We start from the raw sequence: 54,808 nt of genomic DNA, 5'->3' as shown, positions 1-54,808 counted from the left end.
ACCTCGGCAAGGGCCAGAGCATGTTCTCCAGCGAGAAGAAGCTGAAAATCAGACCGAGCGACATCGTCAACGTCGGGCCCGACGTCATAATCCTAGGAAACGGGAAAGTTCCTCCCCTCAGGGAGATAGAGCGGCTCAACCAGATCGCGGAGGAGTACAACTCCATCGTGAGAGAGCTTGAGGCCAAGGAGAGGCTCATCGAAAAGCTCAAGGAGGAGAACTACGAGCTGACCAAAAAGCTGGACGAGCTCCAGCGTGAGCTCAGAAAGCTTCAGGTGATGGAGGAGGACTTCGAACACCTAAAGGAGCAGCTGGTGAGGCAGGAGGGCCAGCTGGAGATGGCCAAGGACTACATCAGACTGCTTGAGGGGCTGAGGCACGATATAGACAAGATAAAGGACGACGTTGACAGGCTCATACAGAGCCAGCTTGAGGACGTCGTCAGGGCGATAATCAATGAAGAGCTCAACGCAAGGGGGTTAAAAAAGACGAGCTTCATTTAACCGAAAACCTGCGAACCGAAGGCGTGCAGGAGTATCTCGACGGCAACGAGTATGAGCGTCACCGCTATGACTCCCCTGGGGCTTATCTTTATCGCCCTGGTGTCCTCGTCGAAGAACCTCATGAGACCGGCACCGGTCGGGGGCAGTGTGGCCTTTTCCCTCGCCATATTCTCTCACCTCTTTAACTTAAACCGCAGGTTCAAGGTATAAAAAAGTTGTGCCGTGAGGAAACTTTTTTAAAGGCTAAGCCACAGCGCTCACTGGATAAGGGGCTACCCCAATGAATCCCGCTAATGACACAGGAGGTGGGAGGAATGGCTACCTTCAAGCTCGTTATATCCAACCCGAAGAACGGCATTGCCAAGCAGGTCGAGATAAGCGGAGAAGGTGCCGAGAAGCTCGTAGGAAAGCGCATAGGCGAGGAGATTCCGGCCAGCGAACTCGGGCTCAACCTCACCGAGATATTCGGCGAGGAGATCCCGGGCGACGCGAAGCTCAAGATAACCGGAGGCACCGACAAGGACGGCTTCCCCATGAGGCCCGACGTTCACGGTCCGAGGAGGGTCAAGATCCTCGTCTCCCGCGGCCCCGGCTTCAGACCGAAGGAGAAGGGAGAGAGGAGGAAGAAGACGGTCAGGGGCAACACCATCAGCCCCGAGATTGTTCAGATCAACATGAAGCTCGTCTTCTGAGCTTCTTTCCCTTTGCTTCTGGTTCTATAGACGTTCAAATTCTCAGGTTGCATCACCATGCAACTCCTTTACTCTAGCTTCTTTTGACCAATTCTAAGGGTAAAACGCAACTCTGAAAAAATTTATACTCGAAAAAAGGAGGAATTTTTACTTTAAGTAAAAGGAAAGACTTATAAGGGAAATTCAGACAATAATGCAAAAGTTACCTGGGCGGCTGCTGACCTGTTTATATTTCAGAGGTTTGATGGGTCATGGAACAAGACAAAAACCGAAACCCTAACTTTATATCCAAGTGGAAACCTTCCCCCATGCTGGAACGGAATATGTCCTACAAGTGTAGGAGGCCCACGAATGGACTGGATTAAACTTCTGCCTCATGAGGAGGGCATTGAGAAAATAGGGAAGGAAGCCCTTTCCTGCTTTGTTCTTCTTTTTTGGATGTACGTGATGACTATGTGGGCAATATCGAGCGGTATTGTGGTCGATCCCCGCGAGTTTTTTGGCCTGATACTGTCCCCAAAGGCCATTCTAATGGGAATTCTCGCAGTGATCGTGGCGACGGCAATGAGAAAAAGCACAGGGGGAAAAGCCTCTCCCTACCGCTACGGCTGGGCCTTGACGGTGGTTGGAATGCTCCTATTCCCGTTCGTCTCCCTTGCAAGGAGCTACCTTCTGGCAACGCTGTTCTTTATACTGTGGTACTATCTTGTCGTCTGGACGTTCTCATGGGAGGCGGCACCAAAGATCTCAAATCGTAAACAATCCAACTTTAGGGGGTAAAATATACAACCAGAGACTATTTAAAGCCCTGGGAGGTCTCCCCGGAAGGGGTTTGTCAGAGGGCACCTTACATTCCCGAGGAATACCTTCTGGCAATGGCGTTTATAGTGAGCGCATCAGCACTCTTTATTGTAGGCTGGGCCCTAGTGGGTGACAGACACAAGGCGAGCAGACCCGACGAGACCCATTGACTAAATCGCAGTAATTTCTTTCAGACAGAAGATCCAGAGGCCTACTTCATCTAACATGCGGTAACACCAGCACGGGGACAGTGAAGAAACCTTAATAAGTGCCCACTATTTCTACCTCTTAGGGGTGAGAGAAGATGGCAAAGAAGAAGGAGTTTAGACAGGCAGAGGTTAACATCGGAATGGTCGGTCATGTTGATCACGGTAAAACGACACTCACCAAGGCTTTAACCGGAATCTGGACTGACACCCACAGCGAGGAGCTGAGGAGAGGCATCACCATCAAGATAGGCTTCGCGGACGCTGAGATAAGGAAGTGCCCGAGCTGCGGCAGGTACTCCAGCTCCCCGGTGTGCCCCTACTGCGGCCACGAGACCGAGTTTGAGAGGCGCGTTTCCTTCATAGATGCCCCGGGCCACGAGGCGCTGATGACGACCATGTTAGCCGGCGCTTCGCTCATGGACGGTGCCGTTCTCGTTATAGCGGCCAACGAGGGAATAATGCCGCAGACCAGGGAACACCTAATGGCACTCCAGATAGTCGGAAACAGAAACATAGTCATTGCACTCAACAAGATAGAGCTCGTTGACAGAGAGAAGGTCATACAGCGCTACCACGAGATAAAGGAGTTCGTCAAGGGCACCGTTGCCGAGAACGCCCCTATAATCCCGATCTCAGCGCTCCACGGCGCCAACGTTGACGTCCTCCTCGCGGCCATAGAGGAGTTTATACCTACTCCAGAGCATGACCTCAACAAGCCCCCCAAGATGCTGGTTCTGAGGAGCTTTGACGTCAACAAGCCCGGAACCAAGCCGGAGAAGCTCGTAGGCGGCGTCATTGGCGGTTCAATAATTCAGGGCAAGCTCAAGGTGGGCGACGAGATTGAGATAAGGCCCGGCGTCCCCTACGAGGACCACGGCAGGATAAGGTACGAGCCGATAACCACCGAGATAGTCTCCCTCCAGGCGGGAGGGAGGTTCGTGGATGAAGCCTACCCCGGCGGTCTCGTCGGTGTCGGCACCAAGCTCGACCCCTACCTCACCAAGGGCGACCTGATGGCCGGAAACGTCGTCGGAAAGCCGGGCCAGCTGCCACCCGTGTGGGAGGATCTGAGGCTTGAGGTTCACCTCCTGGAGAGGGTCGTCGGAACCGAGGAGGAACTCAAGGTCGAGCCGATAAAGAGGCGTGAGGTGCTCCTCCTCAACGTTGGGACGGCCAGGACGATGGGCCTCGTCACCGGCCTCGGAAAGGACGAGGTCGAGCTCAAGCTCCAGATACCGATATGTGCGGAAGTCGGCGACAGGGTTGCCATCAGCAGGCAGGTCGGCAGCAGGTGGCGCCTCATAGGCTACGGCTTCATCAGGGAGTGAGCTTTTCTTATCCCTTTAATTTCGGTGAGGTTGATGAGCAAAAGAAGAGAGTGGCTGGTAATTCCGGACACGAACTTTCTCCTGGTTCCGGGGCAGTTCGGCGTCGATATAATATCCGAGCTGAACAGGGTCCTCGACGTGAGGTTTAGGGTGGTTGTCCCCAACGTCGTCCTTCAGGAGTTGGAGGTCATAGAGAGAAAGGCTAGGGGAAAGGACCTGATGGCCATCAGGATGGCCAAGAAGCTTGCGGAGAGGTTCGAGACCCTTGAAATCGGGGAGTTCGGGAAGAGGCCCATAGACGACCAGATTTTTGACTTTGTGGTAAAAAACGAGCGCGTTATAGTCTGCACCAACGACAGGGGGCTGAAGAAGAGGTTGAGGGAGAGGGGAATCCCCGTCGTCTACCTGCGCTCGAAGAAGATTCTTGAGCTTGAGGGAATGCTGGGGTGAAAACCCTTAAAACCCCCTCTTCTCCACGTCCTTGGGTGAAAAAAGATGTACACAGAGGAGGAACTGCTGGGTGAGATTAAGGAACTCTTCAACGACGAGGAGCTTTACAAACTCTACGAGAGAGCATTCAGGGGGTACCATTACTACTTCGAGACTACAAACTACATAGTCCTGAACGTCTACCAGTTCAACGACCACGGGCCAATCCACGTCCTCCTCACGACAAGAAGGGTACTGGAGCTTCTGAACATCATCCGGAAGTTCGGAATTCAAACGACGGCAGAAAAGCTCGGCAAGCCCTTCAGGTGGAGCAAGTTCATAGTTGCCTTTGGCGCCCTTTTCCACGACATAGGAAACATGGTTCACCGCGTCAACCACTACGGGTTCAGCGCCTTCCTGGCCGAGCCGATAATAGAGAAGCTCGTCGCAGAGTTCGAACGGGACGACCCCCTCCTGCTCAAGGCCCTCACGCTGAACGCTATATACACCCACGACGAACACGTCCCATGCACGACAATCGAAGGGAGCCTCGTGACCATAGCCGACGGCTGTGACATGGAAGCTGGAAGGAGCAGACTGGCCCACAAGAAGGACAGGGTCGACATACACGCTGTCTCGGCACTTGCCATAGACAGGGTCGAGATCAAGGAGGGCACCATGGAGCAGCCAATACTCATCGAGATATGGATGAAGCATCTGGCGGGCATCTTCCAGGTTGATGAGATACTGACAAAAAAGGTAAAGAGCTCCCTCCTGAGCGGAAAGGTGAAGCTGAGGATCCACGTTGGAGAAGAGCTCATGGAGAAGGTTATTTAACCCCTCCCTCAAATTTTTACCATGCTCGGCGAGGCCTACCGTGACCTCAAGTACCTGCTCAACAGGGGGTACAGAAAGGGCTACGCCCTGGAGTTCATCGCCAACCACTACAGGCTGAGGAGGGAGGAGAGGCACCTGCTGGCCAGGTGCGTGTTCCCCGACTCATGGATCGAGGACGTCAGGAAAAAAATTCTGGGGCCCAAGGATCTCAGGGGAAAAGTCCTGGCCATAGACGGTTTTAATGTCCTTATCACCCTCGAATCCCTCGTAGAAGGGAAAGCCGTGCTCTGTGAGGACGGCCTCATAAGGGATTTAAAGTACCAAGGAAAGTACAGGCTGAACGAAAGAACAGGCCCCCTGCTGGAAGATGTCGCGGCGGCCTTGAAGGAGCTGGAGGTCAGCGGGGCGCTCTTTTTCTACGGCAAGAGCTCCCCAAAGAGCGGGGTTGTTAAGGCCATGACGGAGGCCGCCCTGTCGGGCCTTGGGGTACCCGGAGAAGTGAGGCTCGTAAAGAGCCCCGACTTTGAGCTCAAGAAATTCCGGGTAGTTGCGACTGCGGATGTCGGGATAATCTCCCATGCGGAGTATGTCTTTGATATCCCATCATACATTGGGAGAAAGAGGGGGATCAGTGCGGTACCCTTCCTCAAAATTATCAAACAATGAACATTTTTGGTTCTAACCTGGGACATTTTTATGCAGATCCAGATACTAACCGAGTTAGGGAAAGTCTTTAATACAATGAAAGACAAGGTCATAATATAACAAGTCTTTATGGCCCGTTTTCATTTCTTCGCGGGTTTGGGGGGATTTAGATGAGACGTATCGTAGCGACTATGCTGGTGTTATTACTGTTTGGAATGGTCATGGCAAGCGGCTGTCTTGGAGGCGAGAGCAACGAAGGAAGTGTCTCAGAGACATACTCTGAATCCAGCGTGAGCTCAGGTGACGCCAGTGGAACGGGAGGCTCCGAAGGCGAGACCAGCGCCGCCCCGGCCACATGGAAAACCCCCTGGAACGCGTACAACCCAGTGAGCCTTAACGGCAACTCATACTACATCACCCACATCAAATACTCATTCATCGTCAAGACCCCCACGGGGGAGCAGGCATACGATGTGGAGAAGAGGAGAGGCTACGTTAAGGCACACGTTTATGCCGACGAAAACGGGGAAAAGAAAGACCTCGGCGAGTACAATCTGTTCGCCTACTACGGGAAGATAACCCCCATCAACGACCCCAACATGAGTGCTCCCTTGGAGTACGTCGTCATGGTCAAGGAGAGAACAAACGATACAGACGAATATTTCCTAGCCCCTCTCCCCAATTTCGGTGCCCTTGGGACCGGAAACGCGGTCGTGGCTGAGATGAAATCCGGCGACAACTACTTCTACTGGAGCAACCCCGGGGCAATTGGACAGTACTCGGAGTTACCCTACACGGAGGGGGACATAAATGACGTCATTGGAGACATTGGAGGCTACCTCTTTCAGACGTGGCTCGCAATGCTCAGCTCGGGCGCGTGGAACGGGCTGGAGGGCCACGACCTCATGCAGGCGGATGAATACAGCTTCTCCTTCATGGGTATTGGCTACAGCTACAAGATAAGCCCGGACGGGACGGTCACGTTTGACGGGAAAGACTTCAAGGTCAGCAACGTGGAGTGGGGCTACTCAATTGGGGGCGTAAACGCCCAGGGAAGGGCGACGATAGCCCCAGCACTCCCGATCCCAGTCGAGACAGAGGGGACTTTCGTCAGCATGACAAACGGAGTTAAGATGTACTCGAAGCTCAGGATAGAGGACATAAAGCTCTCAAGGGAGTTCGAGGGAATTAGCGTGAGCGTAGAGAAGCCAACCTCCCCGGGCGAAACCGAGACTGAAACAGACACCCAGACTTCAACCGAGACCTCGACTCCCTCGGACCTTTCCGAGAACTGGAAGCTTGCCTGGGACGCCTCAGAGCCGATAAAGATTGGGAATACTGCTTACGTAATCAAAGGCATCACTTACGACATCACCTACAGAACGCCGGGTGGGGAGGTTCACTACACCATGGAGCGCGGCTACACCGAGACTGATGATGGTTACATGGCCTACGCGGTAGTCAGGATGGACGACGGCCCCACATACAGGTTCGAAGTTTATTTCAGCACAGACGAGCTTGAGGAATACACGGGCTGGGTTCTGTGGATGCCCTCCACCTTCCAGCTTATCGAGAGCAATTCACCCGAAAAGATAGTCATAACTGGGCCTTCCTGCAGCTACACCTACGATGAGAACAGCGGAGAAATGAGCGGAGACATGAACTGTGGCGCCGAGATAACCCAGAGCCCCTTCGACCAGCTATGGGACCTCTTCAACGGCTTTGCCGGCGGAATCTACGGCGATGTAGTTGACGTCTCCTCACTGACCGAGAACGGGAACGGCTACACCGTATCAGGGGACGGAACGATTAGCCTCGCTGGAATGGAGTTCAACGTCTACAAAGTAACCTGGAGCGGGCAGGTTGTTGGCATAGGTACCAACGGAGAGACGAAGGTGGTTCCTGAGCTGCCGTTCCCGGTGGAGATCGAGGCCTCAATAGCTTACCCAGGTGACACCATCTACCTCCACACAACCGTTACTGAGGTTAATCTCGAGCCCACAGGCTGAGCGGGAAACTTTAAATCCTCTCCCGCTCTATTCTTTCACATGTTTGGAGAGCACGAGCTCAGAACGAAGTTCATCAAGGTGGTTGATAGGAAGATCCACCTCGTGGAGAGACCCGGGGGCACCGTTCTCTACCGGCGGGACGACGTCAGGGTTCTCATAAAAAGGGGCGATGAAAGTCTAATGGTTCTGCCCGCCCCGGCGGAGGGGTATGGGGTAGGGTTCCTCATGATAAAGCTCCGGGAGAAGATAGCCCTCCCTCCCAGGGAAAGGATCACCGGATACCTAACGGCGCCCATAGATATCACCATCAGGAGCGGGGACACCGAGATAGACCGCTTTGTCGTTGGGAAGGAGAAGTACGCGCTTTACGGCAGGATAACGTCCGGGGTCATAGCCAGGTACCACACCAGCGGATTCTACACAGAAGTCCCCGAGGCGCCGGGCGTTGTAAAACTCGTCATAGACAACCCAACAGAAAAATGGAAGCTGGTCGAGAAGGTGGTCATCCCGATAAAGGGCAGCACCATGTTCTACTCCAGAGAAAAAGCGTACTATCCCCTGGTTGTGCTCACAACGAGGGAGCCCTACGAGGTGAACAACACGGGGAACCCTCCCGACGGGACGCTCAGAAAGACCCACGAGGCGGAACCCGTGCCCAACTTCAGGATGAGGTGGTAAGTATGGCCAACGTTACACTGCCTTGGCTGCCCTCCGTGTCGGTTGAACTGACCATCGTAAGCGTCCTCAAGGCGGCGGTGATAATTGCAGGTGCGGTTCTGGCGGGGAGGATCACCCGAAAGCTCATCATCAGGAAATCCAAAGAGACCTCCCTAACGTGGATAATAAACCAAGACACCGCCGACATACTCTTCAGGATGTTCGTCCTCGGCGGGACTATCTGGGCGCTGTACGTTCTCGGGATAATGAGCTACAGCATCGGCCCGACCACCGTCGGAAACCTCGCCTTCGCCGCGGGGTTCTTCTACTTCACGTACCTAATAGCGAAGAAGTCCAGGGACTACATGATAGAGGGCTCCGGAGGGGAGCCCGGGCCTGACGTTGTTATCAGGGCCAAGCTGTTCTACTACATCCTCGTAACCATCGCCTTCTTCACGGCGCTGAGCTTTGCAGGGGTCAGTGCCCAGCTTAGCGCCCTCCTGGCGGCGGCGGGAATAACCGGTATCATCCTGGGTTTCTCAGCCCAAACGGTGGTCTCCAACTTTGTTTCCGGGGTCTTCATGTACTTCGACAAGCCCCTCCAGATAGGGGATGCAGTTAAAGTTGGGGACGCAGGGGGAATCGTTGAGGACATAAGGATACTGTCCACCAGGATACGGTCGTGGGACGGGACGCTGATCAGGATACCGAACGAGAAGCTCTTCAACAGCAACATCGTGAACCTGATGCGGTACCCCGCCCGGAGGGTGGACGTGCAGGTCGGGATAGCGTACAGCGCCGACGCCGACCGGGCGGTGGAGATAATTAGGGAGGTACTGGACGCCATCCCTCTGGTGCTCGCCGAGCCGGAGCCCGCGGTGTACATAAGCGAGCTCTCCGACAGCGCTGTCGTGATATCCATCAGGGCGTGGGCACCCAGCGAGAAGTGGTTCGACGTGAGAACCCGGATAGTGCTCGATGTCAAAAAGGCCCTGGACGAGGCGGGCATAGAGATACCGTTCCCGCAGAGGGTCAACTGGTTCGCCAACGAGCTGAAGGTGAGGATAGAGGACAGGGAAGCCCAGGAGGGGGCGTAGCCCCTACCCTTCCTTTTCCAGAAGCGCATAGAAAAAGCCTATCGTCCCGTGCCTGTGGGGCCAGGCCCTCATCGTCCCCGGAAGAAAACCCGGGTCGTAGGGACTCTCCAGCGGGATTAACCGTGCATCGTCGTGTCTTTTCAGGAACCAGTCCACCACTTCCTCATCCTCCTCCATAAGCATCGAGCATGTCGAGTAGAGAAGCCTCCCCCCAGGCTTCAGGAGCTTCCAGGCACTCTCAAGGAGTTCTTTCTGGAGCCCCACGACCTTTGGGATGTTCTTCTCACGGAGGCGCCACCTGAGCTCGGGGTTTTTGGAGATGGTGCCGTCGCTCGTGCACGGGGCGTCGAGCATGACCCTGTCTGCCATCTCCTTCCCGAGGATCTCCGGTGCCTTTCTCCCATCGGCCCTTATTGTCTCGGCTATCTTCACACCCGTTCTCCTGAGAACTTCCTCCATGCGCCTTATTCTGTCCCTCTCAATGTCAAAGGCGTAGATTTTGCCCTCGTTGTTCATCAGCTCGGCCATGTGGCTGGTCTTCCCGCCCGGGGCAGCGGCCAGGTCGACGACGGTCTCGCCGGGCTTCGGATCCAGTACAACTGAGGCCACCGCAGCGGCTTCCTCCTGGGCTATGGCGAAGCCCTTGTTTAACAGCCACTCAGGGTTAAATGGATCGAGGATCCTGAGGACGGTCTCTACCCGCTCGCTCCTCTCGAAGCGGACGTTCCTCCTCTGGAGGTAGTCCTCAACATCATTCACGCAGGCCTTAATCCTGTTTACCCTCAGGCTGGTCGGCAGGGTCTCGTTGAGCGCCCTGAGGAGCTCCTCGGCCTCCTCCCCCAAGAGCCCGCGCATCTTCCTTATGAACCACTCCGGGAACAGGTAGTCCCACTTCAACCTCTTTTCCTCTGAGTCCATCACAGGTACGTATTCGAAAACCTTCGGGAGGAAGTCGTAGTAGTAATAGCCGACGTAGGGGTGCGTCCTCTTCGACAGAAACTGGGCAAGGCCCCTAAGGTGCTGCCTGGTTTTTTCGCTGGGATCCCTGAAAACCGCAACCTCAACGGCCACCCTGAGGGTAGCCCTCAGCCAGGGGTCAAGGATTAGGGGGGAGACGCCGATCAGCTCCTCTATCACCTCGTCAATAAGACCCAAACGGCGCTGAATGGAGTAAAATATCCCCGTCAGCTTGGAGTTCTCCCAGCCGTTGATTTTGTACTTCGCGAAGGCCTTCCTCTTCGCCTGCTGGCTCGGCTTTACCTCCTCGCCGAGCTTCACCGCTTCAACGAGCGCATACAGCTGTCTGTCGCTAAGCTTGAGCTTCCCCACTCCCACTCCCCCGAAGCACTCCCTGTCACGTGGTTTTGAACCTTTCCATTATCCTAGCGGCGACCTTCCTGGAGCTCTCGTCCCCGGAACTGAGAACTTCCATGAGGAACGGCTCAAACACAGTGATGTCAACCTCCGGCCTCATGCCCCATGCCGTGATGGCGTCGAGAACCATCAGCGCGGCAAACTGGAGCTCCGGGACGGCCAGGGCCTTACGTAGGAAGTCCAGAACGGCTCTGGCAGCTTCCCCGTCCCACGAGTAGAGGAAGTAGTAGCTGAAGAACTCCAGAGCCGGGAGCGGGCGCTCGCTGAGGGTCTCGAGTATTCTCTCCACCACCTCCCTCCTCCCGCCTTTTGACGCGAGGACTGCGAGTGTCCTGGCCGCCTTGTCTCTCTCCCAGGGGTTACCCGAGCGCAGGATTTCAAGGAGGGGAGGAATGAGGGGAACCACGGAGTTCAGCTCCTTCCTGCCGAGCTTTTGAACTAGCCTTGAGAGCACCCACAGGGTGTTAAGCCTCTTCACGGCATCGGAAGATCCCAGGAGGGACGCCAGTCCCGGGACTGTGTCCGGCCTGGATACCATCATGGCGGAGAGGGTCTCCACGTCCCCGTTCTCAATAACCTCCTCAAGGGGAGGGAATCCCACCTCCACCGTTCCGGGACTGTCTTCTGTATCCGCTGCCCTTGAGACTGGCTCGGACTGATGGGAAGGGGGAGAAAAGTCCACGACCGCACCTGGCCCCGTCCTCCGGCCCGCCACGACCTCCACGCGGGGGGTGAACTCGTCAACCCTGCGCCCTTTCATCCTTTCCAGAAGCCACTTGAGAAGGAAGTCATCCCCTATGGAGATGGCAAGGTCCCTCGCCCGTTCGTACTCACCCATGACGAGGAGCCTGTTTATGAGGGCCTTGGCTTCGTCCTGATGAGAGCGGTAGTACTCACCCAGAACCTTTTCGACCTCAGCGATAATGCTCTTAGCCTTTGAACGCAGGAAGATGTCTTCCCCACGGGCAGCGACCTGTTTGAGGCGGGGGAGGATCGCGGAGAGCGCTTCAACGGCCCCCTCTGGAACTCCCGTCCTGAGGGCCTCCGAGAGGACGTCCAGGACGAAGTCCAGCAGGAGCCCGTCCCCAGTGGGGATCACCTCGGAGGCTCCCTCCAGCAGGGTAACGAAGACCTTCGAGTCGCCCGTGGACGCAAAGACGTTCAGGAGGAGCCGCAGCCCCATGGCCTTCAGCCGGGGATTTTCTTGACTGACCAGCCACGAGACCTTCGAGCGGACTGCCAGTGTAGGGTGGGAAGCCGTCAGATGGGCAACGAGGTCTGCCATTTCAATGGAAGCGAACTCAAACTCAGGGTTCTTCCCAAGCCTCACGATGACGTCCACAAGCATGATGAATTCGTCTGCACGCAGCGGAAGCCCTCTTGTCAGTGCTGAAAGAACCCTGAGCGCCTTGACGGTCAGTCTCCTATCACCCGACTCAAGGGCCGCCAGAAGCTCTGGGAAGCCCCGCTCAAGAACCGTCATCCTAGTCGTGTCGTCCGCGCTCTTAAGAACCTCATAGAGAGCCATCATGACCCTAGTCTTTGTCGTGGCATCGTCCTCTCTGAGGAGCTCAAGGAGAGTAAGGAGAACCCTACCGTCAGCTAGGGCCATTTTAACGGCATCGTTTATCCGCCAAGACAGCACCATTTCGCGTATCTCTTCCCTGGACGGGGTGGGGAATTCCGGCGACACATAGGAATTATCGTTCGGCGGACATATATTCCTTTCGTCGGTCTCCCGCAGGTGGGCCCAGTACATCTATGACGGCAGTATCTCCCGGCCCCCCCTCCAGTTCCCACAGCCGGAGGAGGAGCGGTGTGCCTCCGAGGATCAGGGCCAGGTTGATGGCATCCTTCACGCGGCGGCTCCGGATCAGGGCCTCAATGACCTCAACGGCATCCCCCCTGCGCCCGTCATAGTACTCAAAGAGGATCCTTTCAACCTTCGACTGGACGTCTAGGGCTCTGGAACGGAGGAATATATCCTGACCCCCAGATCCCAGATCCCCCAGCGCTCCGAGAAACCCCACCAAGTGGGGCATCGCACCATCCGGGAGGCCCGTCTCAAGTGCTTCCTCAAGGAGATCCAGGGCAGTCTCCAGAAGGATGACCCTTCCGCTGTCCATGAGTTCGAGGATGCCCGCGAGGACGTTCCCGCTCGTCTCTGGGGGCATGCCATAGCCGATGGACAGGCGGATCCCGATGATCTTTATGTAGGGATTCTTCGACGACAGTAGAGCCCGTATACGCGCCTCACCTCTTTTACTCAGCGCCGGCAGCCGAACCTCCCTCAGGAGGTCCAGGACGGAGAGGTACAGGAAGGTGTCCCCGCTGTTTGCCATGGACTCAGCAACGTCCACCATGGCCAGCAGCATCCGCTCACTGACATGGGCTCCGTCCAGGAGCACCGTGAGGACGTCGAGGGCCTTTGCTGCCACCCTCCTGTCCCCCTCCCCCAGGAGGGCCACCAGCCTCTCGGAGACCTCCATGACCTGCGACCTGACAGCCCCTCTGGAGTTTTTGAGTAGCTCCCCCAGCACCACGAGGGCACGGACACGTGTTGCGGCGTCCCCTTCGTCCAGAAGCTCTAGAAGGGAGGTGACTGCACCCTGGTCATCCCATGAGGATTTAACCATACCTTCAGCCCGCCAAGAGAGAACCAGCTCCCTAATTTGACCCATGAGGCTCACCCCAACCCATAAAAATAATTGGTTGTGCTGCCTAATATTATTTTCGCCCCGCTATCCTCTGGAACCGGTACACGTCCACCCTGATCCTCTCCAGCCGCTTGCGGTGAAAGAAGAACTGGGCCGGAATCTCAAAGGGAAGGGTTACCCTGTGGGTTATCGAGAAACCGGCATCCCCTACAAACGCCTCAATGAAGCGCCTCACTGCAGGCTTGGCGAGGTGGATGGAGTACACGACGTCGCTGACCTCAAATGCCTTAATTAGGAAAGGCCTGTCCGCGTGTGGGTTCTGGCTGCCAAAGGGCGGGTTCATGACGACAGTGTCCACCCTGCCGGAAAACTCCGAGACGTCGGAGTGGACTACCTCAACGCACTCCTCAATGCTGTGGGCCCGGACGTTGTGCATCAGAACCTCAAGGGCGGATGCGTCCTTCTCCACTGCATAGACTTTTACAGCCCCCAGCAGGCAGGCGCCGACCGTTAACACGCCCGTACCTGCTCCAAGGTCCGCTACGACCTTATTCTCAATGTCACCCATAGAGAGGGCCAGCCACAGCAGGTCTGCCGCAACACTTCCAGGGGTTCTGTACTGTTCAAGTTCAGGTTTCGGGTTTCTAAACCCCTCAAGTCTTGAAAGCACCATCGCAAGATGCTTCTTTTTCACTTTCCCACCCGCCAACAAAATCTTACGAAATGTATTTATATCTTTGGTGCCACAATGGAACCGGGGGGAGAGCATGGAGCTGATACCCACGGGCATTCCCAGCCTGGATAAGGCCCTGTCCGGCGGATTCTCCAGGGGCACGAGCATACTGATAGCTGGAAACCCCGGAACAGGGAAGACGCACCTGGCAATACACATCCTGTACAATAATATGAAACGGGGCCTTAAAGGTGCTTACGTGTCATTTGCCGAGAACAAAAACCACTTCTATCAAAACGCCCGCCAGAACGGGGTGGACTTCGAGGAGATGGAAAAAGCAGGGCTCTTCAGGTTCTATGACATGCTGACGATGCCCAAGGAGGAGATGAAAGAGTTCATAGACTTTCTCATACGGGACATCATCGAGTGGGGGCCCGACATAGTGGTCTTTGACTCAATCACCGTCGTCGGGCAGGTGTTCGGACAGGTGATGCTGAGGTCGTTTCTGCACTCCATAATAGGCAGGATAGTCAACGCCTTGGACGCCCTCGCAATACTGGTGGGGGAGATACCTTACGGGGAGAAGAGGGTGGGCTTCGGCATTGAGGAATTCGTCGTGGACGGCGTGATAATCCTCGAAATGGAGAGAAGGGGGGAGGTCATAAAGAGATACCTAACGATTCCAAAGATGAGGGGCCGCAAGATAACAAAAAGCGCGTACGAGTACATAATAACCCGCGAGGGGATTGACGTACTGACAGTCCCGGAACTGGAGTTTACGGAGAGGATCCTCAACACCTCGGAGAGGCTCGGAACAGGGGTGCCTCAGCTGGACGACCTTCTGGGAGGCGGCCTATACCGGGGGAGCATAGTCATGATAGCCGGCCCCACAGGGAGCGGCAAGACGATACTGGCCCTGACCATAGCCTCGAACATAGCCAGGAGCGGGAAGAAGGTGCTCTACGTGACCTTTGAGGAATCCCTTGGTGCCATACGGGAAACACTAGAAAAGCTGGGCCTGTACAGGGACATCAGCGTTGTGGCGCTCATACCGGAGGCGAGGACCCCCGTCCAGTATTACGCCACAATAAGGGCCCTCATTGAGGAAAAAGGTGCGGAGGTTCTTGTTATAGACTCCCTCTCAGCCATGCAGAGCCATATGGACGACAGGGACTTTGTGAAAGCCCTGAGGTACCTCCAGCTGCTGACGAAAGAAAGGAACATCACCTTTATCGTGACGTATACAGCCAGGAGCCCGGACGGCCTCGTATCAACGGGCTTCAGCACACTGGTCGACGGCATCATAATCCTCGGCTACTCCCTGCCCTCAAAGGCGGGGGACTCCATGAAGAGGCACCTCCTCGTCCTGAAGTCGAGGCACTCGGAGCACAAGCCGACACTCCGAGAGTTCCACATAGGGGTCGGAGGGATCATCATTGAGTGAGTTCAACGCCAGCCGATCCATGGTGGTCATCACAGCGAGAGAGCTCCTCAGGAAGCTCGGCCGGCACTTCGAGATCACAATAAGCGCGTACCTCGAATCAAAATACGGGACTGACATAGAGATGGTCGGGGACGACCCCCGCAGGTTCTACAGCGCCCTTGAGGAGCTCTTCGGGGAGTTCGCGGCCAAGATATTTATGTACGACCTTACCCGGGAACTCAACATCCCGGTCAAATCAACGGACATTGAAGACCTCCTAAAAGGGCTGGAGATGTACCTCGGTGAGTGAATATGGCCGAAGAAATACTGGCCGTGCTAAAACGGAAGTACGGCTTCCTGAGCATAATATTGGAGAGCATAGGACAGGCCGTGAGGGAGCTGGAAAAAAACGACGATCCCGAAGAGATATACCGCACCATGACGGTCTTCCTTGGGGAGTTCCCAACAAAGAAGATACTGCAGGACATAGCAGATGAGAAGGGTCTCGGAATAAGGGTGAGGACAACGGAAGACGCCCTCACTGTCATCAGATCCCTCAAAGAGCGGTGACGCGCTACCTTTTAACGCTGATCCCTATGGGCTCCAAGAGGCTGCCTCCCACCCCCAGTATCTCATCGAACCTATAGTCCTCGCGCAGGCCCAGAAGTATTTCAACCTCAGTCGGTGTCAGTACGGGCTTTCTCCAGTTCTCGTAGTCGTCTATGGGGACCCTGGGGCAGGCGACGACGACGTAGGCGTCGAAGTCGAAGCCCTCAAGGGCAGGATAGCTGATGTGGTTCATCGCTATGAGCCTCGCGTATTTCCCGTGCTCGCGGAGGAGGTTGACTATCCTCCTCGCCTCAGCCAAGCGAAGCTGGCCCTTCTTGGTGCTGGTTATGACGCCAAATTTTTGAGCCTCCATCGCCTTCGCTATCTGAGCCCAGCGCTTCCTTATTAGGCGCTCCGCCTCTTCGTCCATCCACATCGCATCGCCGGAGTATGGATTAACCGCTAGGGTAGGTTTTTTGGTGGCTATGGCCACTCCAAGGGGGTGAAAATATCCTGCCCCTATGAAGAGAATACCCTCGGCACTCACTCTGGCGGAGTTAAAATTGCAGCCGAGAACCTGGCCGGGCCAGCTGACGCGGGAGTCACCTTCACCAATGAGCACTTCAAAACCGGACAGTTCCAAGAACTCCTTTGCCCTGCCGAGCTGGTGAATGTGCTGGGCCGTCGTGACGAGGGCAATCCTTTTCCCGAGCTTTCGGATTTCCCCCAGGTTCTTCTCCAAGGCCGGAACAACGTCCACCCTGGCGAAGGCCGGCACGAATATCGTCGGAACTTCAAGGTGGAGCGTCATGTAGCTGTGGCCAAGGTGTATCAGCGCGTCGCAGCCGAGCCTCTTCGCCTCGGCGTCGGCGGGATCGCAGGCACCGTAGTTTATATCCCCGCTTATTATCACCTCGATCCCGTTCTCCTCAAGGAAATCGGCCAAGGCTTGGGCTTCCTTCTTCAGCCCCTCAGGTGTCTGGATGAGCACCCGCTTAGCGTTAAGCTCTCGAAGGGTTTTCAGTATCTCGCCACTCGAAACTTCGTGCATTGAACTCACCGCAGTCCATAGCGGAAAAGCCTTTAAATGCCCATCGGCATAAATACCATTAGAAAGAGTTAAAAACCGAGAATCCAGACATAAAACGGTGAACAACGTGGTGGAGTTCCTTGAGCTGCTTGGAGAGGCATAGGAAAAGTTTAAGGAGACCAAATGGCTCCTGCCAGTGCCTGTTGTGATGAGCCTGATGGACTACGGGAAGGTCATCGGAGCCTTAAACGTCGAAGGTCCCCACTTCGGGATCCAGTTTCCTCTGCCGGAGTCTGTACCCACCCTCTGGAGCTTCGTCTCCCTTCCAGCGAAAGCCTCAGGTGTTGCCTTTTCCCCCGAAGGCATAACCTTCATGGTGCTCCTCATCCTCCTTGGAAGCTACCTCGAAGCAGGCTACGTTGGAAGCATAAGGGATGAGGTTCTGATGCGTGAGAGCAGCTTTCTCAAGAACGCAGGGAGGGACTTTCCCGAGTTTCTCAAGTTTAACGCCATTCTCTACGCGGTCATGATGCTTCTAATCCTCACCGTCTTGGCCTCACCGTTTATGTTCCTCCTGGCCTTTCTGGGGCTCATCATATTCCTCTACGCAGTCTACGGAACACCGTTTCTGATTTCAATCGACGGTCTCGGATTCATGGATGCCCTAGTGGAGAGCCTCAGACTCGCAAAGAAAGGCGGCGAATACCTCGACTACGCCCTCAAGTACCTCGCCCTAGGGGCATTCATCTCAGTCCCGCTGACGCTCATCGTAACGAACACTGGAGTGCCTGGCCTTATAGTCGGCCTGCTCCTATCGGCTCCCCTCTCCCTGACCCTGAGCACAGCCACGGTGATATTCTTTGTTGACCTCCGCGCCAGGGGCTTCAACCGGGGAAAGCCTTAAATATTCCAAAGCAAATAATACCTCGAAGTTCGATGCATCGGGGTGATAGGTATGGGTGATGTACTCATAACGACCACCGAGAAAATCCCCGGCTATCGCGTGGTTGAGGTCAAAGGCCTTGCGAGGGGCGGTATCGTCAGGGCAACCCATGTCGGGAGGGACATAATGGCCTTCTTCAAGAACCTGAAGGGCGGAGAGGTTCAGGAGTATACACAGATGCTGGCAGAGGCCAGGGAAGAGGCACTGAGGAGGATGAAGCTCCACGCCGAGGACATGGGGGCAAACGCGGTCATAGGCGTCCGCTTCATGACATCTGCAGTCGCCTCAGGCATGGCCGAGATATACGCTTACGGCACGGCGGTGGTCGTTGAGAGGATCGAGGAGGAGTGAGCATGTACCTCCTTCCGTTCCCCATACTCGGCGGGCTGCTGGCGTGGGCGACGCTCTACTTCCTAGGCTTTGAAAAGCAGAGGTGGGGAGAGTTCGTTCTCGGTTTAGCCGCGTTTTTCATTGCAATGATTATCCAGAACCCCGTCCAGCAGCTCCCGCTTCTTGGAATGGGGATAAAGTCCAACGCCGACGTCATAGCCAGGGGAACCGCCTTTGTCATGGGTGTTTCGATATGGCTCGGGCTCATCGCTGGCATAGTTCAGGAGGGGGCAAAGTACCTCCTGGTGAAGGGGAAGAGCCTGAATACCGGCCTGTTCATGGGACTGGGTTTCGGAATAACGGAGGTCTTCGTTATAGCCGGAGCGGCCCTCGCTGGGGCGTTGGCCACTGGGAAGCCGCTCGACGTACCTTTAAGCACGGCGCTCCTTTCGATGCTGGAGCGGTACTTCGTCGTCCTCTTCCACGTCGGAACCGGAATATACCTCGCGTACGCCTACAGGGAAGGCTATGGAAAGACGGGCCTTCTGGCGATGATAGGCATTCACACGGTCACCGACTCGCTGGCGGCATACTACCAGCTCACGAAAAGCGAGCCGGTCATGTACGCGGTAGAATTTATAACCGCCCTCACCGCACTGGGACTGCTGTACTACATGATTCCAAAGGCAAAGGTCGAGCTCCCGAAGGAAGAGGAAGCCCTGTGGTGAGCGACGTGCTGGTGGACAGAAAGGAGAAAGCCCTCAAGAAGCTGAGAAAAGACCTCCGCTCCGGACTCTACTCGTACCTAGTGCTTCTGCTCCTGGAGAGGGAGGGAGAGCTCCATGGCTACGCAATACGGAAAAGACTGGAGGAGCTCAGTGACGGCAGAATCGTGCCGAGTGAAGGTGCTTTATACGACATCCTCAAGAGCCTGAAGAAGACCGGCCTGGTGGGGGACACCTGGGCAGAGGTTGGAGGAAGACCAAGAAAGTACTATTCCCTGACGAAGCTGGGCAGGGAAGTCCTGAGTGAGCTAAAGGTGGAGATAGGAGCAATAATGGAGACTCTGGAGAGGATGGAGGGAAGTAGTGATGGGCACTAAAAAGGGATCCGTCCTCAATTTCCCTTGGATGGAAAACTCCGTGCGGTTCTATCTCCTGTTGCAACTTGTTTTTATCGGTGCGTATCTCTTTCTGGTCGCGGCTCTGTGGAATAACCTCCCAGAGACCATCGCGGTGCACTTCAAGTCCTCCGGAACGCCGGACACTTTCTCGGACAAGCTGTGGGGCGTGGTCGGACTGCCCACCCTTGTGTGGCTTCTGCCATTTGTCCTGACGCTACTCGCGAAAAACTCCGAATTCTCCCTGCGGATGCGCATCTATCCCGGGAAAATAAAAGCCTGGACTGAGCTCATGACCCTGATGAGCGCCGGAATCATCGTTGTTATGTCTACCGCGGTGCTCTACAATGCGGGGTTTACTTCCGGGAAGGCAGTCAGCTACGCGGGGGTTCTCCTCATAGCCGCCGTTCTCGTAGGGATTTATCGCCTGATTACAGGTGGCGTGAATGGACGGGTATGAGCTCCTCAGAATCCTCTGGGCGGCATTCATCGGCCTCGGCATAATTGCCGCGGGAGTCCTTACATTTACCTCGAAAGGTGAACCTGGAATAGGGTTCAGGATAGGCTACACCCACATCTCGGAGAGGGCGAGAAGAAGGGCCAACCGCGTTTCAGGAATCGGAACGATCCTCACCGGAGTTTTTCTTATAATCCTCTCCCCGTTTCTGACGTTCGCATGGCTAGTTGCTGTCCTGCTCCTTGGCCTCGGAACAACGACGCTCCTCGCATACTTGGCCGCAAAGCGGGAGTACGCGATAGAGGAGTTCTCAAAGGAAGCTCCCAAAGGGTCGGGGAGAAAGATAGAGCCGCCAAATATAAAGACATACATTGTCCTCCAGGCGGCATTTCTGGGGGTTTTTGCACTTTTCTCCGCGATGGGAAACGTTTCAAGGGAGACCAGCCCAATCATTGGCGGAGCGCTCATTCTGCTCCTCGCGCTAACATTCCTCACCTCCCGCCCGCTCGTTTTCCAGCTGGCACCCAGTTTCTCCGGAGTCATGGCACGGAAGTTCGCAGGGGCACTGACCCTTGTCTCCGGCCTGATAACGGCAGAGACCACCCTGGTGGCGCTCGACTACGAGCCCGGGCCGCTTGGCGTCGTCTTGCTTCTTATGACCTCGCTCGGCGTTATCTTCTACGCCGCCTTCATCGCCCTCACGGGAGCCTACGAGGAGGGCTACTACTAGCCCCCCGGGGATTTATCGGCATCCCATATTCCGATGGATTTAAATAATTCCATACATTCTTCATCGTGGTGATGGTATGTCCCTGGAGGAGCTCTACCGCTACATCAACTGGCGGATGGATCCAAGGGAGGAGCTGGCCAGGGAAAGGTTCAGGAAAATAGCAGAGTTCTTTGAATCAATCCGGGAACAGCTCCCTCACGGAGGGAGGGTCCTTGACCTCTGCGCCGGGACGGGCATAGCCGGGGTCGCCCTTGCGAAAGCCACCAACGCGAGGCTACTCACGGTCCTCGACGCCAGAAAGGACGACCTCGAACTGGCCCAAGAGTGGCTTGATATAGGGGGAATAAGCCCAGAGCTCAAGACCGTTCAGGGCGACGCGAGGGAAGTTGCAAGCCTCGTCGGGGAGCACGATGTAGCCGTTCTCTGGGGCTACACCATGCCGCACTTCGACCCCTTCGACGCGGTGAGGTTGTTCGCGAACGTTGCGCTTGTCCTGAGCGACGACGGCCTCTTCATTATCGAGGACGGGGACAGGGTTTACGGAATACTCTACAGGGCGGGCTACAGAGAGTTCATGATCGAGGGCAGGAAGGAGGACTACACCATAGCCTCAATGCACGAGGGCTACGACTTCGTCAGAGGGACGTTTAAACGGGGCTACTACATCCTCCCGGGCTTCAAAAAGATTGGCACTGTTGACTTCCACTACTGGGACATATCCACACAGCTCGCAATCGGGAGCATCTTCTTCAGGGAGTACGGGCTCATAAGGAGGGAGGATCACGGTATCACAGGTGTTGGAAACGTCCTCGTCTTCAAAAAACCGGAGAAAAAGGCGGCGGAACTCAAAGTGAGTAGTGCTCCGGACGCCTGTCCCTGAAGATGTCGTTCATCTCGTTAATCCTCTTGTCCCTTGCGAGTTCGAGGTTTATTTCGACGACTCCCACCTCTTCCCCGTCCTCGCTGCCCATGGCCAAAACTTCAGCTCTCGGCGACGCTATCGTGCTCCTGCCGATAAACTTCAGACCGAACTCCTCGCCGACCCTGTTGGCAGTGATGGTGTAGACCCTGTTTTCAAGCGCCCTTATGGGCATGGCCCTCGGCGCGTAGGGCATCACGAGGTTGCTCGGGTGAGCTATTACGTCGGCCCCCTTCAGGGCCAGAGTTCTGACGCTCTCGGGGAAGAACCAGTCGAAGCATATCATCACCCCGACTTTGGCTATGCCGATGTTGAAGACGTGGAAGCCGAGGTTTCCGGGCTCGAAGAAGAGCTTCTCGCGGTAGAACAGGTGAACCTTACGGTACTTCCCTATGTAGCCGCTCCCTATCGGGCCCGTTATGACGGCCGAGTTGTACAGCCTTCCGTGTTCATCCCTCTCAGCGGTCCCGGCCACGATGAAAACCCCCAGCTCGTTCGAAAGCTCCATGAGGAAACGGGTCGTCGGGCCGTCCGGAATCTGGCCAGCGACGCTCTCGACTTCCTCTCTGCTCCTGAAGTTGTACCCTGTGTCAAAGAGCTCGGGGAGGACGATGAGCTTGGCGCCCTGGTCTGCGGCGGCCCTTATGAGCTCCTCCGCCTTCGAGTAGTTGACCTCGGGTTCAAGGAAAACCGGGTTCATCTGGACATAGGCTACCTTCATAACATCACCTGGGAGAAGTTGTACTCAAAACAAATAAGGTTAGCGGATGATGCCGGCACATCCATCACAGATTTACGTGGAGATTCGCCAATTTTGCCGACGTTCAGCGGCCAGAATATCAATTGCGATATTCAAAAAAACGCAACATCAGATAAATGCCACCACATCTAGTAAAACACAGATAAAAATCCACCAAAAACTGGAAAAATCTAAAGATTAAACCCGAAGCTCCGGCGCCCCTTTCACCGCCCACGGGCGTCTGAACACCTTTTTCGCCGTCGGAAAGGGAAAAACTTTCCCCCACGGAAAAGCTTAAAAAGGAACCCCTAAAGCTAAGGCTGGAGAGAAAACTCAGGGGTGATGATCATGAAGAGGCGCCCGAGGAAGTGGAAGAAGAAGGGAAGGATGAGGTGGAAGTGGATCAAGAAGAGGATACGCAGGCTCAAGAGGCAGCGCAGGAAGGAGCGCGGGCTGATCTGACGTCCTTCCTTTTCCCAAATTTGGTATTTTTGGTGGTTCTATGGACTCTTTTGACGACTTTGAGGGGCTGTCCCTTGAGATCAAGACTTCACATGGAAGGACACTCCTCATAGCGGATCCCCACATCGGGTTCGAGCTTTCGCGGGGTTTGAGGATAAGGACGCACTTCGAAGAGAGGCTCGCGACCTTTATCTCCGAAAAAGACCCGGACCTGCTCGTTATCCTCGGGGACGTCAAGGAGCCGATAGGGCTGAGTTTCACGATGAAGCGCCTCCTGATGGGGTTTTTCTCGGATCTACGCGGGATTCCGACGGTGATAACCAAGGGCAACCACGACGGAAGGATAGAGGAAGTTGCCGAAAAGTTCCCAAACGTCCGGGTCGTCGAACACCTCTCCGTTGATGGAAAGCTGTTCCTTCATGGGCACACCTTGCTCCCCGGAGAGGACTTTTCAGAGGCCTATCTGGGGCATATACACCCCGCTTACACCTTCAAGAGCGGAGGGACGGCAAGAAAGACCAAGGTTTTCCTCAGGGTAGAAAAGTTCCTGGTGCTACCGTCCATAAATCTGTTCATAGAGGGCTTCGACGTCAGAGATGGGATAAAGATGGTCCCATTTCTCAAAAACTCAAGTACGGGAGATGTTTTTCTGCCAGAAGGGGTGTACCTGGGCAGCATATCCCTATAGACAAGGTTTATTAAGGTATGAAGCTAACTTTTCAGAGGTGGGACAAAAGTAAATCAGGTGGATGAGGGATGAGCGACGTATATGAGAGGCTTGAGGCACTACTCCGCTCCCTGGGCATCAAAAAGACAGAACTCAGGATCTACCGCCTCCTCCTGGAGAAGAAGGAACCCATGAGGATAACCGAGATACAGCGGGAGCTCGGAATAAGCGAGCGTTCGGTGAGGGAGCACGTCCTGAGCCTTTACCGCAAGGGCATCCTAAGGAGGAAGCTTGTGGAACAGGGGTGGCTCGGCTACGTCTACACGGCGGTGTCCCCCAGTGAGGTTCTCGAACACATCAAGGAGAACCTCCTCAGGAAAATAAACGAAATCGAGAAGGAACTGAAGAAGCCGTCGGGTCAGAGGAACTGAGCGGCCTCAACAACGCGGGCCTTTTCCAGCAGCAGCACCAGCTTTTCCAGCTTTTCCTCTTCAACGTCCCCAAATTCCTCCCTCAGGGCCCGAAAGGCGTCTTCTTTTGGAAGGAGCTCTCCCAGCATCAGGAGCTCATGGAGGTGGACCAGAACTTTTCTGTCCTTCGTGAGGGCCCGAAATTCGTCGGCGAGCCTGCCGTCCCTCTTGCGCAGGAAACGCTCCGAGATCAGCCCTCTGACCTTCCAGCGGAGCCAGGGTTCTTTTTCGAAATCGTACCCGAGCCCAATCCCCAGGAAGCGCGAGTCTCTTGCCAGGCCCATCATGACTAGCTTTTCTGAGAGTTCCGTCTCCGCCTCAATCGACAGCTCTCCGAGGTACTTCATTGCATAGCCCCTTGCGAAGCGCCGCAGTTCCCTGTCTCCGGCCTTTGCTAGTGCCAGGACGGTGGCCAGAACAGCCCTCCCTATGACCGCGATGCTCTCCTTGCTCACTTTGTCAATAGTGTCCTCGCTGGAGTGGTAGAAGCGGTCGGGCCACGTTATCGGCATCACCGACGGAATTCCGAAGAAGTTGAACACGTCGTGGTCGCTACCCATCTCGTAGGGGTAGGCCCTGAGCTTCAGCCGGGGGAGAGGGCTTCCTGAGAAGCTCTTCCCAGCCCCGTTGGCCAGCTCCAGGAAGTACTCAAGGAGACCCGAAACAACGGAGAAGCGAGAGAGCGGAGTTCTTACAAGCATAATGGTCGAACCGGCCCTGTCCTCACTCCCAGCCACCATGTCGAGGTTTATGACCGCATAGTACTTCTCAAGCTCGGCGTATCTCTCCACGAAGGCCTGCGTGCCGTAGTACTCCGGGATCCAGAGAAAGGCAAAGCCGAAGCGGAAAGAGTCGTCGTACAGCCGGTTGAGAATTCTCGCCAGCTCCATGAGCATTGCGCTGCCGCTGGCGTTGTCGTTGGCCCCGGGCTTCGGATGGCAGATGTGGGCGGTGAAGAGAATGAACGGCTCCTTCCCAATCTCGGCATAGAGAATCGGTAGAACCTGACGCTCGTTTATCTGGGCCTCAACCTCGATCCTAGCCTCGACCCTTTCCCCGGAGTTCAGCTTTCCAATTATGCTCTTGGCCAGGCTTTCGGGAATAGCGACGGCCGGGATTCCCGCCCACTCAAGGTCGTCCGCGCTCAGGAACAGGCCGATGTACGGGATCGCGTCCCCAGTCCCCTCACGGTAGGCTATGAAGCCCACCGCTCCGGCCTCATTGGCCTTCCTATAGGCGTCGCGCCATTCCTTCCCAACCAGGACTATTTTTCCCTCAGCGTTCTTCCAGTCCTCTCCGCGGGCTATGTGGACTACATCACCCTCGGCCTTTCCGCTGGGGGAGTGCGCCATGACGATGAGGGGACTCTGAGAGGTCGTTAGGGTCTTATCTAGAACCTCAACCTTTCCGTGCACCAGATCCCAGGCTATGGGGGACTTGAGGGTCAGGAACCAGCTCCTGCCATCGTAAAACTCCTCGTAAAGCTCCGCGTTGATTCCCCATATTCTGAGCTCTTCCCTTATGAAGCGAACCGCCTCGGGGAGCTCTTTTGAGCCCTGTATCCTGTGAAACTGGCTTATCTCGGCTATGTAGTGGAGAACCTTTGAGGAATCGAAAACCTCGGCTTCCTTTAAAAAGCGCCTCATGGTTATCCCCAGGGATAATATTCCACCGAATATTTAAGGTGCTCGCATGGAAAAGGAGAAATCAGCGGCCAATGTGGAGCATCTTCGGGAGCTTCAGGTGCTTCAGGGTGTCTAAAAGATCCGGAGGAAGGAAAAGCCGCGTGGTCTCAAGGAAGCGTACAAACTCCGCCTCTACCGGCGTAACCTCTTCACCTTCCGGGGGGACAGTCCTTGGCCCTGAACGTTCCTCTCCCTTGGCCTCCCTGTCCAGACCCTTCCTAATTTCCTCCTCCCTCTTCTTTGCCCCATCCAGTTTTCCACGATTGTAGGCGTTTTTGACAAGCTCGTAGACGTCGAGCTCCCGTGCCCTCGAATAGAGCCTTTCCCTGCGCTCTCGGACCCATTCGGCCCATTCGCTGTGCCCCCTGTAGCCCACGAAGTAGCCGAACTCGTAGGCCTCTCTGACCAGACTCTTGCGCTCATCCATTGGGGACACCTCAGAATGGGGACTCCGGGTAAACCCTGATGCCGTCTTCCGTGAAGCGCATCTTTTTCAGGTTGCTGTCGTGGGCCACGCCGTGCATCTTCAGAACCTGGAGCGCCCTGACCATCCGGTAGTTGCGCATGAAGTGGTGGAGGACTATAACACCGTCGGCCAGATAGTACTCGTCGGTGTAGGTGTCCGAGGCCAGCATCTCACTGAGGATCAGGCACGTAACCCCCGTACCGTACAGCTTCCTTATGAACCTCCCAACGCTTATCCTCCTGTGATCCGGGTCTATAACGGAGTACTCAAGGGACGTAAAGGAGTCAATCACAACCCTCCCCACATCCTCCGCCTCTATTATCCTCAGGATGTCCTCAAGAACCTCACTCCATGTGGCCCTCCTGCCCGCCCCAAAAATAGCCTCGCCCATATCGTGAAACACTATCCTGCGTGATTGGATGTGGGACAGGATGCCGAAGTTGTAGCGGAGCATGTCCTGGGTCACTTTTTCTGGGCTGTCGGTGAGGGAAATGAACAGACCCTTCTCCCCCCTTTTGGCCCCCTCAACGAGGAACTGAACCCCAAAAGTCGTCTTCCCGCTCCCGGGGGGACCTATGACCAGGTAAACCCTCCCGGGGATAAAGCCCCCTCCTATCAGCTCATCGAGACCGGGGATGCCAGTCGGAACCCTGTCGAGGCTCCTGAGAAGATCACCGACGTACATCTCGTTCCCACCACACACCATACACCCCGCGGGTATTTAAGGATGGGGGTCCCAAAAGTATACAGCGGAGCGGCAGGAGCCAGTGCCGGACATCGGCTGCTCACAGAAAAGGCCCTATGGTGGGGCCGCCGAGATTTGAACTCGGGTCCCCGGCTCCCGAAGCCGGAAGGATAGGCCAAGCTACCCCACGGCCCCACTGCCCGCTGTTAAGGGGAGCCCACTGACTTATAAAGTTTACGGAGGGTGTCCCCCCACGCGCAGGGCAAAATTTATAAATCCAACCCTGAACCTATCAACGGGCACAGCCCCGTGGTGTAGCGGCCAAGCATGCGGGACTCTGGATCCCGCGACCGGGGTTCGAATCCCCGCGGGGCTACCATTCATCTGGGCTCCAGACCTTCGAACCCCGCCCTCAATCCTTTCTGGAGTTCTATTATCGAACCTCAAGTTACACCACATGAAGTACCTTGTCCCGTTGGGGAACACCCTTCTCCTGCCCCAAAAGGCTAGATGTGATCCAACACAAGGGAGCGTCCGGTGTCCTGCGGCGCCGTTTCTCCAGAATCTTGCAGAATCTTCAAAACACGTGGGGGCCTCCAAACAAAAACATCTCCAAAAAGGCCCCACGTTGGAAGTCCGAATCCCACATACGTGATTTTACACAGAATACGCCTTACAGCCCGTAAAATCCAAAAATCGAACTTTTCAGGAACTTTTAAATACTCCTACGAGAACATGCACTATGCAGGTGTTACCCACGGGGCGCCTAACACGGAGGTGGAGAGATGAACAGGACGGTGAGTCTGGAAGGCGAGATAAAGAGTCTGCTCAGTCCCTACGGGCCCCTCAGTGTGGCGTTCATAACCAGGTTCCTGAACGAAAGGGGGTTTGAGTGCACGCGGCAGAGGGTCGAGAGAACCCTGAGGAGGATGGTCGAACAGAAGAAGGTGGAGTCATTCTACACCAACGGGAACAAGAGGAAGCACTACAGGTTGCGGTGATAACATGGCAGGAAACATAGGCAGCTCAACAGCAATACTCGGAAATCCAAGGAGGATGATGATGATTGAGTTCCTTCAGCAGAAGGAGGGACACGCCGAGCTCAGGGAGCTGGTGGAGTACATAGCGGAGAAGGAGGGGGACACAAACAGCAGGCACAGGAAGAGCATCTACGTGAGCCTCGTCCAGACCCACATCCCCAAGCTGGAGCGGGAGGGAGTGATAACGTTCAGACACGGCGTCGTGACGCTCCTCAGCATACCCGACGACGTCACGGTCTACATGGAGATAGTCAACAAGCACGACATCAGCTGGAGCGCCTTCTATATGGGAACCTCCCTCATATTTATCCTGACCGGGCTGTACCTCAACAACGTTCTGCTAATCTTCGCGTCCACTGTGTACCTCGCAATAAGCATCATCCACCACCAGAGGGTCAGCCGGCTGGTTTGACCCCGGTTAGCACCGCTTCTGCTGAAACGGGCGCGGTTTGGTTGGGTAACGTATCGTTACCGGTGAGTAACTCGGAATTTACTATATACTCAGAGGCTCAAGTTGAATGTGGTGCGGCCGTACTGGCCGCCCGCCAAGGGGCACTGCGTTGACATCAGCAGGATATGACAGGGACGTGAGTGTGAGACGAGGTTTAGGCGATGAACCTTGCATGCTTACCGACTGTCGCTTTTGTTCCCACAGTGCCTCCAAAAGGAGGCGAAAAATTTGAGAAAGAATATTGCCCTTGGGATTTTTGGCCTGTTGGTGGCATTCGGCCTCGTTCTGGGAGCCGGAGCCAACTTCAGGGATTACAACGCCGACAGGAGTGTCCACTGGGACATCGTGACTGACGACAATGAGCTTATTGATCTGACCCCGATACAGCCCTATGCGTACATAAACGAGGGCGGCGTCCTGGTGGTCGACATAAGCCCGGACAACCCGAACTACCCAGGCTACGGAATGGGCCTCAGCCCGAACTCGGAGTACAACTTCGACGAGATGTTCGAGGTCAGCAACGACCTCTGGGAAGACAACATGACCATAGTCGTGAGGATCACCAGCGACAACACCGGTATACAGTTCTACGGTGCGGACTACGACGTCCATGACAGCTCCACTGGAGCAGTTGTTTACGCCAGCGACATGGCCAAGAACGACGTCTGCTTTGTGGTCGGACCCGGCGACACGGTTAAAGTCGGTATGGACTTCACCGTCGGAAACGACGCGCCCAGCACAACCCAGACCGCGACCATGCACATCGAAGCCTACAGGCTCGGCACCGAGCCGGGAGACCTGGTAGGTAAGTGCGGACAGTGAGGGGGCGAAAAAAATGAACAAACTATTCGGACTTGCCATACTCATGATAGGGATGCTTCTGGCGGTCGGAGCGGGAGCCAACTTCCGCTACTACGAAGCCGACAGGAGCGCTTCGTTCCATGTCGCGGCCGACGACAACGAGCTCATTGACCTGACGGCCCTCCAGCCCTACGCCACCTACGACGCGGGGAAGCTGTACATTGACATAAGCGAGTACAACCTCAACAGACCAGACGACGGCGGACTCGGCATGAGCCCGAACACCACGTACGTGTTCGAGGAGATGTTTGAGGTCAGCAACGACCTCTGGGAGAACAACCAGACCAACTACCCGATCTGTGTTACCATAAAGACCCAGCACGACGACGTCCTCATCTTCGCAGGACCCTACGACAGCCCCATAGCGGGCCCCTCAAACAACCTGCAGTTCACGGTTGACCACGGCAACCCCGTGCCTATCGGCATGATCTTCGACAACACCAACAGCAGCCTTGGAACCTACCAGTTCCAGATGAGCGTTGAGGCAGTCGCAGGTTCATGCAATACATGATTTCATTTTGGGGGCCTTTGCCCCAAATCTTTGATTTGAGAAGGGTTTACCAATGAAAGAGCTGATAGGAAACATAATAATCTTCATTGCCATCATGTTCCTGATCACCTCAGTAATGGGATTCGTCCTTGACAGACCCGTTCTGATTTCCTACGCTTATTCTGAAAGTATGACCCCCACGATAAACAAGGGGGACTTGTTCTTCATAAATCCTTTCTCAAAGGGAGGGGACGTCGGCGACATAATAGTCTTCCACAGGCGGGACGGCTGGACCGTGCACAGGATATTCGCGGTTACGGACCAGGGGTACATAACAAAGGGAGACAACAATGTCGCCACGGACCAGCAGGACGATGCATATCCTTCGGTCAAAAGAGAGGACGTGGTTGGGAAGGTTGTAACCATAGGAGACCATCCCCTAGTTATCCGGGGGGGCGGGAGGTTCATAGAGTCCATCAGGGCCAGATTAACCAGCATATACGCGATTGCTGTAATACTGCTCCTCGGGGCGTTCCTCACATTTTCAAGCGGGGGAAATAACAGGAAACACGGTAGGAAAAAGCGGTTTATCAGGATACACACACGTACGATTTACGCCGCCGTTTCCGTGGTCATAGTTGCAGGATTCCTCTTTGTAACGGTCGCGTCATGGGGAACCCTTGCCTTCACGTACTCCTCAACCCTCGCAGGGGGTCAGAGGGAGGGCTGGTACCTCCCGGGAAGCACGTTTGAGAAAAACCTGAGCCTTGAGAACAAAGCGATCTACCCGTTCCACTACTTCATCGAGGCACAAAGCGACAGGATAACCTTTCTGAACGAAAAGCAGTTCGAGATGAGCGGAAGGAGCACACATGAGATTCTAATGAAAGTTTCCGTTCCCGAGGACACCAGGATATACCGGGAGGAGATAACGGTGCGTTCGTATCCAGCTATACTCCCGGGGAGTCTAGTAACATTGCTGTACAACCTGAACCCATACCTTCCGCTGATTCCATACACACTGGAGCTGACCGCAATACTGCTCGCGTTCTACTACTTGGCAGACATAGCAAAGGGAGAGGCAATTAGAATCAGGATCCGGAGGAGAAGCCTCCTAAGCAAAATAGCAGGAGATGGTTGGACATGAAGACAGTGTTCTTTTTTGTGGCGCTCATACTTGGAGCGCTTTTAGTGGTTGGTTCAAGCGGGAACTTCAACAGCTACAACTCCACCAGAAGGGCCACGGTTGAGGTCGTACCCCACGATAAAGAGTACATAGGATTCGTCTGTGATGAAGGGTATGCAGCCGTCGTCGTTGTGGAGATCAACTCTGAGATGGACTTTGACGCGTTAACCATAATGAACTATCTGCCAGAGAACAAGGACGTTGATGTGGCACTGTACCCCGATTACTCTGGTCTGCCCGCGGGACTAGATGTGTTGGTGGAAACGGAGGGTGGCGTTCCAGTAACGCTAGCTCCAAACGAGGAATACACGTTCTGGGGATACGTGAACGCAGGGGATGTTGATCCCGGAGAATACATAATACCTGTGGACATCTATGCCACGTGGGAGGGGGGTGGAGCATCAATATCCGCATGCCCGATAAAGCTCATCGTAGTCAGCGGACCCCAGATCCAGAAAATACTGCTCTCAGGCAACACGAGCGACATACCCATGGAGACCTACCAAGAGTGGGTGTTCCAGATAGTTGTGACGAACCCCACCGGTGAAGCCCTTGAGCTGACGATAATCGACACCATACCCGCGGAGTTCAACGTCAGCCTGGCGGGAACCAGCGCAAGCGCTGGGACGTACATGTTCTGGCCCGCCAACATGGGCGGTTCCCACAACTGTGGGGGGCATCAATCACAGCCGGCGACAAAAATGGAGTGGAACGTCACGGTTCCCGCGGGAGGAAGCGAGCACATGAACGTAACGATATTCACCAGAACGAACGGAGGAAACCATCAGGAGTTCACATCGTGCGGACCCTACATACTGAACGAAGGGGCAGAGATTAAAGGCTATGGCATCATCAGCAACAGCCTCTGGGTGTCCGTGGCGTGCAATGAGTGCTGTGATAACTGCTGCGACGGATCGTGCCATAACCAGTGCGACGGAGATGGGGGATGATCATGAGGTCTTTCCCTTGTACAATATTATCGGGAGTGTGTTGATTTATGAAGGAGATTTCTGTTGATAAGGATAAGGTTATCAGGATTACACTGGCAGTCTTCATTGGGCTCGCCGTCCTGTTTGGAGTATACTCTGGGATGGCCTACACGACCGACCCGACAACAACGAAGGTTACTTACAGGACGCTCTACGCAGAGAAAGGGGAGCTCAGCCATGTAGGTTTCTTTTCAAATGAAACAGTCTACAAAAACGGAACCAGCCTTGAGTACTATCCCGCGGGAGTAACCAGACTAATAAAGGGAAACTACGACTACTCAAGCACCCTGGAGGCAGAGAGCAATTACAGGGCAACCCTCAGAACGGACTATTATGTCGTTTCCAATAAGAACAAGATCTACATCAAGAACACCACAAGGATCATCAGAAGCGGGAACTTCGTGGGCTCGTTCTCCGTGCCGATCACGTTTAACATCACAGAACTGGACGAAAATCTGAAGAGGATACAGGAGGGGACCGGGCTGTTCCGCGCCAACGTAGACACATACCTTCTGGTGGAGGTTCAGGTACCCGGGAGGGAGCCATTCATCCAGAAGATAACACTTATCAAGGACATTTCGGGGATGCTGAAGCTGAGCGAGACAACGAAGGAGTACAAAAAGGTCGAGAGGTACACGAACACAACGGTGAACACCATAGACTTTATCGGCAAAAACGTCAGCGTGTCCACAGCCAGAACACTGTTCCCGATCATGGCGCTGCTCTTCGTAATACCCCCTCTGGGATTCGCATACACCCACAGGGAGAAGAAGCCTAAAGACGAGTTGAAGGGACTGAGGAAGTTCATTGTGGAGGGTGTTCCGAGCGAGATTGGAGCCATAGACCCAGTAGAACTTGGCTCAGTGGAAGACCTCGAGAAGGTCTTCGACCTCGTGGACAAGCCGATAGTCCATTACGTTAAGGACAACCAGGACGTCTACGCGGTTGTCGACGGCGAGGTAATCTACGAGTACCGGAAGCCATTGCCCCAGGAAGGGGATGAGGCCAACTGAGGGCCCTCCCCTTTCCCCTCTTGCTTTTCTGGTTTTCGTAACCAACAACTTTAAAAGCCCTATCCGAAAGGCTAACCTAGAAGTTCTACAAGAGGTAAGAGGTGGTTAGAGATGAACCCGTTCCACGAGCTTGAGCCCGGGCCGGAGGTTCCAGAGGTCGTTTACGCGCTCATAGAGATCCCGAAGGGGAGCAGGAACAAGTACGAGATCGACAAGAAGACTGGCCTTCTTAAGCTCGACAGAGTTCTTTACAGCCCGTTCTTCTACCCGGTCGACTACGGAATAATCCCGCAGACCTGGTACGACGACGGCGACCCCTTCGACATCATGGTCATCATGCGCGAACCTGTCTACCCGCTCACCATCATTGAGGCGAGGCCGATAGGCATAATGAAGATGGAGGACAGCGGAGACAAGGACTGGAAGGTTCTCGCCGTTCCTGTCGAGGACCCGTACTTCAACGACTGGAAGGACATCGACGACGTTCCGAAGGCCTTCCTCGACGAGATAGCCCACTTCTTCCAGAGGTACAAGGAGCTACAGGGCAAGGTCACCACCGTTGAGGGGTGGGGCGGCGCCGAGGAGGCCAAGAAAGAGATCCTCAGGGCCATCGAGATGTACAAAGAGAAGTTCGGCAAGAAGGAGTGATTTCTTTTCCCTTCTTATTCCAAGGGAGGTTGAGGCATGTACAAGCTCCTCAAGATTAAGGACGTCGTGAGGATCCCACCCAGGATGTTCACAATGGATCCAAAGGAAGCCGCCAAACTCGTCCTCCGCGAGACCTACGAGGGTATCTATGACAGGGACGAGGGCGTTATTCTGGCAGTCATGGACGTCGAGGAGATAGGCCAGGGGGTTATAGTCCCTGGCGATGGCGCCACCTATCACGAGGTTGTTTTCAACGTCCTCGTCTGGAAGCCCGAAATGCACGAGGTTGTTGAGGGCGAGGTTATAGATGTCGCGCCCTACGGCGCCTTCATCAGGATAGGCCCGATGGACGGCCTCGTCCACATCAGCCAGCTCATGGACGACTACGTCGTCTTCGACGAGAAGAACAAGCAGTTCATCGGCAAGGAGACCAACAGGGTTCTCAAGCTCGGCGACTACACCAGAGCGAGGATAATAGCCGTCAGCATCAAGAGCAGGGTCATCCGTGAGAACAAGATAGGCCTCACCATGCGCCAGCCGGGCCTCGGAAAGAAGGACTGGATAGAGAAGGAGAAGCGCAGGGAGGCTGAGGCCTGATGGTCAAGGAGAGGGCATGCAGGCACTGCCACTACATAACCACGGAAGACCGCTGCCCCGTCTGCGGGAGCAGGGATCTGAGCGAGGAGTGGTTCGACCTCGTGATAATCACCGAGCCCGAGAAGAGCAGGATAGCCCAGAAGCTCGAGGTCAAAGTCCCCGGAAAGTACGCCATAAGGGTCAGATGATGGCCTACTTCAAACTAACACCCGAACTCCGAAAGGAGCTGAAAGAGCCCCTAGGGGATCTCGTCCGCGGGGAGATCCCCGAACCGTACCTCAGGATTAGGGGTGAGCTTGAAGGGGCCAGACATGTCGTTACCGTCGGCGATGTGGTTACTGAAAACGTCCTCAGGCTCGGGATAAAGCCCAGCCTGGCGATCTACGACCACAAGACCAAGAGAGAAGAGTATAACCCCGACATCGAGACCGGCGCTGTGGTGATGACCGTCCAGAACCCAGCGGGGACGATAACGAAAGCTTTATTAAACGCAATCAGAAAGGGCTTTGGACTGGCCGAAAGGGGCCGGAGGGTTTACATAAAGGTGTGCGGTGAGGAGGATTTGGCGGCCATTCCGGCCGTGCTCTACGCCCCTTACGGGAGCCTCGTGCTCTACGGCCAGCCTGACGAGGGAGTAGTGCTTATAAGGGTAACACCCGAATGCAAGCTCAAGTGCGGAAAGCTCATGTCGAAGATGGAGGTGGTTCGCGATGGAGATTAAGGTTACCGAGATAAGGGAGAACAAGCTCCTCGGGAGAAAGGAGATATACTTCGATGTCATCCACGAGGGAGAGCCGACCCCGAGCAGGGCCGACGTCAAGGGCAAGCTCGTCGCGATGCTCGACCTCGACCCCGAGACCGTCGTTATCCAGTACATAAGGAGCTACTTCGGTAGCAGGGTCAGCAAGGGCTACGCGAAGGCCTACGAGAGCAAGGAGAGGATGCTCTACATCGAGCCCGAGTACATCCTCATCAGGGACGGCCTCATCCAGAAAGAGGAGGAGTGAGGTGGTTTAGATGGCGAAGGGCAAGAAGACCAGCCAGAAGTGGAAGATGTACGAGGTACAGGGCGGAAAGGTCAAGAGGAAGGGCAAGTTCTGCCCGCGCTGCGGCCCGGGCGTCTTCATGGCCGAGCACAAGGACCGCTGGAGCTGCGGAAGGTGCGGCTACACCGAGTGGAAGAGGAAGTGATCTCCTTTTCTCTTCCAATAATCCGCTTTTCTGGGGGTTACTAGGACAGTCCGCAGAACAGTAGTTCTGACAGTTTGCCGGTTACTTGCTCTCCAGACCCGCAACAAACAAAAGCAGAAAAGAAAAAGATCAGCCAATCGCGGCCTGGACTGCCAAGTCGGCCCTGACGATGCCGTAGCCGTAATCCGCGTCCCAGCCAGAGGAACCGCGGTCGTCGGCAGTTACGTGGAGTATTCCCCTAACCGTGTTCTCAGTCATGTCGTCGAAGGTCCCCACCGGGAGAACCGTGCCGTACTTGTTGTAGTGAGCCGCCTGGATTAGAGCCACAACACCGCTTACGTGAGGAGTGGCCATCGAGGTTCCGCTGAGAGTGTCGTAGCTGTCGTCCGGATAAGTGCTAAGAATGTCAACGCCCGGAGCACTTACCTCGGGCTGTCTGTTGCTCCAGGAGGGGACTTGATCGTTGCTATCAGTGGCTCCAACCGCTATGACCTCCGGATAAGCTGCCGGATAGCTCGGACTATCGGCACCTTCGTTTCCGCTGGCCGCGACTATGACTATACCCGCGTTGTAAGCCTGGGTTATCATGTCATGGAGATACTGGTCGTCAGCTGAGCCACCCAGAGACATGCTTATGACCTCTGCAGCATCGTCGTCGGGGTCACCGGCTATTATTCCATCGCCGTCGCTGTCAGCAACCCCGTCGGGCCCGAGGATGGCCTGCTCGATTCCTATGGCTATGTCGCTGTAAGAGCCCCTTCCACTGGCATCAAGAACCCTAATTGAGTATATCTCAACTCCAGGGGCTACTCCAACAACACCGATATCATTGTTGAGGGCCGCAATAGTTCCAATAACGTGTGTCCCGTGCCCGTTCTGGTCCTTGCAGTCCTTGAGCTTGGTTGAGACCCTTCCCCTAAGCGTGCTCACGCACCATGCTATGTTACCCGCCAGATCCGGGTGGTCGTAGTCAACTCCTGTGTCGAGGACTGCAACTTGAATTACTCCGTTGGTCGAACCGTCGGTTACGCTCCAAGCTTCCGGAGCCTTAACGCGCTCAATCCCCCATGGAACGGTCTGGGTGGGCTGTGAGGGTTTGGGCTTCCCCACTCCCGGAGGCTTTCCAAGGAGGACTGCTTGATGGTCGAACTCAACCATCTTAACCCCTGGAAGCTTCTTGAGCTTTCCAACCGCGTGCATTGGAACTTCTATAACAGCGGCATCAATTAGCTTGAACTGGTAAACTACGTGGCCACCGAGCTCCATCACGGCGTTGGGTCTAAAGGCAGTCCTGTCTATGTGAACCACAACCCTCACTAACTCTGTGCTTTCTGCACTCGTTGGAACCGCAAAGAGAGACAAAAGTACAAGCGTTCCTATTAGTGCTCCAACAAATCCTTTACTGCGCATACATCGGCACCTCCGTATTTTCATGAACGTCAATGATTCCAAAAAAGCACGATTTAAGTATTTTGGAGCAATGGGTTGAAATTTTAGAAGAATAAGAAACGTGCCGTTGTCACAACTTCCTCAATTCGGGCTCAAACTTGGATTTAGTCCAGGATAATTCAAGTATAAACGACACCACAGCGTTAAACTCAAAAACCCCAGGAACAACATTCCGTACATGTTAGAGTACATGGGACTCAAACTCAAGCTCCACCCACAGGTCTACGAGCCGGCTGAGGATACCTTTCTCTTAGCGGAGAACCTCGCGGTCAGGGAAGGCGACAGGGCACTCGACGTCGGCACGGGCACAGGGCTGATAGCCCTTCTGATGGCAGGAAAGGCGGAGTTCGTTCTTGGGGTTGACGTAAACCCGATTGCCGTTGAACTTGCTAGAGAAAACGCCAGGCTGAACGGCATAAAAAACGTCGAGTTCAGGCTGAGCGACCTCTTTGAGAACGTTTCCGGAAAGTTCGACGTGATAACGTTCAACGCCCCCTACCTTCCAGGCGAGCCGAAGGAACCGATAGACCTTGCTTTGGTAGGCGGGGAGAGCGGGAGAGAGGTTCTGGACAGGTTCATTGATGAGGTGGGAAACTACCTCAAACCCGGCGGAATCCTTCAGATAGTCCAGAGCTCGATAACTGGAATCGAAAAGACGCTTGAAAGGCTGGAAAAAGCGGGACTGGCCGCGAAGGTCGTCGCTAAGAAGCACGTCTTCTTCGAGGACATAGTGCTGATAAACGCGGTCAAGCCAGGTGGTGGCGCTTGATTTCGAGAACGAGCCTCACCTTCGGCCTCTCCGGAACGTCAACCTCGTCCTCAAAGAATTCGATTTCAATCTCCCTTACCTTCAGCTCGGGTTGGGGTTTTATCCACTCGAACATAGAGGAGAGGACGATGGCGAGCTTTTAAACCTTTCGCAGATTGCCGAACTATTTTTCGACGATAAAATAATCAGCCGCTCCCCAAACGCGACCCATCACCTTTTTAAAGCGCCCGCCCAAGCCAACCCCAGAGAGAGATTTAGGTGAGGCTAATGGCGTTAACTTTCAAGTCCAACCCCAACATGCCCGAGGAGATTGCGAGACTGTTTAAAAAGCAGCATTACGCCCTGGTGGGCAGGCACAGCTCGGTCAAGCTATGCCACTGGCTAAAGGAGAGTATAAAGAAGGACAGGTTCTGCTACAAGCAGAAGTTCTATGGCATCCACTCGCACCGGTGCCTGCAGATGACACCTGTAACGGCGTGGTGCAGCCACAACTGCATATTCTGCTGGCGCCCGATGGAGGGCTTCCTTGGCACGGAACTACCGGGGCCATGGGACGATCCAGCCTTCATCGTCGAGGAGAGCATAAAGGCCCAGAGGAAGCTCCTCGTCGGCTACAAGGGCATGCCGGGCATAAACATGAAGAAGTTCGAGGAGGCGTGGAACCCTAAGCATGCAGCGATAAGCCTCTCCGGCGAGCCGATGCTCTACCCCTACATGGGCGACCTGGTGGAGGAGTTCCACAAGCGCGGATTTACCACTTTCATAGTCACGAACGGAACCGTCCCGGAAAGGCTTGAGGAGATGATCAGGGAGGACAAGCTCCCGACCCAGCTCTACGTTTCGCTCACGGCCCCTGACACCGAGACATACAGCAGGGTAAACGTCCCCATGGTGCCCGGGGGGTGGGACAAGATCAAGGAGACGCTAAGGCTCATGGGCGATGCCGACACCAGAACCGTCATAAGGCTAACCCTCGTCAAGGGCGAGAACATGCACAATCCGGAGGGCTACGCGAAGCTGATAAAGCTGGCCAACCCGATGTTCGTTGAGGCAAAGGCGTACATGTTCGTCGGCTTTTCGAGGAACAGGCTGACCATCAACAACATGCCCCGCCACGAGGAGATACGGGCCTTCGCTGAGGAGCTCGTCAGACATCTCCCGGGATACCACATAGAGGACGAGTACGAGCCGAGCAGGGTCGTACTCATAATGCGCGACGACGTTGACAGCCACGGGAGCGGGAAAAACGGCCGCTTCCTGAAGCACTGACCTTCTTTTTTCTTTGGAAAAAGTTTATGTATTTGGCATTCTTAAAATGCCCTTAGGGGTGTAGCATGATGAGAAAGGCCCTAGCTCTGATTGTAATCGTGCTCATATTGGCTCCTGTTGTATCAGCTGGTACAATAGATGGTTCCGTGAGGTTTCTCAGGGACTCCGCACTCGGAACATCCCGGACTCAGGAGTTGAGCCTCTCGATAATGGCCATCACTTCCGCAGCGGATGATCTCCTGTGGAGTGTAAGACCGGATCTGTCGAACCTCGTGTACAGACTGATCGGATACCAGAACCCCGACGGCGGGTGGGGGTACTTCTTCAACGAGCCGAGCAACGTTATTGACACCGCCTACGCAGTCATAGCGCTCCAGAGAGCCCTCCCCATGATGGGCGAAATACAGAAAGACGCTGCCCGGGAGAGCATAGGGAGGGGCGTTTCATACATCCTCTCCGCTAAAGGCAACGGGGGCTGGGGATACGTCCCCGAAACCCCCTCCTCCTGCTACCCCACCCTCATGGCGCTGTGGGCACTTGGAGAGACAGGACACACGTACGATGAGGGGACCGTGCTCAATGCACTGCAGAACCTGGATGACCTGCCATGCGAAATACCGGAGTACGAGGCCCTCGGCCTCAAGATTATGGCCTACCACAGCCTGGGCTATCCGGTGAACGAGAGCATCATAGAGAAAGTTAAAGACATCCTCTTCGAAGGGAACGTGACGGTTGGAGAGAGGGCCCTCCTGACCTACGCGCTGGTTCTGACCAGACCCTTTGACTTTGACACCTACCGCCTCCTCACAAAGCTGGAATCCCACTCCCAGGTAGAGACGCAAGACGTCGCGTACTGGCCGGGAGCGTGGATCGGAGGTGCGACTAGGGGCATCACCGCCGCAACGGCCTTCGCCCTGATGGCGCTCTCCACGACATACGAGAGGGCCCCCCACAGGGAGTTCGAGAACCCGTACTACATGCCCTGCGACGACCTCACAATGCTCCAGAACCCCGACGGCGGATGGGGAGTCGTATTCGGTGCACCCTCAAACGAAAAGGCCACCTACTACGCGGTTTCTGCTATGAGCACCTGCTACCCCACCGCGGCGAACATCGAAAAGGCCCTCAACTGGACGGAGAAGGCGTTTGAAGTGGAGACAGAAAAGATAAGGACGCGCGGGGGAATGACCTACGAGTATTTCTACGCCCTTGAAACTCTCCTCAGGTACGGCCTCCTTTCGGAGGATGAGCGGAAGGAGGCCATAAACCTCATTAAGGGGTCCCAGCTCCGGGGCGGACTGTGGGGACACAGCTTCCTCGGCCCCCAGCCCTACGACACTGCACTGGCGGTAAAGGCCCTGCTCGACCTCGGTGTACCCCCCAATGACCCCACCATCCAGAAGGCCAAGGAGTGGCTCCTGGAGGTGAGCAGCGGAGGGTGGGGCCTCTACCTGGGCGGTTACGTCCGCAAGCTCATGTTCCCCGACACCCTCACAACGATAACGGTTCTTGAGGCCCTGGACGGCATAGCCTCTCCCGACGAACTAAAGCCCCACATCCAGTGGCTCCTCAGCCAGAGGGAGGACGACGGGTGGTCATACAGCAGAGGAACACCGTACAGGAGCCTCGAACTGACCGTCAGGGCCACGGACATCCTGGCCGAATACGGATACAACTACACCAACGAAACTCTAGCCCTGGTGATGAGGTACCGCGATGAGGGTGTCATACAGGAGAACACCGTGGACACTTCAGTTGCGGTGCTCTACCTGTCCCGCTTCCAGTACGTGCCGTCGGTTACACTCTATGACGTCAGGTACACACTCGATACCGAGTCGTTCGAGATTGTGAACCTGACCCTAAGCAACGAGAGCATTGCAAAGATCACCGCGACCCTTTCAAACTACTTCAGCGGCAACTTCATTGAGGGGGCCTCAGCCCAGATCGGTGAGGACAACTATATTGTGTTCGCAGGCTTTGAGGACTACCCGCTGACCCAGTACAACCCGTACCTCACGTTCAGGGTCACTAACGAAACTGTCACCGTCGGCAACATAACAGTCCCGCGGAGAGATGCGATCGTGGTCATCCCCGGAAAGACCCCCAACGGAGTCGTCCTGTTCGTGCTCTCAGATCCCGGCCACCAGGACATAATAGAGCAGATGTTCACCACGGGGTTCATACGCTACATCCGCGGCCATGCCATGGTGCTACTGGTTGAGAGCAACAGGATACGTCTGATTACGGTGGGGTGATCTAGCGGTGAGGGCCCTTATAATAGGGGTTGGACAGTGCGGGACAAAGATAGCGGACATCTTTGCCCTGGTGGACTTTGAGGCCCTCGCGGTGAACACGTCAAAGGGGGACCTCAGCTACCTGAAGCACATACCCCAGGAGCACAGGGTGCTTGTCGGTGAGAGCATCACGGGGGGAAAGGGGGTCAACGCCAACCCCCTGCTCGGGAGGGAGGCAATGAAGCGCGATCTCCCCCTCGTCATGAAAAAAATAGGATCAATAGTCGGATACGATGACGTTGACGTGTTTTTCCTTACCTTCGGGTTCGGCGGGGGAACCGGGGCAGGCGGGACGCCCGTACTCGCGGAAGCCCTGAAGGAGGAGTACCCGGATTCCCTGGTGGTGGCGATCGGTGCGCTCCCACTCCGGGAGGAGGGCATACGGCCCACAATAAACGCCGCGATAACCATAGACAAGCTCTCAAAGATAGCGGACTCAATAATAGCCATAGACAACAACAAGCTCAAGGAGAGCGGCGAGGACATAACCCGGGCATACGAAAAAATAAACTACACCATAGTCGAAAGGATAGCCTCCCTCCTTGCACTGGTCGACGTCCCGGGAGAGCAGACCCTCGACGCGAGCGATCTGAAGTTTGTGCTCAAGGCTTTCGGAAGCTTCGCCACCGTCGGCTACGCAAAAGCGGACGCCAGCAAGATTAGAAATCTGTCGCGGCTCATTATGAAGTCCTTTGAAAATGAGGGACTGTACCTCGACGCGAATATAGAGTCAGCACTTTACGGCCTCGTGGCGATTCACGGGCCCCCCGGGGCCCTCAAAGCCTCTGAAATTTTTGAGGCTCTCGACTACCTCACCAGCAAGATAAAGGGGAAGCAGATATTCAGGGGGTTCTACCCGGATCCGAGGGAGAGGGAGGTCGAAGTCGTAACCCTCTTGAGCGGCATATACGAGAGCAGAAGCATAGAGGAGATAATACTGACCGCAAAAGAGTACGCCCGCTCGTTCATGGAGGCAAAGGAGGAAGCGGAGAACAGAAAGAACGAGCTGCTGAGCGGTTTGCCGGACTTTGACGACCTGTACCCTCCAGCAAGAAGCACAGAGGATCCTGCGGAGGGGGGATAAGGAGGCGGCGTTATGGAACGGGTCAAAGATTCAGTGGAGGTTGTGATGGAACTTGACGAGAGGGAAGTTTACTCCCACATAGCCCACGAGAGCGCAGAGGACCTGATAAGGATAATCTCGTCCATAGACGCCGAACGCGCAAAACTCCGCGGGGAGATCATATACTACCACGATGACTGGGACGAGCTCATAAGGGAGCGGGTGGCAAAGGGCAAGCGGCACACCGCGTTTGACTTCTACAACCCCTTCCTTCTCGACATCTGGGAGGCAAAGGTAAACGAGATAAAGCGCACAAAAAGGCTAGAAAAGGCCTGGTACGTTCTCCTGGGCTCTGCCGTAGCGGTGACGGCACTGCTTTCGGTGAAGACTAGGGTGCCATACATACTCATTGGACTGGCCCTGACGCCCCTTGCATTGCGGGCGAGGGAATACACGTATTCAAGGCTGGATCTCATATACTACGAGCTCGCCCAGTTCTTTATAGACGAGCTCAGGAGCATCACGACCAAGCATTCTCTAAAGGCAGATAGGTACCGCTTCAAGATATTCAGCCGGGATTATTTCGGGGTAAAAATAAAACAGATAGGAACCGGCCTGTTTGCCGTAGTTCAGACTGGAAAATCCGGGGATAACCGTTAAATAGAAGATGGGAGCATACACTCACCGGAGGAAGCATAACATGAGACGGGGCCAGATATCCCTGGAGTTCATGCTGGTGTTCGGGATACTCCTGATACTGATGGTGTACTCAGTTAACAACATCACCTTTCAGTCCGGCTCCCCCTCCACCGAGAACCTGAGGATACAGGTAAGCCTCGAGGAAAAGGCCCTGGCCAACGCTATCTCCGGAACGGTGAGCCAGGTGTACGCACAGGGGGCTGGTGCAAAGGCCACCAGCTACGTAAAGCTGACGTTTCTGAGAAACCCGCAGTACCTGTCCAGCGGACTGGGAATAACCGGCCCGCAGATATTTATAAGCTACGCTAACGGGACATACGTCACCGTCACCGGGAACGGATACGTCCCGATCATGAAGGGGGGCAACAAAACCGTGTTCTGGAGCAGGGCCCTTTACTCCAAGACCCTGTACAACGATTCCCAGGTGTGGAGCCCGTCAGGGAGCATAACCGTCAATACCACCACAATGTACGGCATCGTTATTGACCCCACAACCATCCCGGCCGTTCTGAAGGTCGTCGTGATGTGGGATCCCGCCTCCACAGACTCGTGGGTGTACGACCCGAACCTCGGCGAGCTGAAGATAACAATAAACCCCGGTGGGTGATCATGGGCAGGGGACAGATAACCATAGACCTCCTCTTCGCGATCACGCTCGTGACCATCACGATGCTCAGCCTGGTATCATTCGCCGTCAGCGAAAGGGCCAGCGCCACGGTTCTGGATACCGGGGCCAAGCTTAAGGTCTTCAGTGTGGAGCTCAGAGACGCCGTAGTGAAGGCGTACTCCGGGGGAGGTGGATTCAGACTCAAAAAGGTCTCACCCATACCCCTCTCTGCAGGGGACAACATAACGGTGTCCTTCGACGGGAACAGAAACAGGATCGTAATAGATGCCTCCATCGGGGGCAGGAAGTACAGGGTGGTTCAAAACAGCATGATCCCATTCCATGAGAACTCCACCGTTGTCCTCACACAGAACAATACTGAGTTCTGGGTGGCAGTTGTATACAACCAGACGGAGGGTCTGCTCCATGTCAGGCTCGAACCTTAGGGGGCAGACCTCTGTAGAGATGCTCTTCATACTCTCCATAATACTACTCGGGGTTCTCCTCCTGATCCCCACACACCTTCAGGGGAGCTACGACTCCGCCGTGCTGGTTTCCGTAAGGGGCGCCGCCAGTGATGCGGAGGCCTACCTCCGCGTTGGTGTCATGGTGCTCGACGACCCCATATACGTTCCCCTCAACGAGGTTATCCAGAACTACTCCGACAGCGCCAGGATACGCTTTATAGGGGCCGCCATCAGGAATGAAACCGGGCAATCAATGGCCGTGCTCGTGGATTTTGAACACGATACCTCCATCTCACCCGCAGATGAGTACAGAATAGCGGGCGCGCTTGGGGAGTTCATAAAGAACCGCCTGGCGGCACAGCCCGGGTTCTCCATAAAAAGCGGGAACCTTTACTATGAAGGGAGAAGGGTAATACTGAACGTGAGCGTAGGGGAGAGCTGGGCGGTGGTACCGTGAGGAGGGGCCAGGTATTCTCAATGGACGCCATGCTGTCAATGGTGCTGGTGATCATGCTGCTAGGGACCATAACAGCCACCTCTGAAACCATGAAGGCGGAGATAACGTCAATGATAGAGTGGTACGAAAGAACCAACACCGCGAACAACATGCTCGACGTGCTCACAAAAACCCCCGGCGAGCCCGCAGACTGGGAGAGGAACCCGGGCAGCGTCGTTGTCCCTGGCCTGCTGGACGTTAGGAATCCCCCCCTCATTGACTACGCCAAGCTCATGGCGCTCAATGCCTCGAAAAGCTCCATTGTGGGCACTTTAGCCAACCTGTCCCAGGGAAAGAACTTCCTTCTGGCGGTCTACACCGCCCTGTTCCACGTGGAGGTGAACGGCACGCTGCTGGGGAACGCCACCCCCACGTTCAGCGGCACCTACATCATTCCCACCCCCGAGAGCGGCAGGAACATCGCCGGCTCAACATACTTCTTCGCCCTGATCAACGGGAACATAGTTACCGACCCCGCCTCGATAAACGCGTCTATGGATGCTGCAAGGTGGATAATACCCGCCGAGAGGAAACTCGCGGTGGGCAGGCTGGAGTACAACTTTTCGAGGAACCCGTCTGGTGACGTCCCCCTGCTGTACGGGGTGCTTGAGCAGGCCCCCCCCCAGAACGCCCGCCTGACCTTCAGCGTACCCGACTCCGCCGGGAACCTCACCATCGTCGTCAGGGTCGGATCGCTGATGAGGGGCATACTCGTGTACAAACAAAACTCTGGCGATAGGGCCAAGGCGGTCCTCAGGGACGGCAGCGGAACTGTTCTCTACGAAGGAAATATAACGGGAATAACCATCCCGCTGGTGGACGTCTTCGGGGGAAACTCTGAAGGAAAGGTTGTCGGACTGTGGCTGTACTCCATCCAAGGCTGGGACAGGGGGAGCGTTGAGATCAGCATAGTTCCGGACGTGAGATGGACGCTCAGGCCCAGCTCCGAGCCAGCGGTACTGAGGATATGGGTGTGGGAGCCATGAAGAGGAGAGGGTTCATATTCACACTTGACGCGCTTCTCGCAATGATCCTGGTTATGAGCGTTGTGGCGAGTGTTGTTGCCCTGCGTGAGGGCTACGTTCAGATGGTTTCGACGGCGGAGCGGGTCTCCAGCAACTACGATGTCCAGGAGGTAATGGTAACGCTTGAAAACGTCCCGCTGAACACGCTGGTGAGCCCGGAAGTAATAAGTGCGTGGATAGCCAACGGCACCCTTGACGAGACCCTCCTGGTCAGCCCCTCGATGTCCCCTTTGAGGATAGCCCTGACCTACTGGGCGCTCTCACAGATAGACGCATACAAATCCCTCAATTTAACCGAGAAGGCCAGACAGATCCTGGATGAGGTCATAAGGAAAAACTTTCCCGGCTATGAATACGCCCTGTATATAGACAACACCCTTGTCGCGAACAGCACCCAGCCCACCGACGAGGCCAACATGTACTCCGCAACGGCCGTTGTGAGCGGCTTCACAAAGAACGAGACCCCCCAGGGATACATGACGAGGCTGTTCCTGACCTCCGCGATACACGACTACTCAATACTCCTCGGCATACAGAGGCTCACGGCCGGCGGGGGCTCAAACGTCCTGAGGGTCAAGATCCCCGTGAAGCTGCCCCAGGACGCAACGGACATAGTGGCCAAGGGGGCGATATATGCCAGGATACTCCCCTACAACGACATATACCTGAAGATCATAAACGCGACAAACGCAACAACGTTCTCAAGGGATCTAGGCACTGGGGCAGACCTCAGCAACGACCCCCTCTTCAACTCCGCCTTCGGCCCCGGAACAAACATCATGGACTTCACAATAGACAGCGGGTGGGCGAGCGAGGTTGGATTCGGAAGCGGAAGCGTCGTCCTCCTGTCGTACTCAACGGGCAGCCTAGACTTCGCAAACCCCAACAGGATTGATCTGTACGACGTGACCAGCGACAGGGGCTTCATGCAGTTCCTGACCATCGTGCCCACGGGGAACGTGACCGGGATAACTGTCCACCTTGAGGCCGAGAACATAGGAACCGTGAGGATGTACTACTCGTTCGGCTCCAACGTGTGCCAGTACAGCATCTCAAAGTCGTTCGTCGCAGGGGTGGCTCAATTCAACCCCGATGAGATAAGGCAGAACCTCCTCGAACCGTGCGGTGTGACCAGTCTCGGAAACCATTCGTTCACCCTCATGCTTGCCTTTGACGCAAGCTGGGACTACACCAGCGGGGAGGCGGTGTACGGCTACGGGAGCAACAAACACCTGTTCGGCTTCGGGAGGTCGTGGGTCGAGCTCGACGTTGAGTCCAAGGCATCCCAGATAACGTACGCTATTCCTCTAAGCATAGCCCTTGAGCCGTCGGACTTCAGCTACTCCGGGCCCCTAACCAGCGGCGTTTACTCCTCGATCAGCGCCACCTACACCCTTCCCCCCAGCGCGATACCGTGGTACGCCGACTTCTGGATAGGCATCCAGTACAGCGGTGATGTCTCGGGCAGCCTAAAATTCTGGGAGAACGACCCCGCCAGCGGCACGATCTACGACGGCAACCTCGACAAGTACCTCTTCCGCTTCGGCTACGGAGACATAAACGACTACATCCTGAACCCCGGAACAAACACCTTCCACGGGGAGGCTTCGACGGCCTCAGGCTACTACTACGGGTTCAGGCAGGGGTACGCATGGGGCATCGTCAACTACTTCATAAGGGCATACGCCCCGTACTCAAGGATATTCACAAAGCTCCTGCAGGGATACCCCACCTACAGGGGCTACAGACTGGCGTATTACTCCTCGGACAGCACATCCCCGAAGTACATGTACATCGGGAACCCCCCGTACAGGGATATCTCCGTGGACGAACTGCTACCGGACCAGTACGCCGTTGACGACGCCATACTCAGGCTTCTAAATGAGCTGAACTTCATAGACGACAGAAACGGCGACAGTGAGTGGCTGACACAGCCCTACGACGGGTCGAGCACGAACCCCATTGACGTTGTCCTCCCCCCAAGCGTGAGCGGTGATTTCGCCACCATGAGCAACGTGCCGGGGCTTTTCAACCCGGTTGGTGTGAGGCTCCTCATATGGAGGTCAGGAGGATGAGACGCAGGGGATTTATCATAAACTATACCGTACTTGTCCTTCTTATACCGTTACTGCTGCTCGCCGCTACTTATTCAGACGTCCAGAACCAGATCGTGACTGCACAGGCCGAGAATATCATGGCCGAAAGAATGGGGTGGACCCTGAGCTACATTCAGCTCGACCTCGAAAATGCCCTGAAGATAAGCGGCAAAAGGGCCCTGGCGACAATGATAACCTACCTCGCCGACGAGAGGAGGTTCATAGACGGGATGGCCAACGAGACCATGAAGGATCTGATCCTGACTGGAAGCTCAAGCACCCTCGTGGGCTTTGATCCCCAGAGCATAATGAAGAACCAGACCATAACGGCCTGGCTGAAGGAGATTTCCCAGAAGATAGCCGGAGACGGATACACCCTGAGCTACCCCACTCCCCTGCCAGTGGAGCTGAAGATAGTGCCCCTCGACTCGTTCCACATCGCGATAAAAGCGAGGATTTCAAACCTGACGATAACCGACAGAAACGGCAGGGTGGTTTACTCCGGCTCCATCCCGGTGGAGGGGTATACGTACGTGGTCATAGGGCTGGACGGGACTGAAGACCCCCCGTATCCCGTGTTCACCTCCAGCAGATACCAGAGACCCATCCAGGCCTGCGAGTTCAGCTATCCGGAGCTCGGACAGCTCCCGATCAAATGGCTCACCGGGGTCGGAAACTCAAGCCTTGAAAAAGTCGTTGGAACCTACGGTGTGGACGTCATCATGGGGCAGTACAGCCTCACCCACACCGGCGTCCAGGCCGAGATACTCAACACGAGCGTGGACGGCACCCTTGTGAACCCTTCAACGGTCTTTTCAGTCAACGACACGGGGGTTATGGTGTTCTCAAACATCAGTGTCCCCTACACCACGGGGAACTGGGGCACCGTGAGCACCGACTACGAGCACAGGATCAGCTTTACCCTCACAAACTTCCAGCCGGGGACGCTCACCCTCGTGAAGATGGACGTCTCCAGAATCGCCGCTGACACCGCCCACGACGGGAGGAGCGCGGCCATACTCATACGGGACCAGAACGACAATCCCGTGAACTTCTGGATAGAGAGGTGGGACGACACAACAAACACGCTGTGGCTCTGGATGAACACGACCGACACGGACACCTACTGGCTCTACTACTCCACGAACGACGCCTACAGGACGAGGGGGTACGGTGAGGAGACCCTCTTCCTGCTGATAGACGACTTCACGGGTTCAAGCCTTGATCCGGCCAAGTGGAACGCCCTCGGGAGCTACTCGCTAGACGGGGAGTACATAACCCTCCAGAGCACTGGAAGGGTCATAGTCTCGAACGCAACGTTCTCGCCCCCGTTCTTTGTCAGGTGGCGCATGGAGCCCCCGATAAGCAGGGCTGGCGCGGAGACGTACCAGGCACCTCTCGGTGGTGCGAACTATATTGAGGTCAACATAACATACACCGATGGAGGTTCCTGGAGAATCGCATACTGGCCATTTGATGGAACCGCGGACAGCATAGCGGACATTGAGAACAACGGGCGGACACCCTATATAGACACATACGACGATGCCCTGGTCGCAAAGCAGTGGATAGAGAGCCAGGGCGGTTCCGTTTACCCGGACTACCAGATCCCGATATACCTGAACTCAACCGTGATCCAGGGAATAAACTACAACCCGGCCACGAACAGGGCGGAGATCCAGATAACCGACGAAAGCGGAAAGCTAATACCATTCTGGATAGAGTACTGGAACAGCAACGGGGCGCTGATATGGATCAAGGCCAACTTAACGGAGAGGTATGAGGCAAGGATAAACAGTACACTAGTTTCAGGGCTCTTTAGATGGTTTGGGACAAGATATTACTATATCTCAAACACGAGAATCTCTGGGGGGATTCTTGAATATGACATAGGGAGTACAACCCTCTATTGGGGAGACCAGAGAACATTTTCCTTTGTTGAATATAGAAGGTACCTCGAAACGACCACAAAAATCAGAATAATCTACAACACAGGTGTCCCAACGCGCGGGAACGGGAGCCAGGTCTTCGAGTTCTTCGATGACTTCGATGGAGCCGGTCTGGACACCGGCAGGTGGAACGTTGGAGGCGATTCCGGGAGAATAACCGTCAGCAACGGCATCCTCAAGCTGAACGGGGACAACAACGCCAATACCCCAGATGTATGGATATGGACAAAGCAGACGTTCTCCGAGAGCTACGTGATCGGCATGAAGACTTTCATCGGATCCAGCAGCACGGATGACCCGTTCTGGCTGTGGTACATAGACTCCAATGGATACGGATGGATGGAGGATTTATACTACGATGGAGACCTCGGATGGTTTAATGTAAATGACGGCAGTGCCTACTTCAACCTCGTGGACGGAGGTAACTACCTTAGAGATACTTGGACGCGCGTCGAGATAGCGGTTACTCCACCGGACATCTTCGGGGACGTGGATTTCATCACCTACCAGAACCAGAGCGGGCCCTTCCAGGGGACGTGGAGCGGAAACACTGTCCAGGTCAGCAGCTACACAGGCTATACTGCGGAATCCAACGAACCCATAGGTCTGGGACAGTTCGCAGGCAGCTCAACTGAATACGACTTCATCTACGTTCGCAAGTATCTCAACCCAGACTACCTCTCTATCACGGTGACCAAGCACCTTGGGAGCCAGCCGCTGGCCTACGAGATGACCGGAAGAACCGCCTTCCCGAGCCTCGAAGTGCTGAGGAACTGGGAGAGCATAGCGGGTGCCAACGTGCCGACGCTTTCGCTGTTCACGACCTACGAGGCCAACGTCAGCTACTCCTCCATAACGCTGGCGAAGCTTGCCGACCCAACCACAGTCGACGGCTCCGTGAGCGCCGCGGAGGGGCCCACGGGGAGCGCCAACGTCTCCCTTGTGACTGAATCCTCCGGCGTCCGGTTTGACTGGATAATCGTCGGGAAGTCCTACGTGACAAGCGGCGCCACCATGGGGGAGATCCAGGTTCCGGGGAGTGTGGTATGGAACCTCTACAGTGCAGTCGCCTTTGACGTCCAGCCGTTCGCTGACTGCCTGACCTATGACAAATACTTCGGTGTGTACGCGGCTCCATCCTTCTTTGAGAGGCTTGAGGGCAACTTTGACCCTGCATCAACCGGGATAAACGGGCCGTACTGGGACGACGCAGTGCAGATGCAGAAGGAGCTCGGGCTCATCCCCGCCAACGGCACACCTTACCCCATCGGGCTCCTCACGTTCATATACCAGCCGAGCGACGAAAAGCTTATAGCGGCGCTCATAGACAACGGATACGACCCCACTTCCGCCATCAGCTCGGGTGTATCCTCCGCCGACGTTTACTGGATCAGCGCGGTCGTTGGAACCTCCATACCCGGGTTCACTCCGGCCTCGACAATCCCCACTGGATACCGGGTCTGGGGCGTCTCGATGGGCAACGGCAACTACGTCTCCCTCTCATCAATCGGGTTCTACATAGACACCGGGACTGCCGGAGAGGTACTGGGGAGCCTCGGGAGTGCATGGCTGCTGGACAGGTGATGGGATTGGACCTCGAAGAACTGCTGTACAGAATAGGAGAGGGGGCAGAAACCCTTCCCGGAAGAGCCGCAAGGGCACTGGGGGACATCATCGTCCCGGAGGCTTCCCCCAAACCCCCCTCGTTTAAGCTCCTCCGGAAGCTCGTCAGAAAAGACGTGACCGTCCACGAGCTCCTCAGCCTGCGCCTCCAGCTGAGCTTTATAGCATACCTCCTCGCAAACCTGCTTTTAATGATACTCCATCCCAGCCCCGCTGCCGTGCTGGCGCTCTCCATGATCGAGGCCCTCTACGTGAGGAGAACCACCTTAAAATACCGGGACTTCTTCGTGGATCACGAGCCCTACGCGTTTTTCTACACGTACCTCACGGCTATAACTTTCCTGGCGTTCGAGGGATACGTGGCAGTAAAGCGGTACTATCCGCACGCAGGGTACCAGTACATGTACCTCATCGCCGTATTCCTGCTGGTTCTCGCCTTCAGGTGGGCCTTCAAAGAAAAGTATGGGAGGGACTACACCTACGGGACAGTAGAGGAGGTCAAAAACGACCTCGCCAGGGTCTTCGTCCACGACGACATAGCGGCAAACGTAAAGCCCGGCCGGTACTGGGTTCCCGCCGTGAGAGACCTCGCTCCGGGAAGGGTCGTGAAGCTCCTCGTCGAGGACAGAAAGCTCAGGGGGGCGATCCCCGTAAGGATACTGGAGGTATACCTCGGTGAACCCCAGGGTCAGTCCTCCCACACGTCAACAGAGCCAAAAGCAGAAATCGAGTAAAGTATCAGCAGGTACACCGAATGACACGGCTCAACCAAGTTTGTCTTTGCAAAGCCCCAGCCCTCTTTCTTTATCTCCAGCGGTTCAACCAAGGGACAGTCGGGCAATACAACAACGTACTCACCCCTATCCATGAGGTGGTATCCAAGCCCCCTGGCAACTGCGGCCAAGAACACCCTGAACTCCTCCCATTTCTCGATGTGGATCCGGTAGTACACCGTGTGTCCCAAAATATCACCAGTAAAAGTAAGAAAAACACTTTAAAAAGTTTTTTATTTTGCAATGTTGTTGAGTAAAGAGATGGAGCTTTTAAACCCTTCACTCCAAAAAAGTGGGGGGATGATGATTAAACCCGTTGCCGATAAAAGATGAGGAGAGGATCGACTAGCTGACTAGAGTTCGCCGCAGAGCTCTGCGAAGTTGCGGTATATATCCGCCCCCCTCTCCGTGTGAGCAACCTCAGGATGGAACTGGACGCCGTAGATGGGAAGGCTCTCGTGCTTCATGGCCTCAACGGGGCAGGTCTCGCTCCTCGCGAGGAGTTTGAAGCCCTTAGGTAACTCCTTCACCTCATCCATGTGGCTCTCCCAGACCTTGAGCCTCTCCGGAAGCCCACGGAAGATGTCGTTCTCCTCCAGTATCTCCACCTCAACGAGGCTGTATTCAGCTTTTTCACCCCTTCCGACCTTTCCGCCGAAGTGCTTCGCTATCAGCTGGTGCCCGAGACAGATTCCAAGTATCGGCACGTTGAATTCGTCGTAGTGCTCCAAGATAGCGGAGCAGTTGCCGGTCTTCTCGATGTCCGGACCGCCCGAGAAGATTATACCCTTCGGCTTCATGGCCTTTATCTCCTCAAGCGGCGTCGTGTTGGGGATTATCTTGGCCCCGACACCGAGATAGCGGAGCGTCCTCCATATCCTGTGGACGTACTGCCCGCCGTTGTCCATGATGATTATCATGTCACCACCTCACTCAAACTCTATCGTCGCCGGGGGTTTGTTGGTGATGTCGTAGAGCACCCTTCCAACCTCGGGTATCTCGCTCGTTATCCTGAAGGCTATCCTCTGGAGGACCTCGAAGGGAACGTTCATGGCATTGGCCGTCATGCCGTCGAGGCTCTCAACGACGCGGACAGCGATTGTTTCCTTGTAGGCCCTTATGTCGCCCTGAACTCCAACGGTTTTCACTCCCAGCAGAACGGCGAAGGCCTGCCAGGGTTTCAGTCCGGCCTTCTCGATCTCCTCCTCGACTATGGCATTAGCCTCTCTAACGATGGCGACCTTCTTCGGCGTAACTTCGCCGAGGACGCGGACGGCAAGGCCGGGCCCCGGGAAGGGCATGCGGTTGTATATCTTCTCCGGGAGGCCGAGCTCCCTGCCAAGTTCCCTGACCTCGTCCTTGTAGAGGTCGCGGAGCGGCTCTATGAGCTTGAGGTTAAGTCTCTCGGGCAGTCCTCCAACGTTGTGGTGGCTCTTGATTTTCCCCTTGCTCTCTATCCAGTCTGGAGCTATGGTTCCCTGGATGAGGAACTGGGCATCAATCTCCCTCGCGACCTCTTCAAACACCTCGATGAAGACCCTGCCGATTATCTTCCTCTTCTCCTCGGGGTCAGTGACACCCTTAAGCTCGCTGAAGAACCTCTCGCCGGCATCGACGTAGTGCAGGTTAAGCCCGAACTCGTCCCGGAAGGTCTTGACGACGAACTCCGGCTCGTTCTTCCTCATAAAGCCGGTGTTGACAAAGACCGCGTGGAGTTTATCGCCTATGGCCTTGTGAGCAAGCACCGCGGCAACGGAGCTGTCAACACCGCCGGAGAGTGCTATTATCGCCTTTCCATCGCCGACCGTTTCCCTAATCTCCTCAACCTTCTCCTCGATGAACCTCTCCCACATGAGCACCACCTTTTTGCCAACCATTCGGACGTCAATTTATAAACCTATCCGAGCGGGAATTAAACAGTTTCACGTCAAAATTTCGTCGAGCCTTTCCTCATCCTCAGCTTGCCTCAGCTCCATCGCTATCCTCCTTCCGGTGCTGACCGGATAATCATAGCGGAGCCAGCTGTAGGGGGAGCCGTGGACGAAGGGGTTCGTTCCAGCGACTATCCTGGCGGAAATCTCGAAGACGACGAACTCAAGCTCCTCGGTGAAGACTCCCTCCAGACAGAAGGGGCCCCAGAGACCGCCCATGAGCTCCTCGGCAGCTTTGACCGTCCTCTCCCCGGCCTCGATGACGTCCATCAGCAGGCTCTCGCGGAGGACTATCGGGATGTTGCCTATCACCGTGTAGTTGGTGTTGGGTTCAAGGGCAAGCTGCTCTTTGGCAGGGATCCTGCCTATCGCGTCGGCGTTTGACTCATACCTTCTATCAATGCTCATCAGCTCCAGCTCGCGATTGAGCTTCGAGTAGAAGTAGTGGGGGTAAACCGGAACGCCGAGGACGTACTCCTGAATCTGAATTCCCCCAAGGCTGTCCTTGTCCCTGACGCCAAGCCTCTCGGCCTTTCTCCAGAAGTCCTCGGGGCTCTTCGCCAGGAAGTAGCCCTTTCCGCCCTTCGCCCCGTGGGGCTTGACTATGACCGGCCCGTCTATGTCGTCTGGGTCCTCGTAAACCCTCGGAAGGCGAAGCTTCGCCTTCTCAAGCCACCTCCTCTCAAGCGTTCTGTCGTTCTCCCACTTCAGGACTTCTTTGTTGCCGTAGTAGGGAACCTTCATGCGCTCGACAAGCTCAATTCCGAGGTGGGCAACGAACGAGCCGGTTGGTATGACGACCGCGTCGAGCTCAAGGAGCTCTTCCTCGGGATAAGTTCCCTCGATGAAATGATCCGCCACCGGGAAGTATCTGGTGTAGAGGGGCCTAACGCGGGGGTTTCCGAAGGCTATCGTCTCAAAGCCCTCTCCCTTTGCTCCCTTCAAAATCTGAAGGGCCGAGTGTGAAGCGTAGGTCGCTATTCTCATTCCTCCTCACCCATCAGCTTGGGCAGGGACTCGTGGATTGCTCTAAGCTCTTCGAGGGGCTTTCGGAGGAGCTCCCTTTCGTCCCAGAGGAAGACGGCATCTTTTCCCCCTGCCTTTCCAATGAGGGCGAAGTCCCTGAAGATGGCAGTGAGCTCATCGAGGTTCTCCTCCGGGAAGGCCACGATATAGCGGGAGTGGCCCTCGCTGAAGGCGACCTCGATTGGGCTAGAAGTTTCGGCGGGAACCTTTGACAGGTCAA

The 54,808-nt window shown here is 55.4% G+C and carries 64 protein-coding genes and 2 tRNA genes (2 of these 66 cut by a window edge); 48 read left to right on the top strand and 18 right to left on the bottom strand.

The features are described 5' to 3' along the window. A protein-coding gene (locus tag E3E36_RS06690; protein ID WP_167894855.1) for a hypothetical protein crosses the window boundary here: on the top strand, positions 1-503 show its 3' portion. The gene continues 154 nt to the left of window position 1, outside the view; the window shows 503 of its 657 coding nt (coding positions 155-657); its start codon lies off the left edge, out of view; its stop codon occupies positions 501-503. Here the strand turns inward: E3E36_RS06690 and E3E36_RS06685 are convergent. Next, the gene (locus tag E3E36_RS06685) at positions 500-670 is read right to left on the bottom strand and encodes a preprotein translocase subunit Sec61beta (protein ID WP_167894472.1); all 171 of its coding nucleotides are present in this window, start codon (positions 668-670) and stop codon (positions 500-502) included. The two genes, E3E36_RS06690 and E3E36_RS06685, sit on opposite strands and share 4 nt — an antisense overlap. Positions 671-817: 147 nt before the next feature. Between E3E36_RS06685 and E3E36_RS06680 the strand changes: the two genes are divergently transcribed. The 9 genes from E3E36_RS06680 (at position 818) to E3E36_RS06640 (ending at position 9,207) form a co-directional block, all read left to right on the top strand. After that, the gene (locus E3E36_RS06680) at positions 818-1,195 is read left to right on the top strand and encodes a 30S ribosomal protein S6e (protein WP_167894471.1); all 378 of its coding nucleotides are present in this window, start codon (positions 818-820) and stop codon (positions 1,193-1,195) included. Positions 1,196-1,546: 351 nt separating this feature from the next. Further along, the gene (locus E3E36_RS06675; protein WP_167894470.1) at positions 1,547-1,975 is read left to right on the top strand and encodes a hypothetical protein; all 429 of its coding nucleotides are present in this window, start codon (positions 1,547-1,549) and stop codon (positions 1,973-1,975) included. Positions 1,976-2,300: 325 nt separating this feature from the next. Next, positions 2,301-3,533, top strand: a complete 1,233-nt coding sequence (eif2g, locus tag E3E36_RS06670; RefSeq protein WP_167894469.1) for a translation initiation factor IF-2 subunit gamma — start codon at positions 2,301-2,303, stop codon at positions 3,531-3,533. Positions 3,534-3,566: 33 nt separating this feature from the next. After that, complete coding sequence (locus tag E3E36_RS06665) at positions 3,567-3,983, top strand: PIN domain-containing protein (RefSeq protein WP_167894468.1); 417 nt, start codon at positions 3,567-3,569, stop codon at positions 3,981-3,983. A 45-nt stretch (positions 3,984-4,028) separates the two neighbouring features. Then, positions 4,029-4,799: an HD domain-containing protein gene (locus E3E36_RS06660; protein WP_167894467.1), complete on the top strand. Its 771-nt coding sequence runs from the start codon at positions 4,029-4,031 to the stop codon at positions 4,797-4,799. 21 nt (positions 4,800-4,820) lie between these two features. Then, positions 4,821-5,465, top strand: coding sequence for a DUF434 domain-containing protein (locus E3E36_RS06655; RefSeq protein WP_167894466.1), 645 nt, complete (start codon positions 4,821-4,823; stop codon positions 5,463-5,465). 149 nt (positions 5,466-5,614) lie between these two features. Then, on the top strand, positions 5,615-7,453 hold the full coding sequence (locus E3E36_RS06650) for a hypothetical protein (protein WP_167894465.1): 1,839 nt from the start codon (positions 5,615-5,617) through the stop codon (positions 7,451-7,453). Positions 7,454-7,492: 39 nt separating this feature from the next. After that, positions 7,493-8,131: a DUF432 domain-containing protein gene (locus E3E36_RS06645; protein WP_167894464.1), complete on the top strand. Its 639-nt coding sequence runs from the start codon at positions 7,493-7,495 to the stop codon at positions 8,129-8,131. A 2-nt stretch (positions 8,132-8,133) separates the two neighbouring features. Then, positions 8,134-9,207, top strand: a complete 1,074-nt coding sequence (locus E3E36_RS06640; protein WP_167894463.1) for a mechanosensitive ion channel family protein — start codon at positions 8,134-8,136, stop codon at positions 9,205-9,207. A gap of 3 nt (positions 9,208-9,210) precedes the next feature. Here E3E36_RS06640 and E3E36_RS06635 read toward each other — a convergent pair whose 3' ends face one another. The 4 genes from E3E36_RS06635 to E3E36_RS06620 are packed head-to-tail and all read right to left on the bottom strand — an operon-like array spanning position 9,211 to position 13,932. Then, positions 9,211-10,536 (bottom strand): RsmB/NOP family class I SAM-dependent RNA methyltransferase, encoded by a 1,326-nt coding sequence (locus E3E36_RS06635; protein WP_167894462.1) that lies wholly within the window; start codon positions 10,534-10,536, stop codon positions 9,211-9,213. Between the two features lie 25 nt (positions 10,537-10,561). After that, complete coding sequence (locus E3E36_RS06630; RefSeq protein WP_167894461.1) at positions 10,562-12,274, bottom strand: hypothetical protein; 1,713 nt, start codon at positions 12,272-12,274, stop codon at positions 10,562-10,564. A gap of 7 nt (positions 12,275-12,281) precedes the next feature. Beyond that, a complete protein-coding gene (locus E3E36_RS06625; protein ID WP_167894460.1) occupies positions 12,282-13,262 on the bottom strand; it encodes a hypothetical protein in 981 nt (326 codons plus the stop codon). Positions 13,263-13,308: 46 nt separating this feature from the next. Continuing rightward, on the bottom strand, positions 13,309-13,932 hold the full coding sequence (locus E3E36_RS06620) for an METTL5 family protein (protein WP_167894459.1): 624 nt from the start codon (positions 13,930-13,932) through the stop codon (positions 13,309-13,311). A gap of 73 nt (positions 13,933-14,005) precedes the next feature. Between E3E36_RS06620 and E3E36_RS13280 the strand changes: the two genes are divergently transcribed. The 3 genes from E3E36_RS13280 to E3E36_RS06605 are packed head-to-tail and all read left to right on the top strand — an operon-like array spanning position 14,006 to position 15,904. Then, positions 14,006-15,355: an ATPase domain-containing protein gene (locus tag E3E36_RS13280; protein WP_167894458.1), complete on the top strand. Its 1,350-nt coding sequence runs from the start codon at positions 14,006-14,008 to the stop codon at positions 15,353-15,355. Continuing rightward, positions 15,348-15,644: a NitrOD5 domain-containing protein gene (locus E3E36_RS06610; protein WP_167894457.1), complete on the top strand. Its 297-nt coding sequence runs from the start codon at positions 15,348-15,350 to the stop codon at positions 15,642-15,644. The genes E3E36_RS13280 and E3E36_RS06610 overlap by 8 nt, the downstream gene beginning before the upstream one ends. Before the next feature lie 2 nt (positions 15,645-15,646). After that, positions 15,647-15,904: a hypothetical protein gene (locus E3E36_RS06605; RefSeq protein WP_167894456.1), complete on the top strand. Its 258-nt coding sequence runs from the start codon at positions 15,647-15,649 to the stop codon at positions 15,902-15,904. 4 nt (positions 15,905-15,908) lie between these two features. On the opposite strand, the gene dph2 is transcribed toward E3E36_RS06605, so the two are convergent. Then, positions 15,909-16,934 (bottom strand): diphthamide biosynthesis enzyme Dph2, encoded by a 1,026-nt coding sequence (gene dph2 / locus E3E36_RS06600; RefSeq protein ID WP_167894455.1) that lies wholly within the window; start codon positions 16,932-16,934, stop codon positions 15,909-15,911. A 175-nt stretch (positions 16,935-17,109) separates the two neighbouring features. Here dph2 and E3E36_RS06595 point away from each other — a divergent pair, with 175 nt between their 5' ends. From E3E36_RS06595 to E3E36_RS06565, 7 genes are all read left to right on the top strand, one after another. After that, the gene (locus E3E36_RS06595; protein WP_167894454.1) at positions 17,110-17,817 is read left to right on the top strand and encodes a hypothetical protein; all 708 of its coding nucleotides are present in this window, start codon (positions 17,110-17,112) and stop codon (positions 17,815-17,817) included. A 51-nt stretch (positions 17,818-17,868) separates the two neighbouring features. Beyond that, positions 17,869-18,207 carry a heavy metal-binding domain-containing protein gene (locus E3E36_RS06590; protein WP_167894453.1) on the top strand — a complete coding sequence of 113 codons (339 nt, stop codon included), beginning with the start codon at positions 17,869-17,871 and terminating at the stop codon, positions 18,205-18,207. 2 nt (positions 18,208-18,209) lie between these two features. Beyond that, a complete protein-coding gene (locus E3E36_RS06585) occupies positions 18,210-18,914 on the top strand; it encodes a YhfC family glutamic-type intramembrane protease (protein ID WP_167894452.1) in 705 nt (234 codons plus the stop codon). 5 nt (positions 18,915-18,919) lie between these two features. Beyond that, entirely contained in the window at positions 18,920-19,288 is a 369-nt protein-coding gene (locus E3E36_RS06580; protein WP_167894854.1) for a PadR family transcriptional regulator, read from the top strand. A 58-nt stretch (positions 19,289-19,346) separates the two neighbouring features. After that, positions 19,347-19,766: a DUF1648 domain-containing protein gene (locus tag E3E36_RS06575; RefSeq protein ID WP_167894451.1), complete on the top strand. Its 420-nt coding sequence runs from the start codon at positions 19,347-19,349 to the stop codon at positions 19,764-19,766. Beyond that, positions 19,753-20,493: a hypothetical protein gene (locus tag E3E36_RS06570; protein ID WP_167894450.1), complete on the top strand. Its 741-nt coding sequence runs from the start codon at positions 19,753-19,755 to the stop codon at positions 20,491-20,493. The genes E3E36_RS06575 and E3E36_RS06570 overlap by 14 nt, the downstream gene beginning before the upstream one ends. 76 nt (positions 20,494-20,569) lie before the next feature. Further along, entirely contained in the window at positions 20,570-21,373 is an 804-nt protein-coding gene (locus tag E3E36_RS06565; RefSeq protein WP_167894449.1) for a class I SAM-dependent methyltransferase, read from the top strand. Here E3E36_RS06565 and E3E36_RS06560 read toward each other — a convergent pair. Next, a complete protein-coding gene (locus tag E3E36_RS06560) occupies positions 21,339-22,133 on the bottom strand; it encodes a nitrilase (protein WP_167894448.1) in 795 nt (264 codons plus the stop codon). The two genes, E3E36_RS06565 and E3E36_RS06560, sit on opposite strands and share 35 nt — an antisense overlap. 520 nt (positions 22,134-22,653) lie before the next feature. Here E3E36_RS06560 and E3E36_RS06555 point away from each other — a divergent pair. Together E3E36_RS06555 and E3E36_RS06550 are read left to right on the top strand one after the other, a co-directional pair. Further along, a complete protein-coding gene (locus tag E3E36_RS06555) occupies positions 22,654-23,301 on the top strand; it encodes a metallophosphoesterase (protein ID WP_167894447.1) in 648 nt (215 codons plus the stop codon). A 68-nt stretch (positions 23,302-23,369) separates the two neighbouring features. Beyond that, positions 23,370-23,711 carry a transcriptional regulator gene (locus tag E3E36_RS06550; RefSeq protein WP_167894446.1) on the top strand — a complete coding sequence of 114 codons (342 nt, stop codon included), beginning with the start codon at positions 23,370-23,372 and terminating at the stop codon, positions 23,709-23,711. On the opposite strand, the gene E3E36_RS06545 is transcribed toward E3E36_RS06550, so the two are convergent. From E3E36_RS06545 to E3E36_RS06530, 4 genes are all read right to left on the bottom strand, one after another. Then, a complete protein-coding gene (locus E3E36_RS06545) occupies positions 23,699-25,396 on the bottom strand; it encodes a DUF4910 domain-containing protein (protein WP_167894445.1) in 1,698 nt (565 codons plus the stop codon). The two genes, E3E36_RS06550 and E3E36_RS06545, sit on opposite strands and share 13 nt — an antisense overlap. A gap of 61 nt (positions 25,397-25,457) precedes the next feature. Further along, positions 25,458-25,862: a hypothetical protein gene (locus tag E3E36_RS06540; RefSeq protein WP_167894444.1), complete on the bottom strand. Its 405-nt coding sequence runs from the start codon at positions 25,860-25,862 to the stop codon at positions 25,458-25,460. A 10-nt stretch (positions 25,863-25,872) separates the two neighbouring features. Then, entirely contained in the window at positions 25,873-26,607 is a 735-nt protein-coding gene (locus E3E36_RS06535; protein WP_240911779.1) for an ATPase domain-containing protein, read from the bottom strand. A 96-nt stretch (positions 26,608-26,703) separates the two neighbouring features. Then, positions 26,704-26,781, bottom strand: a tRNA-Pro gene (locus E3E36_RS06530). Between the two features lie 108 nt (positions 26,782-26,889). Here E3E36_RS06530 and E3E36_RS06525 point away from each other — a divergent pair. The 14 genes from E3E36_RS06525 to E3E36_RS06460 all read left to right on the top strand — a co-directional run bounded on the left by E3E36_RS06525 (position 26,890) and on the right by E3E36_RS06460 (position 35,052). Beyond that, a tRNA-Gln gene (locus tag E3E36_RS06525) sits at positions 26,890-26,965 on the top strand. A gap of 406 nt (positions 26,966-27,371) precedes the next feature. Next, the gene (locus E3E36_RS06520; protein WP_167894443.1) at positions 27,372-27,587 is read left to right on the top strand and encodes a hypothetical protein; all 216 of its coding nucleotides are present in this window, start codon (positions 27,372-27,374) and stop codon (positions 27,585-27,587) included. Positions 27,588-27,591: 4 nt separating this feature from the next. After that, positions 27,592-28,038 (top strand): hypothetical protein, encoded by a 447-nt coding sequence (locus E3E36_RS06515; RefSeq protein WP_167894442.1) that lies wholly within the window; start codon positions 27,592-27,594, stop codon positions 28,036-28,038. Between the two features lie 267 nt (positions 28,039-28,305). Further along, on the top strand, positions 28,306-28,899 hold the full coding sequence (locus E3E36_RS06510; protein WP_167894441.1) for a DUF1102 domain-containing protein: 594 nt from the start codon (positions 28,306-28,308) through the stop codon (positions 28,897-28,899). A 13-nt stretch (positions 28,900-28,912) separates the two neighbouring features. Next, a complete protein-coding gene (locus E3E36_RS06505; protein ID WP_167894440.1) occupies positions 28,913-29,449 on the top strand; it encodes a DUF1102 domain-containing protein in 537 nt (178 codons plus the stop codon). A 52-nt stretch (positions 29,450-29,501) separates the two neighbouring features. Then, positions 29,502-30,575, top strand: a complete 1,074-nt coding sequence (locus E3E36_RS06500) for a signal peptidase I (protein WP_167894439.1) — start codon at positions 29,502-29,504, stop codon at positions 30,573-30,575. Then, positions 30,572-31,564 carry a hypothetical protein gene (locus E3E36_RS06495; RefSeq protein ID WP_167894438.1) on the top strand — a complete coding sequence of 331 codons (993 nt, stop codon included), beginning with the start codon at positions 30,572-30,574 and terminating at the stop codon, positions 31,562-31,564. Before E3E36_RS06500 ends, E3E36_RS06495 begins: the two co-directional genes overlap by 4 nt. Positions 31,565-31,611: 47 nt before the next feature. Continuing rightward, positions 31,612-32,616 (top strand): DUF5305 family protein, encoded by a 1,005-nt coding sequence (locus E3E36_RS06490; RefSeq protein WP_206203488.1) that lies wholly within the window; start codon positions 31,612-31,614, stop codon positions 32,614-32,616. A gap of 111 nt (positions 32,617-32,727) precedes the next feature. Beyond that, a complete protein-coding gene (locus E3E36_RS06485; protein ID WP_167894437.1) occupies positions 32,728-33,264 on the top strand; it encodes an inorganic diphosphatase in 537 nt (178 codons plus the stop codon). Positions 33,265-33,300: 36 nt separating this feature from the next. Further along, positions 33,301-33,861: a DNA-directed RNA polymerase gene (locus E3E36_RS06480; RefSeq protein ID WP_167894436.1), complete on the top strand. Its 561-nt coding sequence runs from the start codon at positions 33,301-33,303 to the stop codon at positions 33,859-33,861. Next, a complete protein-coding gene (gene spt4, locus E3E36_RS06475) occupies positions 33,861-34,049 on the top strand; it encodes a transcription elongation factor subunit Spt4 (RefSeq protein WP_167894435.1) in 189 nt (62 codons plus the stop codon). Before E3E36_RS06480 ends, spt4 begins: the two co-directional genes overlap by 1 nt. Continuing rightward, positions 34,049-34,582: a GTP-dependent dephospho-CoA kinase gene (locus tag E3E36_RS06470; protein ID WP_167894851.1), complete on the top strand. Its 534-nt coding sequence runs from the start codon at positions 34,049-34,051 to the stop codon at positions 34,580-34,582. The genes spt4 and E3E36_RS06470 overlap by 1 nt, the downstream gene beginning before the upstream one ends. Further along, entirely contained in the window at positions 34,572-34,868 is a 297-nt protein-coding gene (locus E3E36_RS06465) for a 30S ribosomal protein S24e (RefSeq protein WP_167894434.1), read from the top strand. The genes E3E36_RS06470 and E3E36_RS06465 overlap by 11 nt, the downstream gene beginning before the upstream one ends. A 10-nt stretch (positions 34,869-34,878) precedes the next feature. Continuing rightward, a complete protein-coding gene (locus E3E36_RS06460) occupies positions 34,879-35,052 on the top strand; it encodes a 30S ribosomal protein S27ae (protein ID WP_167894433.1) in 174 nt (57 codons plus the stop codon). Between the two features lie 129 nt (positions 35,053-35,181). On the opposite strand, the gene E3E36_RS06455 is transcribed toward E3E36_RS06460, so the two are convergent. Next, a complete protein-coding gene (locus E3E36_RS06455) occupies positions 35,182-36,462 on the bottom strand; it encodes a S8 family peptidase (RefSeq protein ID WP_167894432.1) in 1,281 nt (426 codons plus the stop codon). A gap of 217 nt (positions 36,463-36,679) precedes the next feature. On the opposite strand from E3E36_RS06455, the gene E3E36_RS06450 reads away from it, so the two are divergent. Next, positions 36,680-37,270 carry a HemK2/MTQ2 family protein methyltransferase gene (locus tag E3E36_RS06450; RefSeq protein WP_167894431.1) on the top strand — a complete coding sequence of 197 codons (591 nt, stop codon included), beginning with the start codon at positions 36,680-36,682 and terminating at the stop codon, positions 37,268-37,270. On the opposite strand, the gene E3E36_RS06445 is transcribed toward E3E36_RS06450, so the two are convergent. Then, entirely contained in the window at positions 37,248-37,385 is a 138-nt protein-coding gene (locus E3E36_RS06445) for a hypothetical protein (RefSeq protein ID WP_167894430.1), read from the bottom strand. The genes E3E36_RS06450 and E3E36_RS06445 overlap by 23 nt on opposite strands. Before the next feature lie 152 nt (positions 37,386-37,537). Here E3E36_RS06445 and twy1 point away from each other — a divergent pair, with 152 nt between their 5' ends. From twy1 to E3E36_RS06390, 11 genes are all read left to right on the top strand, one after another. Next, the gene (gene twy1, locus E3E36_RS06440) at positions 37,538-38,539 is read left to right on the top strand and encodes a 4-demethylwyosine synthase TYW1 (protein WP_167894429.1); all 1,002 of its coding nucleotides are present in this window, start codon (positions 37,538-37,540) and stop codon (positions 38,537-38,539) included. A gap of 68 nt (positions 38,540-38,607) precedes the next feature. After that, positions 38,608-40,794, top strand: coding sequence for a prenyltransferase/squalene oxidase repeat-containing protein (locus E3E36_RS06435; protein ID WP_167894850.1), 2,187 nt, complete (start codon positions 38,608-38,610; stop codon positions 40,792-40,794). A gap of 7 nt (positions 40,795-40,801) precedes the next feature. Continuing rightward, positions 40,802-41,917, top strand: coding sequence for a cell division protein FtsZ (locus E3E36_RS06430; RefSeq protein WP_167894428.1), 1,116 nt, complete (start codon positions 40,802-40,804; stop codon positions 41,915-41,917). Positions 41,918-41,929: 12 nt separating this feature from the next. Next, the gene (locus tag E3E36_RS06425; RefSeq protein WP_167894427.1) at positions 41,930-42,556 is read left to right on the top strand and encodes a hypothetical protein; all 627 of its coding nucleotides are present in this window, start codon (positions 41,930-41,932) and stop codon (positions 42,554-42,556) included. Between the two features lie 40 nt (positions 42,557-42,596). Beyond that, a complete protein-coding gene (locus E3E36_RS06420) occupies positions 42,597-43,202 on the top strand; it encodes a class III signal peptide-containing protein (RefSeq protein WP_167894426.1) in 606 nt (201 codons plus the stop codon). 2 nt (positions 43,203-43,204) lie between these two features. Continuing rightward, positions 43,205-43,648 (top strand): hypothetical protein, encoded by a 444-nt coding sequence (locus E3E36_RS06415; RefSeq protein WP_167894425.1) that lies wholly within the window; start codon positions 43,205-43,207, stop codon positions 43,646-43,648. Then, positions 43,629-44,126 carry a hypothetical protein gene (locus E3E36_RS06410; protein ID WP_167894424.1) on the top strand — a complete coding sequence of 166 codons (498 nt, stop codon included), beginning with the start codon at positions 43,629-43,631 and terminating at the stop codon, positions 44,124-44,126. Before E3E36_RS06415 ends, E3E36_RS06410 begins: the two co-directional genes overlap by 20 nt. Next, entirely contained in the window at positions 44,123-45,151 is a 1,029-nt protein-coding gene (locus E3E36_RS06405) for a hypothetical protein (RefSeq protein WP_167894423.1), read from the top strand. Before E3E36_RS06410 ends, E3E36_RS06405 begins: the two co-directional genes overlap by 4 nt. After that, on the top strand, positions 45,148-47,265 hold the full coding sequence (locus E3E36_RS06400) for a hypothetical protein (protein ID WP_167894422.1): 2,118 nt from the start codon (positions 45,148-45,150) through the stop codon (positions 47,263-47,265). Before E3E36_RS06405 ends, E3E36_RS06400 begins: the two co-directional genes overlap by 4 nt. Continuing rightward, complete coding sequence (locus E3E36_RS06395; protein ID WP_167894421.1) at positions 47,247-50,819, top strand: DUF2341 domain-containing protein; 3,573 nt, start codon at positions 47,247-47,249, stop codon at positions 50,817-50,819. The genes E3E36_RS06400 and E3E36_RS06395 overlap by 19 nt, the downstream gene beginning before the upstream one ends. After that, positions 50,819-51,592 (top strand): DUF2101 family protein, encoded by a 774-nt coding sequence (locus tag E3E36_RS06390; RefSeq protein ID WP_167894420.1) that lies wholly within the window; start codon positions 50,819-50,821, stop codon positions 51,590-51,592. Before E3E36_RS06395 ends, E3E36_RS06390 begins: the two co-directional genes overlap by 1 nt. On the opposite strand, the gene E3E36_RS06385 is transcribed toward E3E36_RS06390, so the two are convergent. The 5 genes from E3E36_RS06385 to purL form a co-directional block, all read right to left on the bottom strand. Continuing rightward, on the bottom strand, positions 51,547-51,822 hold the full coding sequence (locus E3E36_RS06385; RefSeq protein WP_167894419.1) for a TonB-dependent receptor: 276 nt from the start codon (positions 51,820-51,822) through the stop codon (positions 51,547-51,549). The two genes, E3E36_RS06390 and E3E36_RS06385, sit on opposite strands and share 46 nt — an antisense overlap. Before the next feature lie 162 nt (positions 51,823-51,984). After that, complete coding sequence (locus tag E3E36_RS06380; protein WP_167894418.1) at positions 51,985-52,551, bottom strand: GMP synthase subunit A; 567 nt, start codon at positions 52,549-52,551, stop codon at positions 51,985-51,987. A 9-nt stretch (positions 52,552-52,560) separates the two neighbouring features. Further along, positions 52,561-53,484 (bottom strand): glutamine-hydrolyzing GMP synthase, encoded by a 924-nt coding sequence (gene guaA / locus E3E36_RS06375; RefSeq protein ID WP_167894849.1) that lies wholly within the window; start codon positions 53,482-53,484, stop codon positions 52,561-52,563. Between the two features lie 69 nt (positions 53,485-53,553). Then, a complete protein-coding gene (locus tag E3E36_RS06370; protein WP_167894417.1) occupies positions 53,554-54,549 on the bottom strand; it encodes a formate--phosphoribosylaminoimidazolecarboxamide ligase in 996 nt (331 codons plus the stop codon). Next, on the bottom strand, positions 54,546-54,808 hold the 3' portion of the coding sequence (purL, locus tag E3E36_RS06365; protein WP_167894416.1) for a phosphoribosylformylglycinamidine synthase subunit PurL. 1,876 nt of this gene lie beyond the right edge of the window; only the last 263 of its 2,139 coding nucleotides appear in the window; the start codon falls outside the window, past its right edge — the gene reads right to left on this strand; it ends in the stop codon at positions 54,546-54,548. The genes E3E36_RS06370 and purL overlap by 4 nt, the downstream gene beginning before the upstream one ends.

The organism is Thermococcus sp. M36, from assembly GCF_012027355.1.
Taxonomy (GTDB): domain Archaea; phylum Methanobacteriota_B; class Thermococci; order Thermococcales; family Thermococcaceae; genus Thermococcus.
This window is presented reverse-complemented; position numbering and strand designations above follow the sequence as displayed.

What these genes read in the sequence shown, in the direction of transcription:
- E3E36_RS06605 (WP_167894456.1), top strand. Translation starts at nt 15,647, where the DNA reads ATGGCCGAAGAAATACTGGCCGTGCTAAAACGGAAGTACGGCTTCCTG.
- E3E36_RS06480 (WP_167894436.1), top strand. Translation starts at nt 33,301, where the DNA reads ATGTACAAGCTCCTCAAGATTAAGGACGTCGTGAGGATCCCACCCAGG.
- E3E36_RS06485 (WP_167894437.1), top strand. Translation starts at nt 32,728, where the DNA reads ATGAACCCGTTCCACGAGCTTGAGCCCGGGCCGGAGGTTCCAGAGGTC.
- E3E36_RS06540 (WP_167894444.1), bottom strand. Translation starts at nt 25,862, where the DNA reads ATGGATGAGCGCAAGAGTCTGGTCAGAGAGGCCTACGAGTTCGGCTAC.
- E3E36_RS06535 (WP_240911779.1), bottom strand. Translation starts at nt 26,607, where the DNA reads ATGGTGTGTGGTGGGAACGAGATGTACGTCGGTGATCTTCTCAGGAGC.
- E3E36_RS06450 (WP_167894431.1), top strand. Translation starts at nt 36,680, where the DNA reads ATGTTAGAGTACATGGGACTCAAACTCAAGCTCCACCCACAGGTCTAC.
- E3E36_RS13280 (WP_167894458.1), top strand. Translation starts at nt 14,006, where the DNA reads ATGGAGCTGATACCCACGGGCATTCCCAGCCTGGATAAGGCCCTGTCC.
- E3E36_RS06570 (WP_167894450.1), top strand. Translation starts at nt 19,753, where the DNA reads ATGGACGGGTATGAGCTCCTCAGAATCCTCTGGGCGGCATTCATCGGC.
- E3E36_RS06520 (WP_167894443.1), top strand. Translation starts at nt 27,372, where the DNA reads ATGAACAGGACGGTGAGTCTGGAAGGCGAGATAAAGAGTCTGCTCAGT.
- E3E36_RS06515 (WP_167894442.1), top strand. Translation starts at nt 27,592, where the DNA reads ATGGCAGGAAACATAGGCAGCTCAACAGCAATACTCGGAAATCCAAGG.
- E3E36_RS06460 (WP_167894433.1), top strand. Translation starts at nt 34,879, where the DNA reads ATGGCGAAGGGCAAGAAGACCAGCCAGAAGTGGAAGATGTACGAGGTA.
- E3E36_RS06395 (WP_167894421.1), top strand. Translation starts at nt 47,247, where the DNA reads ATGGAGGTCAGGAGGATGAGACGCAGGGGATTTATCATAAACTATACC.
- E3E36_RS06410 (WP_167894424.1), top strand. Translation starts at nt 43,629, where the DNA reads ATGTCAGGCTCGAACCTTAGGGGGCAGACCTCTGTAGAGATGCTCTTC.
- E3E36_RS06400 (WP_167894422.1), top strand. Translation starts at nt 45,148, where the DNA reads ATGAAGAGGAGAGGGTTCATATTCACACTTGACGCGCTTCTCGCAATG.
- E3E36_RS06590 (WP_167894453.1), top strand. Translation starts at nt 17,869, where the DNA reads ATGGGTGATGTACTCATAACGACCACCGAGAAAATCCCCGGCTATCGC.
- E3E36_RS06505 (WP_167894440.1), top strand. Translation starts at nt 28,913, where the DNA reads ATGAACAAACTATTCGGACTTGCCATACTCATGATAGGGATGCTTCTG.
- E3E36_RS06380 (WP_167894418.1), bottom strand. Translation starts at nt 52,551, where the DNA reads ATGATAATCATCATGGACAACGGCGGGCAGTACGTCCACAGGATATGG.
- E3E36_RS06650 (WP_167894465.1), top strand. Translation starts at nt 5,615, where the DNA reads ATGAGACGTATCGTAGCGACTATGCTGGTGTTATTACTGTTTGGAATG.
- E3E36_RS06490 (WP_206203488.1), top strand. Translation starts at nt 31,612, where the DNA reads ATGAAGGAGATTTCTGTTGATAAGGATAAGGTTATCAGGATTACACTG.
- E3E36_RS06550 (WP_167894446.1), top strand. Translation starts at nt 23,370, where the DNA reads ATGAGCGACGTATATGAGAGGCTTGAGGCACTACTCCGCTCCCTGGGC.
- E3E36_RS06465 (WP_167894434.1), top strand. Translation starts at nt 34,572, where the DNA reads ATGGAGATTAAGGTTACCGAGATAAGGGAGAACAAGCTCCTCGGGAGA.
- E3E36_RS06685 (WP_167894472.1), bottom strand. Translation starts at nt 670, where the DNA reads ATGGCGAGGGAAAAGGCCACACTGCCCCCGACCGGTGCCGGTCTCATG.
- spt4 (WP_167894435.1), top strand. Translation starts at nt 33,861, where the DNA reads ATGGTCAAGGAGAGGGCATGCAGGCACTGCCACTACATAACCACGGAA.
- E3E36_RS06495 (WP_167894438.1), top strand. Translation starts at nt 30,572, where the DNA reads ATGAAGACAGTGTTCTTTTTTGTGGCGCTCATACTTGGAGCGCTTTTA.
- E3E36_RS06655 (WP_167894466.1), top strand. Translation starts at nt 4,821, where the DNA reads ATGCTCGGCGAGGCCTACCGTGACCTCAAGTACCTGCTCAACAGGGGG.
- E3E36_RS06470 (WP_167894851.1), top strand. Translation starts at nt 34,049, where the DNA reads ATGGCCTACTTCAAACTAACACCCGAACTCCGAAAGGAGCTGAAAGAG.
- E3E36_RS06415 (WP_167894425.1), top strand. Translation starts at nt 43,205, where the DNA reads ATGGGCAGGGGACAGATAACCATAGACCTCCTCTTCGCGATCACGCTC.
- E3E36_RS06420 (WP_167894426.1), top strand. Translation starts at nt 42,597, where the DNA reads ATGAGACGGGGCCAGATATCCCTGGAGTTCATGCTGGTGTTCGGGATA.
- eif2g (WP_167894469.1), top strand. Translation starts at nt 2,301, where the DNA reads ATGGCAAAGAAGAAGGAGTTTAGACAGGCAGAGGTTAACATCGGAATG.
- E3E36_RS06545 (WP_167894445.1), bottom strand. Translation starts at nt 25,396, where the DNA reads ATGAGGCGCTTTTTAAAGGAAGCCGAGGTTTTCGATTCCTCAAAGGTT.
- E3E36_RS06435 (WP_167894850.1), top strand. Translation starts at nt 38,608, where the DNA reads ATGAGAAAGGCCCTAGCTCTGATTGTAATCGTGCTCATATTGGCTCCT.
- E3E36_RS06455 (WP_167894432.1), bottom strand. Translation starts at nt 36,462, where the DNA reads ATGCGCAGTAAAGGATTTGTTGGAGCACTAATAGGAACGCTTGTACTT.
- guaA (WP_167894849.1), bottom strand. Translation starts at nt 53,484, where the DNA reads ATGTGGGAGAGGTTCATCGAGGAGAAGGTTGAGGAGATTAGGGAAACG.
- E3E36_RS06425 (WP_167894427.1), top strand. Translation starts at nt 41,930, where the DNA reads ATGGAACGGGTCAAAGATTCAGTGGAGGTTGTGATGGAACTTGACGAG.
- E3E36_RS06585 (WP_167894452.1), top strand. Translation starts at nt 18,210, where the DNA reads ATGTACCTCCTTCCGTTCCCCATACTCGGCGGGCTGCTGGCGTGGGCG.
- E3E36_RS06370 (WP_167894417.1), bottom strand. Translation starts at nt 54,549, where the DNA reads ATGAGAATAGCGACCTACGCTTCACACTCGGCCCTTCAGATTTTGAAG.
- E3E36_RS06675 (WP_167894470.1), top strand. Translation starts at nt 1,547, where the DNA reads ATGGACTGGATTAAACTTCTGCCTCATGAGGAGGGCATTGAGAAAATA.
- E3E36_RS06565 (WP_167894449.1), top strand. Translation starts at nt 20,570, where the DNA reads ATGTCCCTGGAGGAGCTCTACCGCTACATCAACTGGCGGATGGATCCA.
- E3E36_RS06665 (WP_167894468.1), top strand. Translation starts at nt 3,567, where the DNA reads ATGAGCAAAAGAAGAGAGTGGCTGGTAATTCCGGACACGAACTTTCTC.
- E3E36_RS06560 (WP_167894448.1), bottom strand. Translation starts at nt 22,133, where the DNA reads ATGAAGGTAGCCTATGTCCAGATGAACCCGGTTTTCCTTGAACCCGAG.
- twy1 (WP_167894429.1), top strand. Translation starts at nt 37,538, where the DNA reads ATGGCGTTAACTTTCAAGTCCAACCCCAACATGCCCGAGGAGATTGCG.
- E3E36_RS06625 (WP_167894460.1), bottom strand. Translation starts at nt 13,262, where the DNA reads ATGGGTCAAATTAGGGAGCTGGTTCTCTCTTGGCGGGCTGAAGGTATG.
- E3E36_RS06660 (WP_167894467.1), top strand. Translation starts at nt 4,029, where the DNA reads ATGTACACAGAGGAGGAACTGCTGGGTGAGATTAAGGAACTCTTCAAC.
- E3E36_RS06680 (WP_167894471.1), top strand. Translation starts at nt 818, where the DNA reads ATGGCTACCTTCAAGCTCGTTATATCCAACCCGAAGAACGGCATTGCC.
- E3E36_RS06500 (WP_167894439.1), top strand. Translation starts at nt 29,502, where the DNA reads ATGAAAGAGCTGATAGGAAACATAATAATCTTCATTGCCATCATGTTC.
- E3E36_RS06645 (WP_167894464.1), top strand. Translation starts at nt 7,493, where the DNA reads ATGTTTGGAGAGCACGAGCTCAGAACGAAGTTCATCAAGGTGGTTGAT.
- E3E36_RS06640 (WP_167894463.1), top strand. Translation starts at nt 8,134, where the DNA reads ATGGCCAACGTTACACTGCCTTGGCTGCCCTCCGTGTCGGTTGAACTG.
- E3E36_RS06390 (WP_167894420.1), top strand. Translation starts at nt 50,819, where the DNA reads ATGGGATTGGACCTCGAAGAACTGCTGTACAGAATAGGAGAGGGGGCA.
- E3E36_RS06555 (WP_167894447.1), top strand. Translation starts at nt 22,654, where the DNA reads ATGGACTCTTTTGACGACTTTGAGGGGCTGTCCCTTGAGATCAAGACT.
- E3E36_RS06445 (WP_167894430.1), bottom strand. Translation starts at nt 37,385, where the DNA reads ATGTTCGAGTGGATAAAACCCCAACCCGAGCTGAAGGTAAGGGAGATT.
- dph2 (WP_167894455.1), bottom strand. Translation starts at nt 16,934, where the DNA reads ATGCACGAAGTTTCGAGTGGCGAGATACTGAAAACCCTTCGAGAGCTT.